Source organism: Pseudonocardia sp. ICBG601, from assembly GCF_020496245.1.
In genome coordinates this window covers 1803878-1861548 of record NZ_JAHLJA010000148.1, presented here as the reverse complement: position 1 = coordinate 1861548, position 57671 = coordinate 1803878, and the positions used below count along the sequence as shown (strand labels likewise).

The window sequence follows — 57671 nt, the reverse complement described above, 5'->3', positions numbered from 1 at the left end:
CTCCGGTTCCGTCCGCGGTCTCCCGCGCGACGCGTCTGTGTCGGGAGCATGGCGCTCCACCTGGTGCCGACGACAGTAGAAGTGCCGCGCACGGCACTGCAACCGATTATTCGAAGTCTCGCCGGAAGTTCACGCCGATCCCTACCGAAGAGGGGGTCGTGAACCCTCCGCCGCGTGCTCGGCGAGCACCCGCAGCACGTCGTCGCCGTAGCGGTCCAGCTTGGCCGCGCCGATCCCCGGGATGCCCACCAGGGCCGACGGTCCGGCGGGCCGCTGTTCCGCGATCGCGGTGAGCGTGGCGTCGGTCAGCACGACGAAGCCGGGCACGTCCTGCGCCTTCGCCGCCGCCGACCGCCACTGCTTGAGGCGGTCCAGCAGCTCCAGGTCCACATCCGACGGGCAGTCGTCGCAGCGCAGGAGCTTCGTGGCGGTGGTCCCGAACAGCGGGGTCCCGCAGACCCGGCACTTGGGCCGGGCTCCCCCGGGCCGTCGCTCGCCGGCCACCCGGGACGCCGGGTGCGAGTCCGGGATCAGTCCGTACAGGAACCGCGAGCGGCGTCGCTTCGGCCCGCGCCCGGAGGCCCGGGACAGCGACCACGACATCGACAGCACCCGCCGGGCGCGGGTGACCCCGACGTAGAACAGCCGGCGTTCCTCCTCGACGGCCGCCTCGTCGTCGCCGGCGTGGCCGATGGGGAGGGTGCCGTCGGCGAGTCCGACGAGGAACACCGCGTCCCACTCCAGGCCCTTCGCGGCGTGCAGCGACGCCAGCGTGACGCCGTTGACGACGGGTGCCTGCGCGTGGTCGGCGCGGGTCTCCAGCTCGGCGCACAACCGGCGCAGGTCGGCCTGCGGCTCGACCGCGGCCAGCTCCTCGGCGACGCCGACCAGCGCCAGCAGCGACTCCCACTGCGCGCGCAGCGTCGCGCCCTTCGGCGGCTCGTCGGTCAGCCCGGCGCGGGCGGTGAGCACCGCGCGGGTGACGTCGACGAGGTCGGTGCCCGGCCGCTGGTCCGGTGCCGCGGTGCGCAGCGCGAGCATCGCCCGGCGGATCTCGGGCCGGTTGAAGAACCGCTCGCCGCCGCGGATCTGGTAGGGCACGCCGGCGTCGGACAGGGCCTGCTCGAACGCCTCGGACTGGGCGTTGATCCGGAACAGCACCGCGATCTCCGACGGCTCGGTGCCGTCGTTGATCAGTGTCAGGATCCGGCCCGCGACGGCGGCGGCCTCCCCGGCCTCGTCGTCGTGCTCGGAGAAGTCCGGGTCGGGGCCGGGCGGGAGCTGCCCGATGAGCTGCAGCCGGGACCCGGCGGGCCGGTTGCGGGCGGCGCCGATCAGCTGGTTGGCGCAGCCGACGATCTGCGGGGTGGAGCGGTAGTCGCGCTGCAGGCGCACGACCGCGGCGTCGGGGAAGCGGCGTGGGAACTCCAGCAGGTACCGGGGGGAGGCGCCGGCGAAGGTGTAGATCGTCTGGTTGGCGTCGCCGACGACGGTGAGGTCGTCGCGGTCGCCGAGCCAGGCGTCGAGCAGGCGCTGCTGCAGCGGGGTGACGTCCTGGTACTCGTCGACGACGAAGCACCGGTAGCGGGACCGGAACTCCTCGGCGACGCCGCCGTGCTCCTCCAGCGCGATCGCGGTGTGCAGGAGCAGGTCGTCGAAGTCGAGCTGCTCGCTCGCGTTCTTCAGCTCCTCGTACGCGGCGTAGACGGCGGCCACCTGCTCGGCCGGGCCGGGGGTGTCGCGACGACGGCGGGCGACCTCGGCCGCGTAGTCCGACGGGGCGACCAGGGTCGACTTCGCCCACTCGATCTCGGAGGCGAGGTCGCGCAGCGCGTCGGAGTCGGTGCCGGCCCGGGCGCGGGCGGCGGCCTGGCCGACGAGCCGCAGCTTGCCGTCGAGCAGCGGCCACGGGCTGCCGCCGACCATCTGCGGCCAGAAGTAGCGCAGCTGACGCAGCGCCGCGGCGTGGAAGGTGCGGGCCTGCACCCCGGAGGCGTCGAGCGCGCGCAGCCGGGTGCGCAGCTCCCCTGCGGCGCGGGCGGTGAAGGTGACGGCGAGGACCTGGGTGGCGGCGACGTGGCCCGAGGTCACCAGGTGGGCGATCCGCCGGGTGATCGTGCGGGTCTTGCCGGTGCCCGCCCCCGCGAGGACGCAGACCGGGCCGCGGGGCGCGTGCACCGCGGCCCGCTGCTCGGGGTCCAGACCGTCCGCGCCGATCGGGGCCGCCGGATCCGGCACGGCGCGGGTCGCACGGGCGGGGCGGGCGGTGGATCGGGACGGCACCCACCCATCCTGACACCCACCCCCGACGGTCACGGGTCGCCCGTCCCGCCCGTCCGGGTGCCGGGCAGGTCACAGCGGGGCGGGAAGAATCCCGCGGGCGGGCCCGTTGCACCCGGTATGGCGGACCTGACGATGTACACGACCAGCTGGTGCGGCTTCTGCCGTCGTCTCAAGCTGCAGCTCGACCAGGCCGGCATCGGCTACCGCGAGATCGACATCGAGCGCGAGCCGGACGCCGTGGCGTTCGTCGAGAAGGCCAACGGCGGCAACCGCACGGTGCCGACCGTCGTCTTCCCGGACGAGTCGGTCGCGACGAACCCCAGCTTCTCCGAGGTGAAGACCCGGCTCGGGGTCTGACACCTCCCCTGATCTCCCACCACGGAGCGCGGCGGCCCGCCACCGGTACCTCACCGGGGGCGGGCCGCCGCTTCGTCTGCGGGGTCAGCCCCCGGCGGCCGCCCAGGACTCCAGCATGGTGCGTGCGATCGAGACCTTCCCCGGCAGCATGACCACCGGTCCGTCGGTGGGGTCGGGCTCGTCCCGGGTGCCCCAGTCGCCGCGGGCCAGTGCCGCCCGCAGCGTGTCCCGGGTGATCCACAGGGCGTCGGCGATCTCGCCGTCCTGCGGGGTCAGCGGGACCTCCGGGTCCCCGATCGCGTGGAAGCCGACCATCAGCGACCGCGGGAACGGCCACGCCTGGCTGCCGAGGTACCGCACGTCGGACACGGCGATGCCGACCTCCTCGGAGATCTCGCGGTGCACGCACGCCTCCAGCGACTCGCCGGACTCGACGAACCCGGCGAGCACCGAGTAGCGCCCGGCCGGCCACACCGGCTGGCGGGCGAGCAGGACGCGGTCCGCGCCGTCGTGCACCAGGCAGATGATCGCCGGGTCGGTGCGCGGGTACTCCTCGTGGCCGTTGTCGCAGACCCGGGCCCAGCCCGCGTTGTGCGGGCGGGTGCGGGTGCCGTCGATCGCGCAGAACCGGGCCCGGTCGTGCCAGTTCAGCGTGGCGACCGCGCCGGTGAGCAGCCCGGACCCGAGCGGGTCGAGGAACGCGCCCGCGGCGCGCAGGTCCGCCCACTCCCCCTCGCCGGTGAAGATGTCGCTGTCGGCGGTGCGTTCGGTCCCGACGCGCACCGCCCAGTACGGGACGCCCTCGCGCTCGCCGAGCAGCACGGCCTCGGCCGGCGGCTCCGCGGCGACGTCGGTGCCCGCGCGGGTCCGGACGTGCCCGCCACGGCCCGCCGCGTCGTCCCAGGCGGCGGCGTCGACCTCGCGGAACTCGCGGCCCGGCTCGACCTCCCAGTCCACCGGGGTGCGTCCGGACTCGTCGACGACGACCACGCGCGCCTTCGCCCACGTGTCGCGCACGTAGCCAGGGTCCAGGCGCCGGTTCTCGTCGCGGGAGAGCGCGTTGCGCGACAGCACCGGCTCCTCGGTCAGCGAGAAGTCCCCGGGGCTCATCGCCCGCCTCCGCGGACCACGCCGCCGAGCGCGGCGAGCGGTGGCCCGACCACGTCGGCGTCACCGACGACCACCCCGGTGAACCGGGTCGGCGCGAACAGCGCGGTGGCGGCCGCGGCGACCTCGTCGACGGTGACCTCCTCCAGCCGGCGCGGCCGGTCCCGGAGCCAGTCGACGTCGAGCCCGGCGGCGTGCAGCGCGGACAGGGTGCCGGCCAGCGCGGACTGGCTGTCCAGCGAGATCAGCAGCGAGCCGATCGCGTAGCGACGGGCCGAGGTGACCTCCTGCTCGGTCGGCGGGACCGCCACCATGCGGCCGAGCTCGTAGCGGGTCTCGAGCAGGGCAGCGGCGGTGACGTCGGAGGCGACGTCGGCGTCGAGGCCGAGCACCGCGCCACCAGGCACGAACTCCTGCCCGGAGTGCGCGCCGTAGGTGTAGCCCTTGTCCTCGCGGATGTTCTCCATCCAGCGCGAGGAGAAGTAGCCGCCGAACACGAGGTTCGCGAGCTGGAACGCGGTGTAGCGCTCGTCGGTGCGGTCCAGGCCGGGCGCGGTGAGGCGCAGCTGGGACTGCACGGAGCCGGGCCGGTGGACCAGCTCCAGGTCGCCCGCCTGCGGCACCGGCGGGGCGGACAGCCACCGGGCGGGGTGGTCGCCGGTCCACCCCCCGAGCCGGCGAGCGACCTCGGCGATCGCGGCCTCGGGGTCGATGTCGCCGACGAGGACCAGGCTCGCCCCGTCCGGGACGACGACGTCGGCGTGCAGCTCCCGCACGCGCTCCGGGGTGACCGCGGCGACGGCCTCGGCGGTCGGCATCTCCGAGACGATGGGGTGGTCGCCGAAGCGGCGGCGCATCAGCGCCTCGCGGGCGACCGTGCGCGGCTGCGCGCGGGCCACGGCGATCCGCTCGGCCAGCCGGGACCGCTCGCGGGCGACCTCGGCGTCGGAGTGGCTGGCGGCGGTGAGGACGTCGGCGAGGACGTCGAGGACCGTCGGCAGACCGGTGGCCAGCGCGGAGCCGCCCGCCTGCAGGTACTCCGGGTCGACGGCGACGCCGAGCTCCCCGCCGACCGAGGCCAGCGCGTCGTCGATGCCGATCCGGTCGCGGCCCGCGGTGCCGGTCAGGATGGTCTCGGCGAGCACCTCGGTGCCCGCGGTGCGGGCGGCGTCGGCGACCGGCTCCGGCGAGGCGGCCGGGATGCGCAGGACGGTCTCGACCAGCGGGACCCCGGGGCGGCGCGCGGCCAGGACGGTCAGCCCGTTCGGCAGGGTCTCGGTGAGCACGTCCGGCAGCGGCACCTCCTTGGTGCGGCCGAGCGCGGGCAGCGGGCGCGGGCCGCGCTCGGTGCGGCCGATCTCCTCCGCGCTGCGGTGTGTGCGGGCGGCGCTCACGCGGAGCCCCCTTCGGTGTGGTTCACGGTGCCGGGACGGGTCGGGGCGCTCACGCGTCGCCGTCCCCGGTCGGTTCGGCGGCCGGCTCGACCAGCAGGACGGCCCGCCCGGCCGAACGCAGCCGGGCGGCCGCGGCGGCGACGTCGGCACCGGTCAGGGCGGCCAGCCTGCCGGGGAGCTCCACGGCGAGCTCGGCGCGGCCGTAGAGCAGCTCGCGGGCGCCGAGCCCGAGCATCCGGTACATGACGCGGTCGTCCTCGCGGTGCAGCGCGGCGACCCAGCGGGCGGTCTGGCGCTCCAGCTCCTCGGTGCCGGGGCCCTGCTCGGCGAGGCGGTCCAGCTCCTCGTCGACCGCGGCGGTGACCCGGTCCGCGGACACCTCGGCCGGGTGCACCGCGGTGATCGTGAAGGTGTCGGGGTCGCGGGCGTCGAACGGGCCGCCCATCAGGCCGTTGGACGCCGAGACGTCGGTGACCAGGCCGGCTCCGTCGGCGCCGCCGTGGACCAGGCGGCGCTGCAGCCGCGAGGCCTCGCCGTCGGCCAGGACGGTGGCGAGCATGGCGTGGGCCAGGTAGGCGTCGGGCTCGGCGGCCGGGTCGGGGACGCGGTAGCCGAGCGCGAGGGCGGGCAGCGGGGCGTGGGCGTCGGCCACGGTCTGCCGCCGCTCCGCTCCGGGAGCGGGCTCGGCGAACGACGGCCGCTGCGGGACGGGCCGGGCCGGGATGTCCCCGAAGTGGCGCTCGACCAGGGCGAGGGTGCCGTCGACGCCGTGCTCGGACAGGTCACCGTGCACGGTGACCAGCGCGTTGCCCGGCGCGTAGAAGGTGTCGAAGAACGCGGCCGCGTCGTCCAGGCTCGCCTGCTCCAGCTCGGAGAAGTCGCCGTAGCCGTTGTGCGCGTTCGGGAAGGTGTCGTAGAGGACCGGCGGCAGCAGGATCCACGGGAACCCGCCGTAGGGGCGGTTGTGGACGTTGAGCCGGATCTCCTCCTTCACGACGTCGACCTGGTTGCGCAGGTTCTCGACGGTGAGCTTCGGGGCGCGCAGCCGGTCGGACTCCAGGAACAGCGCCCGCTCCAGCGCCGCACCGGGCAGCACCTGGAAGTAGTCGGTGTAGTCCTGGTGGGTCGAGCCGTTGAAGATCCCGCCCGCGGACTGGACCTGCCGGAAGTGCTCCAGCTTCTCCAGGCTCTCGCTGCCCTGGAACATCAGGTGCTCGAACAGGTGCGCGAAGCCGGTGCGGCCCTCCGGCTCGGAACGGAAGCCCACGTCGACGTGCACCGAGACCCCGACCACCGGGGTGGCCGGGTCCGGGACGACGAGCACGCGCAGCCCGTTGGCCAGCGTGGCCCGGTGCAGCTCGAGAGCGGATTTGTCGGCGATCACGGACACGGGAGCGAGGCTATCCCCCACCCCCGACAACCTGCCCGGTCAGGCGTGCTCGGGCGGCAGGATCACGAACTGGCGCAGCCCGAGGTCGCGGTAGGTGACCGGGCCCCGCGGGCCGGGGGTGTGGTCGACGTTGATGCCGGTCTCGGGCAGCCCGAGCAGCTTGTAGCCGTCGAGCAGCCGGGACGGCGCGTTCCAGAACACCCCGGTGCCGGTGTAGCGGTCGATGAAGCGCCGGGCGACCTGCTCGTCGGCGGCGCAGATCGTCGCGGCCAGGCCGGAGGTCTCCCGGGCGGCGGTGTCGGCGGCGTCGTCCGGCCCGTCGACGACGGCGACGGTCACGTGCGCCTCCGCGCCGGAGTCCAGGGCCCACTCGTGGCCGAGCGGGTGGTCGTGCGGGGGCAGCGACAGCGCGACGCCGCGGGCGTCGAGGGCGGCCTTCGCGACCGACAGCAGGGTGTCGTAGACGGGCCGGTCGATGAGCAGCAGGTTCAGCCGGTTGCAGACGCCGAGCCGGTCGGTCGAGTCGGTGACCAGGCGGGTGACGTTGGCCTCGGTGGCGCTGGCGTCGAGGTAGAGGACACCGCCGCCGTCGGCGTGGGCGAGCACCCGGGTGCCCGCGGTCGCGCCGAGCACGGACAGCTTGCGGGTGACGTCCCCCGACCCGCGGACGACGACCAGCGGCACCAGGTCGGGCAGCCCGACGAGGGCCTCGGCGCCGGCGTGGCCGGGCAGCGGGACGAGCTGCACGGCGGCCTCGGGGAGCCCGGCGTCGGCCAGGGCGGGGCGCAGCACCTGCTCGACGAGCGCGGTGGCGCTGCCGAGCGCGGCGGACCCGGTGCGCAGGACGGCGGCGCTGCGGGCCTTGAGGACCTGCGAGGCGACGTCGACGGTCACGTTCGGCCGGGCCTCGAACACTGCGCCGATGACGCCGACCGGGATGCGCCGCTCGAACACCCGCTCGCCGGTCTCCAGCGTGCGGACCGGCCACTCGGTGGGCGGCTCGGGGGTCGCGGCGAGCACCTCGAGCTGGGTGGCGATCCCGGCGAGCCGCTCGGGGTCCAGGCGCAACCGGTCCAGCAGGCCCGCCGCCATGCCGTTCCGCTCGGCGGCGGCGACGTCGGCGGCGTTGACGTCGAGCAGCTCGTGCGCCCGGTCGCGGATCAGCGAGGCGGCGGCGCGCAGGGCGTCGTCGATGCGGCCCTCGCCCGCGGCGCGGACGGCCGGGGCGGCGGCCCGGGCGCGCTGCGCGGCCTCACGGACGGCGGCGAACTCGGGCGCCTCGGTCGTCTCCTGCGGGGTGGTCACGGTGCTGCTCACGCAGGTCAGGGTAGGCGGTCGCCGTCGCGGGCCCGAGTGGGTATCCGGGAGGCTCTGCTCTGCTCACCGATACGCAGCAGCGGCCGCCCGCTCGTCCCGGACGCCGGACCGTGCCCGCGCGTCGAGATGCAGCCCAGGGCCGCCGCCGGGCCCGGTGGGGAACCCTGAGCCGCATCTCGACGAGTGCGTGCGGCCCCGGCAGTCGCCGAGATGCAGCTCAGCGGGATTTGTGGATCTCCACCGCCCGCTGGGCTGCATCTCGGCGCTGCGCACCGCGTGGCCCGGCAGCGGGGTGAGGCGGGATGGCTCAGGGCGCAGCGGTCGGCACGGCGTAGACGACAATGTTCGACTCGTAGCTCCCCGCGGCCGGGTCGAACACCCCGCCGCAGGTGATGAGGACGAGCTGCGGGTCGCCGTCCCGGCGGAACACCTCGCGGGGCAGGTCGTGCTTGCCGTACTCACGACGCGCGACGACCCGGTAGGCCGCGGTGCGACCGTCGGCGCCACGGACGACGACCGGCTCGCCCGCGACGAGCTGCGGCAGCACCGACAGGAACCCGATGCCCTGGGTGCGCGAGTCGACGTGGCCGGCGATCACGGCGCTCCCGGCCGCGCCGCCCGGGAGGACACCGGGGGCCCACCAGCCGACCGTGTGCACCTGCTCGGGGACGACCATCCCGCCGTTCGGGGCGGTGCCGACCGCGTCGACGGGGGCGGACAGGCCGCGGGCGGGGAGCTCCAGGACGGCCGGGACGACCGGCGGCGACGCGGCGCCGGGCTCGGGTGCCGGGAGCGGGTAGACCGCCGAGACGGTCCACGGCTCGCGCGGCGCGATCGGCGCCGGGCCGGTGGAGCGGGGCGGGGGGCCGGTGCGGTCACCGGGACCGGGGAGCGGGTCAGACGCGGGCGGGGCGGCAGGCGCACCCGGGAGCGGGGCGGGCGCGGGCGGAGCACCGGGCGCGGGCAGGGCGGCAGTCACGCCGGAGGGACCCGGAGCAACCTCCCCCGGCAGCGCCGCGGCGTCGGGCGCCCCGGTCACCGGAGCCGGGTCGGGCGGCGCCAGGACCGGCAGCGCCCGGGCCACCGGCACCGCACGCGTCGCGGCGGGGACGGGTCCCGCGGGCACGGCGCCGAGGTCGCTCGCCTCGACGCGGGCGTCGTCACCGAGTGCGAGACCGGCACCGGCGCCCAGCAGGGCCGCGCCGAGGAGCAACAGCGCGGCCGCTCCCCGTACGCCCCCGGCCGGGCGCCGGCGCCGCGGGGTCACGCGCGGGCGCGACGCAGCCGGACGGCACCGGCGAGGAGCAGCAGCAGCCCGGCACCGCCGAGCGCGACGGGCAGCGCGGCGTCGGACGCCGACGCGGCCTGACCGCCGGTGCCGGCGTCGACGGCGGGCGCGCCGGAGCCGCCCTGGCCCGCGGCGTCACCGGAACCGGAGGCCGAGCCGGTGCCGGTGCCGTTGCCGGCACCGGGCGCGGTCCCGTCGCCGGACCCGGCGGCGTTCCCGTCGGTGCCGTTCTCGGCGGGGTTGTCCGAGCCGGAGCCCGGGGTCGTGGCGCCGGCCTCAGCCGCGGCCTGGTCCAGCTTGGTCTTCAGCTCACCCAGGTTCGTGAGCTGCGCCCGGGCCTGGTCGAGCTGCTCCGGCGGCAGGCCGGGCACGTTCAGCAGCTGCTGGGCCTGGTCGCTGAGCTGTCCGACCTGCTCCTGAGCGGCCTGCAGCCAGCCCTGGTCGAACTGCTCGCCGGTGCGAGCCTTGAGGTCGTCGACCTGGGACTGGATCTCCGGGGAGACCTGGTCGGGCAGCGAGACGCCGACCGAGGACGCCAGCCCCCGCAGCTTGTCGTCGATCTGCTGGCCCTCGCCCTGCACCTGCGGCGCGAGCTCCTTGACCTTGTCGCCGACGCCCTGCTCCAGGCCGATGCCGCCGAGCGCGGCGAGGCCGAGGGCCTTCTGGTGCGCGTCGCCGAACGCCTGGCGCGGGTCGCCGACGCCCGGGACCTGCGGGAGGTTGTCGGGCAGGTTCGGCACCTGCGGCGTCTCGCCACCGCAGGCGGTCAGCCCGACGAGCGCGGCCGCGGCGACGGCGGCACCGACGGTGCGGCTGATCCGGCGCGGGTGGTTCGTGGTCGTACGCATCATGCGAGTCATCCCCCGGAGAGAGCGGTGTACGCCTGATGGGCTATCGGCTTGCTCCGAAGGTTGCAACTCGAACCACACGACGGGTCCCCACGCGGGCGGCGAGTGGCTATCGCCGACGGCTGAGCGGCGCCGGGGCCGACGGCGGAGGGACGACCGGGCCGACGTCGCCGTCGGGGGCCTCGTCGAGGTCCAGGACGACCGGGGCGTGGTCGCTGGGCGACTTCCCCTTGCGCGCCTTGCGGTCCACCCACACCGCCGCGCGACGGTCGGCCGGGCCCGACCCGGCCAGCACCAGGTCGATCCGCATCCCCTGGTCCTGGTGGAACCGGCCGGCCCGGTAGTCCCAGTAGCTGAACACGCGCTCGTCGGGCCAGCGCTCGCGCAGGACGTCGCGCAGCCCGGTCCCGAGCAGCGCGGCGAGCGCGGCCCGCTCGTCGGGGGTGACGTGGGTGGCGCCGTCGAACAGGGAACGGTCCCAGACGTCGTCGTCGGTGGGGGCGATGTTGACGTCCCCGGCCACCACCGTCGAGTCCGGGTCGCCCGCCGCGACCTGGTCACGCAGCGCGGCGAGCCAGCGCAGCTTGTAGGCGTAGTGCGGGTCCTCCGGGCTGCGGCCGTTCGGCACGTAGACCGAGGTGACCCGCAGCCCGCCGCAGGTGGCGGTGACGGCGCGCGCGTCCGGCTCCGCCAGCCCGCCCTCGGTGAAGACGGGCTCGTCGGGCAGGCCGCGCACGACGTCGTCGAGCCCGACCCGCGACAGCAGGGCGACGCCGTTCCAGCGGCCCTGGCCGTGGTGCGCGCTCGCGTAGCCGCGCTCGGCCAGGGCCTCGTCGAAGCTCGCGGCGAAGTCGTCGTCGGAGAGCTTGGTCTCCTGCAGGCAGACGACGTCGGGTGCCCGTTCGTCGAGCCACGGCAGCAGCCGCGGCAGCCGGGACTTCGCGGAGTTCACGTTCCAGGTGGCCAGACGCACGGCCCCGACCCTACGAGAGGAACCGCGTCACCGATCGCCGGATGCCCGCGACGTCCAGGCCGTGCGCGGCGTCGTGGTCCTCCGGGCTGCCGTAGCGGCGCAGCTCGGCGGCGCCGACCCCGAGCCCGAGCACCCGGTGCCGCACGTCGTGCAGCGCCTCGGCCACCGGCCGCACCGAGGTCCCGGCCAGGTAGGGCTCGACGAGCACGACGTCCGGCTCGGACAGCGTGGCGCGCAGCGTGGCCGCGTCGAACGGGCGCACGGTCGGCGCGTAGAGCACGGTGACGTCGAGCCCCTCGACGGCGGCCAGCGTCCGGTCCGCCAGCGGCCCGACGGCGACGACCGTCCCCCGGCCCCCGCGGCGCAGCACCGTCATCGACGGCCCGGTGCCGTACGGCCGCGCGTTGGACGCACCCGACAGCCGGACGTAGACCCGGTCGTCGCCGGGCAGGGCGGCGCGCAGCTGCGCCTCGGCCTCGTCGGCGTGCCCGGGCACGTGCACGGTCCAGCCCTCGAGGGTGTCGAGCAGCGGCACATCGCGCGGGCCGAAGTGGGTCTCCCCCGCGCCCGCCATGTCGTAGGACCCGCCGGCCGACACCAGCAGCGCCCCGACGCCCTGGTGGCCGAGGTCGAGCTTGAGCTGCTCGTAGGGCCGTTCGACGAGGAACGGCGCGAAGGTGTGCACGACCGGGCGCATCCCGGTCAGCGCGAGCCCACCGGCGGCGGAGACGAGCAGCTGCTCGCGGATGCCGACGTTGATCACGCGGTCGGCGAGGTCGGGCGGGACGTCGACGTAGCCGGCGCCGATGTCGGCCAGCAGCGCGACGGCCCGCGGGTCGGAGGCGACCAGCTCGGGCAGCAGGCCGTAGAAGCGTTCCCGCTGGTCGGGCGGGGTCACGGGCTCGGAGGTGGTGGCGTGCTGCGTATCGGTGAGCAGAGCAAAGGCACTCATCGCGGGCTCCCCTTCGGTTCGACGTGGGCGACGACCGCGAGCGGCCGGTCGGGGTGTGCGGTGCGGAAGGCGCGTTCGAGGTCGTCGTGGTCGCGGCCGTCGGCGTCGACGGCGGCCCAGCCCTCCGCGGCGAAGCGGCCGGCGATCCCGCCGGGCCAGCCGTGCGAGGCCGAGCTGTTGTCGACGACGACGGCGCTGAGCCCGGACAGCCCGGCGCGGCCCGCGTACTGGATCGCCTCGAAGTTGGAGCCCTCGTCGAGCTCGGCGTCGCCGACGAGGACGACGGTGCGCGCGTCGCGGCCCTGCAGCCGCAGCCCCGACGCGGTGCCGACGGCCAGTCCGAGCCCGTGGCCGAGCGAGCCGGAGGAGATCTCCACCCCGGGCACGAGCGTGCGGTCGGGGTGGTGCCCGAGGGTCGAGTCGTACCCGGCGAACCGGTCGAGCAGGTGGTCGTCGAGGAACCCGCGGGCGACGAGGACGGCGTAGAGCGCCATCGGACCGTGCCCCTTGGAGACCAGGAAGCGGTCGCGGTCGGGGTCGTCGGGATGCTGCGGGTCGACGCGCAGGATGCGGTCGTAGAGCACCCACAGGACGTCGAGGGTGGAGGTCGCGGCGGGTTCGTGCTTCTCGTCGCCGGTCATCCGGGTCATCAGCCCGGCGAGGTCGGCGTAGCCGGTCGGTGATCGCATGTGACCACCCTGTGACCTGAAGTCGACTTCAGGTCAAGGGGCCGAGCTACTCCTCGTCCGGCGGGGTCGCCTTGCGGACGTAGAGCAGCTGGTCACCCCGCTCCAGCGCGTCGACGGCGGCCGAGTCGACCCGGTAGAGCTGCTCGCCGCGCACCACGCCGAGCACGATGTCGGGCAGGTGCCGCGGGGAGCCGCCGACCTCGGTCGGCTCGACCTGGCGCTGGGAGATCGCGAAGCCGGCGTCCGGGGTGAGCAGGTCCTCCACCACCTCGACGACGGCGGGCGAGCGGGTCGCGACGCCGAGCAGCCGCCCGGCCGTCTCGTCGGACACGATCACCGAGCTGGCGCCGGACTGACGGAGCAGGTGCACGTTCTCCGCCTCGCGCACCGCGGCGACGATCGAGATCGACTTGGACAGCTCGCGGGCGGTCAGGGTGACCAGCACCGCGGTGTCGTCGCGGTCCAGGGCGACGACCAGCGTCGTCGCCAGCTGCACCCCGGCGATGCGCAGCACCGCGGAGCGGGTCGCGTTGCCGGACACGGTGACCAGGCCCAATCCGGAGGCCACGTCCAGCCGCGCCCGGTCGGTGTCGACGACGACGATCTTCCCGGGGTCCACGTCGTCGCCCAGCAGCGTCTCCACCGCCGCGCGCCCCTTGGTGCCGTAGCCGACGACGACGATGTGCTCGCGCACGCGCGACCTCCAGCGCTGGATCCGGAACGACTGCCGCGAGCGCTCGGTGAGCAGCTCGACGGTCGTACCGACGAGGACGATGAGGAACAGCACCCGCAGCGGGGTGATCACCGCGATGTTGATGGAGCGGGCCATCGGGCTGACCGGCACGATGTCGCCGTAGCCGGTCGTCGACAGCGACACCGTCGCGTAGTAGAGGGCGTCGAGCAGCGAGATCTCGCCCGCGCCGTTGTTGTCGAGGTAGCCGTCGCGCCCGAAGAAGACGATCAAGGTCGTCGCGCCGAGCGCGAACACCGCGATCGCCAGGCGGGTCACCAGCGAGCGCACCGGGCCCGACCGCGGGTCCGGCATCCGCAGCGCACCCTCGACCTGGGGATCGAGTTCGCTGAGCCGGGTGGAGCCGATCACGTGCGAAGGCTAGCGCCCAGGTCGCGCCGCACCGACCGCACGGGCCCTATCCTCACTCAGGTGTCGGCCGAGGGGGACCACGAACGTGCGACGCCGGCTGCGCGCACGTCGCTGCGGCCGCGGCTGAGCGCGCGCCGGTTCCGCGGCGCCGCCGCGCCCGGGCCGGACCCGACGGAGGCCCTCGAGACGGGCGTCGCCGTCGCCGCGGGCCTGCGAGAACCGGCCGGGTCCGCCGCCGCGACCGAGGCGCTGCGCCGGCTCGCCGGGCTCTGCGGTGCCGAGGCGGCGGGGCTGGTCCGGCCCGGCCTGCCCGACTCGTGGTGGGGCCCCGGCCGCGCCGACGGCGTCGCGCTCGCCGGGCGGGCCCGCGGGCGACGGCTCACCGAGGCCGGCCGCACCGCGCTGCCGGTCGGCGACGGGCCGGTGCTCGTCCTGGCCGGTGGGGTCGGGTCGGCCGCCGCCCGCCGGGCCGCCGCCTTCGTCGCCGACGCCCTCGAACGCGCCCGGCTGGCCGACGGCGAGACCGAGGCCGAGGCCGCCCGGCTGCGCGCGCTGCGGGCCCAGATCTCGCCGCACTTCGTCTACAACGCGCTCACCACGATCGCCTCGTTCGTCCGCTCGGATCCGGCGCGCGCCCGCGACCTGCTGGAGACCTTCGCCGAGTTCATCCGGCACTCGCTCGCCGCGCGCGGCGACTACGTGCCGCTGGCCGGGGAGTTCCGCTCGGTCGAGGCCTACCTGACCCTCGCCCGCGCCGTGCTGGGCGAGCGGCTGCGGGTGCAGGTGCGGGTGGCGCCGGAGGTGCTGCCGGTGCCGGTCCCGGTGCTGGCCCTGCAGCCGCTGGTGGAGAACGCGGTGCAGCACGGCGTCGAGCGCTCCCCCGACGGCGGGCTGGTGCAGGTCAGCGGCGAGGCCGAGGGGGACGTCTGCGTGATCACCGTCGACGACGACGGGCCGGGCATGAGCCCCGAGCACGCCCGCGCCGTGCTGGCCGGCACCGCCGAGGGGGCCGGGCTGGCGCTGGTGAACGTCGACCGCAGGCTGCGCGCGGTCTACGGCCCCGACCACGGCCTGGTCATCGAGACCGCGCCCGGCGCGGGCACCCGGATCGTGCTGCGGATCCCGCGGTTCCAGCCCGGGGTGGTGATCTGAGGTGACCGCCTCCGCCGAGCCGCTGCGCGTGCTGGCCGTCGACGACGTCGCCCCCGCCCTCGACGAGATCTGCGCGCTGCTGGCCGACGCGCCCGACGTCGGCGAGGTCGCCCGGGCCGGCGGCGCGGTCGAGGCGCTGCGCGCGATCCCCACCGGCCGGTTCGACGCCGTCTTCCTCGACATCACCATGCCCGGGATGGACGGCCTGGAGCTCGGCGGTGTGCTGGCCGCGATGGCCACGCCGCCGGAGATCGTCTTCGTGACGGCGTTCGAGGAGCACGCCGTCGCCGCGTACGGCCTCGGCGCCGTCGACTACCTGCTCAAACCGGTCGGTGCGGACCGGCTCGCCGACGCTCTCGGCCGGGTGCACCGGGCCCGGGCGGGCCGCTCGGCCGCCGGGCCGGGCGCCCCGGGCGCGACCGCACCGGAACCGGCCGGGCCCGCGCTCCCCCGCGTCGACGAGCTCGCCGTGCTGCCGGTGGAGGCCGCCGGGCGCACCCGCTACGTCCGCCGCGAGGACGTCCGCTTCGTCGAGGCCCACGGCGACTACGTGCGGCTGCACCTGCCCGGCGGCTCGCACCTGGTGCGGATCCCGCTGTCCCGGTTGGAGGAGCACTGGGACCCGCACCGCTTCGTCCGGGTGCACCGCAGCTTCCTGCTGCACCTGCCCGCGGTCCGCGAGCTGCGCAGCGACGCCGGCGGCGGCCTGCTCGCCCACACCGACGCCGGTGACGTGCCGGTCAGCCGTCGTCACGCCCGCGACCTGCGCGACCAGCTGCTCGCCGCGGCCACCGCCGGGGCGCTCGACGGCCACCGCGCCCCCGACGGCGACGGCCCGGGAAGCGGCCGGGGGCGGCCGTGACCGCCCGCCCGCGCCGGGTCGCGGTCAGCGCACCGCCCGAGCGGGGGACCCCCGTACCGCGCCCGCAGCCGGCCACGGCGCTCGACCCGGCGCTGGCCGAGCGGGCCCGCGGGCTGCGCCGGGCCCAGCTGCGGCGTGCCGTGGTCACCCTGGCCTGCGCCGCGGTGCTGCTGTTCGGGCTGCCGGTGCTGCTGCGGCTCGCGCCGGACCTGGCCCAGTGGCGGGTCGGGGGGCTCCCGCTGGGCTGGATCGCGGTCGCCTGGCTGCCGTACCCGCTGCTCGTCGTGCTGGCATGGTGGCACCTGCGCCGGGCCGAACGCGCGGAACGCCCGTGACGGCCGCCGCGGTCGTCGCCCTGCTGCTGGTCACGGTGCTGATCGGGGCACGAGGCGTCGCGGCGATGCGCACCACCTCGGACTTCCTCGTCGCGTCCCGGCGGACCTCCCCGATGCTCAACGCGGCCGCGGTCTCCGGGGAGTACCTGTCGGCGGCGTCGTTCCTCGGCGTCGCCGGGCTGGTGATCAAGGAGGGCACCGGGGCGCTCTGGTACCCGGTCGGTTTCGCCGCGGGCTACCTGCTGATGCTCGCGCTGGTCGCCGCGCCGATGCGCCGTTCGGGGGCGCTGACCGTGCCCGGGTTCGCCGAGGCCCGCCTCGGGTCGCGGTCGCTGCGCCGGTTCTGCGCGGTGGTCGTCGTGGTGATCGCGGTGCTCTACCTGGTGCCGCAGATCGTCGCGGCCGGGCAGCTGCTCACGCTGGTGTCGGGCGTCGACTACTGGGTCGGGGTCGTGGTGTCCGGGCTCGCCGTCGGCCTGACCCTGGCGCTGGGCGGCATGCGCGCCGCCACCTACGTGCAGGCGTTCCAGTTCGCGCTCAAGCTCCTGCTGTTCGCCGGGCCCGCGATCTGGCTGCTGCTGCTCGCCGGGCCGCAGCTGCGCGCCGACATGGCCGCGCCACCGGAGTTCACCCGGTTCACCGCCGAGACCCCGGTCGACTTCCGGCTCGACACCGAGCTCGTGCTGACCGAGCCGACCGTCGTGGTCGTCGACGGGGTGCCGGTCCCGCTCGCCCCCGGCCCGCACCACGCCGCCGCCGACGCCGTCTGGGTCTTCCCCGACGGTGCCGCCGTGCCCGAGCTGGGCGGCGACCGGGCGTCGCTGCCGGTCCCCGGCGGCGCCGAGTGGGCGCTGCCGCTGCTCGGCTCGGCCGACACCTCGCCGCTGCTGACGACCTGGTCGGTGCTGGTCGCGACGGCGTTGGGGACGATGGGGCTGCCGCACATCATCGTGCGGTTCCACACCAGTCCGGACGGGCGCGGCGCCCGGCGCACCGCGGCGATCACCGTCGCGATGCTCGGCGCGTTCTACCTGTTCCCGATCGTCTACGGGCTGCTCGGGACGGTGCTCACCCCCGAGCTGTACCTCTCGCAGGGCACCGACACCGCGATCGTCACGCTGCCCGGCCGGGTCACCGGCGGCGGCACCGCGGCGGCACTGACCGCGATGCTCACCGCGGGGGCGTTCGCCGCGTTCCTGGCCACCTCGCTCGGGCTGCTGCTCGCGCTGTCCGGCGCGCTCGCGCACGACCTCATGCCCTCGGGGCTGCGCCGGCTGCGGCTGACCGCGCTGGCCGCGTCGGCGGCCGTCGTACCGGCGGCGCTGCTGATGGTGCGCGTCGACGTCAGCGCGGCGGTGACCTCGGCGTTCACCGTCGCGGCGTCGACGTTCTGCCCGTTGCTGGTGCTCGGCCTGTGGTGGAAGGGGCTGACCGCGCGCGGCGCGTACGCCGGGATGGTCACCGGGCTGCTCGCGACGGTCGGGTCGATGGCGCTGGGCGCCGCGCTCGGGCTCGGCGGGACGGCGGGCATGCTGCTCGCCCAGCCCGCGCTGTGGTCGGTGCCCTGCGCCTTCCTCGTCATGATCGCCGTGTCACTGGGCGATCACGTTCCGTCGGACGCGGAAGTTACGATGCTGCGGCTCCATCTGGCCGATCGGGAGTGAGCGCTTTAGCGTAGCGGCGATATCGGCGTCAAGACCGCTCGTCGTTCGGTGCCGCGCTCGATCGTCCGGTCGTCGGCCGCTCGCATCTTGGGCCGCCCGGAGCGTGCGTGTGGGGTTCCGCACACGGCCCGAAGGCCCTTTCCTGGGTCCGGTCCCGTGGCCGTGCGTGGCTTGTGCAAGGAGGCATACGTGAGTACGACCGAGTCCGACGAGCAGCCCGGCGGTCCGACGCCGGACACTCCCGACTGGGCCGCCGTGCAGGCGAGCCCCGACTTCCAGGAGCTGCGCAGGCGGCTGCGCGGGTTCGTGTTCCCGGTGACCGCCGGGTTCCTGGCCTGGTACCTGCTGTACGTGCTGCTCGCGACCTTCGCGACGGACTTCATGGCCACCCCGGTGCTCGGCAACATCAACCTGGGGCTGATCCTCGGGCTGCTGCAGTTCGTGTCGACCTTCGCGATCACCGTGGTCTACATCCGCTACGCCGACCGCGTGCTCGACCCGCTGTCGTCGAAGCTCCGCGGCGAGATCGAGGGGACCCGATGAGCACGACAGTCCTGGCGGCGACGGCGGACAGCAACCCCGCGCTCAACATCTCGATCTTCCTGGCGTTCGTCATCGTGACGCTGGGGATCGTGTTCTACGTCAACAGCCGGCACGCGAAGAAGACCGCGGCCGACTTCTACACCGCCGGCGGCGGCTTCTCCGGCACCCAGAACGGGTTCGCGATCGCCGGTGACTACCTCTCGGCGGCGTCGTTCCTGGGGATCGCCGGCGCCATCGCGATCAACGGCTACGACGGCTTCCTCTACTCGATCGGGTTCCTGGTCGCGTGGCTGGTCGCGCTGCTGCTGGTCGCGGAGCTGCTGCGCAACACCGGCCGCTTCACCATGGGCGACGTCCTGGCGTTCCGGATGAAGCAGCGCCCGATCCGCGCCGCGGCGGCCACCTCGACGCTCGCGGTGTCGTTCTTCTACCTGCTCGCACAGATGGCCGGTGCCGGTGCGCTGGTCTCACTGCTGCTCGGCATCTCGGGCGGCTTCGCCCAGGGCGTCGTGATCGCGGTCGTCGGCGTCGTGATGATCGCCTACGTCCTCATCGGCGGCATGCGCGGCACGACCTGGGTCCAGATGATCAAGGCGGTGCTGCTCATCGCGGGCGCGCTGGTCATGACGATCTGGGCGCTGGCGCTGTTCGGCTTCAACTTCTCGTCGATCATGCAGGCCGCCGCGGACGGCTCGCCGAAGGGCGAGGGCCTGTTCGCCCCCGGCCAGCAGTACGGCGCGTCGCTGACGTCGCAGATCGACTTCATCTCCCTCGGGATCGCGCTCGTCCTCGGCACCGCGGGTCTGCCGCACGTGCTGATGCGCTTCTACACGGTGCCGACGGCGAAGGAGGCCCGGAAGTCGGTCGAGGTCGCCATCTGGCTGATCGGCCTGTTCTACCTGTTCACCCTGGTCATCGGCTTCGCCGCCGGTGCGATCGTCGGGCCGGAGGCCATCCAGGCCGCGCCGGGCAAGGTGAACTCCGCCGCGCCGCTGCTCGCCGCCGCCCTCGGCGGACCGGTGCTGCTCGGCATCATCGCCGCGATCGCGTTCGCGACGATCCTGGCGGTCGTCGCCGGGCTCACGATCACCGCGTCGGCGTCGTTCGCGCACGACGTCTACATCAACGTGATCAAGCGGGGCGAGGTCGCGGACACCGAGGCCACCCAGGTCCGGGTCGCCCGGCGGACCGCGATCGTGATCGGCGTGGTCGCGATCGTCGGCGGCATCCTCGCGAAGGACCAGAACGTCGCGTTCCTCGTGGCGCTGGCCTTCGCGGTGGCGGCGTCGGCGAACCTGCCGACGATCCTGTACTCGCTGTTCTGGAAGCGGTTCAACACCACCGGCGGCCTGTTCTCGATCTACGGCGGCCTGATCAGCACCCTGGTGCTGATCGTCTTCTCGCCGGTGGTCTCCGGGAAGGAGACCTCGATCTTCCCGACCGTGGACTTCGCCTGGTTCCCGCTGGCCAACCCCGGCCTGGTCTCGATCCCGCTGTCGTTCCTGCTCGGCGTGGTCGGTACCTACATCGGGCAGAAGCGCCACGACGGCAGCAAGTACGCCGAGATGGAGGTCCGGTCCCTGACCGGTGCCGGCATCGCCAAGGCCGAGTCGCACTGACCCGAGCCACCCCACGCGGAGAGCCCGCGTCCCCGTCGACGGGGGCGCGGGCTCTCCGCGTTCCGGGGTGCCGGGGCGGGGTTCAGCCGCGCACGATCCCGGCCTGCTGCAGGAACGTCAGGTTGTCCTCCAGGTGCCAGTCCTCGACGATCCGCCCCGACCGGCCGATGTGCTGGACGTCGATCGCGCCGAAGTCGATCACCTGCCCGTGGCCCCGCACCCCCTCGTACCCGCCGGTGAACCGGCCACGGAACACCAGCCGAGCGGTGACCGTGTCGCCGGTGACGTACAGGTCGGCGAGCTCGCAGTGCAGGTCGGGCACCGCGGCCCGGAACCCGGCCGAAGCGGCCACCGGGCCGTCCGGCCCCTGGGGGCGTCCGGCGGGCAGCGTCCGGTCGACGAACGACGGGTCGACGGCCCGGTCCAGGTGGGTCCGGTCGCCGGTGTCCCAGAACGTGTAGAGCTCCTGCGCGACGCCGACGGCGTGCCGGGCCGCCTCGGTGTCGAGCGATCCGTCCACATGGACCGTGCCGGGCTCGACCAGCCCGTGCGTGCGGTCGACCAGGTCGGCGTCGTCGGCCGGGCGGGGTGCCGCGCCCACCGGCGCGGCCGTCGTCCCGGCGCCGGAGTCCGCCGGGCCGGTCGTCCCGGTCGCCGCCGCTCCGCCACAGCCCGCGAGGACGGCCACCGCCACTCCCGCGGCCGCCACGGTCCCGATCGTCCTGCGCGCCCGCATCGCCGTACTCCTTCCGGGCCCGGTACCTCCGTGCCCGTCCGGTACAGCGCGCCCCGGCCGCGGAGCCATCCCGTCGCGCCGTCGATGCTCCGACGGTTCGCGATAGACGATGTCTATACCTCGGCCGAGGCCGTCGGCACCCCCGCGACGAGGTCGTGCAGCGCGCGGGCGTCGAGCAGGTCGGCCGGGCGGAGGGTGACGCCGTCGCGGACGTAGTGGAACGCCGCCCGCACCCGGTCCGGCTCGACGTCCTGCAGTGCCGCCCACGCCAGCCGGTACGCGGCCAGCTGCACCCCGACCGCCTGCCTGCGGTCCTCGGCGGGCAGGCCACCGGTCTTCCAGTCCACGACCGTCCAGCCGCCGTCGGGGTCGGCGAACACCGCGTCCATCCGGCCGCGCACGGCGACCCCGGCCAGCACCGTCTCGAACGACACCTCGACGTCGACGGGCAGCCGGTCCGCCCACTCCGACGCCTCGAACGCGGCCTGCAGCTCGGCGAGCTCGGTCGCGTCGGCCTCCGAGGAGACCGACTCGTCGGCGGCGCCGGGCAGCTCGTCGATGTCCAGCAGGCGTTCCGCGCCGAAGCGCTGCTCCAGCCAGGCGTGGAACGCGGTGCCGCGGCGGGCGTGCTGGTTGGGCGGCATCGGCACCGGACGGCGCAGCCGCACGGCGAGCGCGTCCGGGTCGTCGGCGAGCTCGACGAGCCGGCTCACCGACAGCCGCCCGGGCAGCGACACCGTGGGCCGCTGCGCGGCGGCGGCCCGCTCCGCGAGCAGGACGTCGACGTCGGCGGCCCAGCCCTCGGGGTCCCCCTCGGCGTCGACCACGCCGGCCCCGGGCTCCGCGTCGGGAGCCGAGGGCAGCTCCAGTGCGAGCTGGTCGGCGGGCGCGGCGCGGCGCGGCCGCTTCGGGCGCCGGGCCCGCAGCGCGGCGCGGACCAGGTCGGCCCCGGAGCGCACGTCGTCGGCGCGGTCGCCGAACGGGTCCGGCGGCCACTGCGCGGTCCGTTCGACACCCAGCGCCGGGTTGCCGGTGCCCAGCTCGGGCGGCGGTGCCCACTGCTCCAGCACACCGACCTCGGAGCCGCCGGGACCCTCCAGGATCTCGGCGAGCTCGGTCAGGAACACCGAGGGCTCCTTCGGCTTCTCCCCCGTCGCGGGCCAGCGGTGCCCGGACACCAGCAGCACCCGTTCGGACCGGGTGAGCGCGACGTAGAACAGCCGGCGCTCCTCGGCGAGGCGGCGCTCGTCGAGGGCGTCGTCGTGGTCGTCGAGGGCGGTCTCGACCTGCTTGCGGTCGGCGCCGGGCGGGGGCAGTGCCAGGCCGGGCAGGTCGTCGGCGTCGCCGCGCAGCGGCACCGGCAGCGCGGCCGGGTCCTTGAGCCAGGAGCCGGACATCTTGCGGCCGGGGAAGACCTGGGCGACCAGGTGCGGGACGGCGACGACCTCCCATTCGAGCCCCTTGGCCGCGTGCACGGTCAGGATCTGCACCCGGTCCGGGGCGACCTCCACCTCGCCGGGGGTCAGCCCCTCCTCGGCCTGCTCGGCGGTCTCCAGGTAGTCGAGCAGACCCGGCAGCGACGGCACGTCCGCACCGGCGGCGAAGTCGGCGACGACGTCGGCGAACGCGTCGAGGTGCGCCCGGCCGGTGGGGCCGGGGCGGGCCATCGTCTCGACGTCGAGGAGCAGGGTCCGCTCGACGTCGGCGACCAGGTCGGTCAGCGGGGCCGCGGTGCGGGCGCGCAGCTGGGCGAGCTCACGGCCGATGCGCCGGATCCGGTCGAACCCGGCCGGGGAGTAGCGCTCCGGGCCGCCCGGGTCGTCGAGGGCGTCGACGAGACCGGCCTGCTCGGCCTGCTCACCGGGAAGTGCGCCGAGCGCCAGGTCGGCGGCCGACAGCGGCCCGGGGCGGGCCGGGCGGTGCGGGACGAGCTCGCGGGCGCGCTGCCACAGCGCGGCCAGGTCGGCGATCCCGAGCCGCCAGCGCGGCCCGGTCAGCAGCCGGACGGCGGCCGGTCCGGCGAGCGGGTCGGACACCACCCGCAGCGCGGAGACGAGGTCACGGACCTCGGGGGTGGACAGCAGCCCGCCGAGCCCGACGACCTCCACCGGGACCCGCCGGTCGCGCAGCGCGGCGGCGAGCGCGTCCATGTCGGAGCGGCGCCGGACCAGCACGGCCGCGGTGGGCGGGGTGCCCTCGTCGTGGCCGGCGTGCCAGCGCTCGGCGATGCCGTCGGCGGTCCAGGCCACCTCGGCCGCGACGTCGGGCAGCAGGGCGGCCCGGACGTCGCCGGGGCCGGCGCCGTCGAGCGGGCGCAGCTCCCCCACCCGCACGGTGCCGGGCGCGGTCCGCAGCGGCTCAGAGACCCGGTTGGCCAGGACGAGCACCTCGGCCGGGTTCCGGAAGCTGGTGAGCAGCCCGTGCACGGGCGCGGGGTCGCCGCCCGCGGCGGGGAAGTCGGTGCGGAAGCGCGCGAGGTTCCCGGCGCTCGCGCCCCGCCAGCCGTAGATCGACTGGCAGGGGTCGCCCACCGCGGTGACCGAGCGGTGGTCCGGGCCGTCCTCCGGCTCCGGGGCGAGCCCGGGCGGCACGCCGAACAGGGCGCGGAGCAGCACCCGCTGGGCGTGCCCGGTGTCCTGGTACTCGTCGAGCAGCACGGCCCGGTACTGGGAACGCTCGATCCGCCCGACCTCCGGGTCGGCCTCGGCGATCCGGGCCGCGAGGGCCATCTGGTCGGCGAAGTCCATGGCCTGCTCGGCCTGCTTGCGCCGGGCGAACTCCTCGACCAGCGGCAGCAGCTCGCAGCGCATCCGCTGCCCGGCGATGCGGGCCTTGTACCCGGCCGAGGGCTCGGCGCGCTGCCGCTTGCCGGGCGGGGCGTGCTCCAGCACCGGCAGCATCCGCTCGGCGAGGCGCCGCACCTGGTCCGGCTCGACGAGGTGCTCCCCCAGCTCCCCGGCCAGCGAGAGCAGGTAGCCGGTGACCGTCGCGGGGACCCGGTCGATCTCCAGGTCCGCGGCCCAGGTGGAGACGACCCGGTGGGCCAGCTGCCAGGCCGCGGTCGGGCCGAGCAGCCGGGCGGCGGGCTCGGCGGGCAGCCGCAGCGCGTGCTCGCCGACCAGGCGCCCGGCGTAGGCGTGGTAGGTCGCGACGGTGGGCTCACCCGCCAGCAGCGCGGCGCGCCGGGCACCGGACGGGTCCAGGTCGTCGAGCAGCCGGGCCCCGGCGAGGCGGCGCAGCCGGGACCGGACGCGGGTGCCCAGCTGCTGGGCGGCCTTGCGGGTGAAGGTGAGCCCGAGGACCTGCTCGGGCAGCACCCGGCCGGTCGCGACCAGCCAGACGACGCGGGCCGCCATCGTCTCGGTCTTGCCGGCCCCCGCCCCGGCGACGACGAGCGCCGGCCCGGCGGGGGCGGCGATGACCGCGGCCTGCTCCTCGGTCGGCGGGTGCAGACCGAGCGCGTGTGCCAGCTCGGCGGGGGTGGGGTCCACGCGGACCGTTCTACCCGGCGTCACCGACAGGTTCGCCACCCGGCGCCGTCCCGGCCCGGCCCCGGCGGCGGGTCAGCGTCCGGCGTCGTCGACCGGTGCGAAGACGCGGGCCCAGTCGACCTGCAGGCGTACCTCGTCGGGGGTGGTCGCGTCCGGGCCGGGGATCCACTTCGCCGCCGGGCCCTGGTCGAGCTGGATGGCCAGGTGCATCGGGGTGGTGGGGATCGCGCGGCGGTCGGTGACCTCCCACTTCTTCACCCCGTCGACGTACCAGGTGATCCGGTCCGGCAGCCAGTCCAGGGCGAAGGTGTGCCACTGGGTGAAGTCGCCGGGGGTGTCGGTGGACAGGATGTGGTTCTGCGCGCCGTAGTGGACGAAGGCGGTGGCCGCGTGCCGGTCGCCGAACGGGATCTCCATCATGTCGAGCTCCCCGTCGTCGGGGAACCGCTCGGAGTCCGGCCAGAGCAGGATCGCGGGGCTGTAGCCGTTGCCGACGTCGGTGCGGGCGCGGAACTCCCAGCGGCCGTAGAGCTGACCGTCGTGCATCGCGACGCCGCCGGAGACGCCCCCGCCCGCGGCCCGGGGGCGCGCGGTCACGGTGAGCAGGCCGTCGCCGACGCCGACCGCGGACGGGCGGCGCAGTCCGTTGCCGAACCCGCCGGGCGAGTTGTAGACGCTCCAGATGGAGCGGTCGACGCGGGAGCCGTCGAACTCGTCGCCACCGACCTGGCGCCACTGCTGCGGCGGGGGTGGGGGCGGCGGGGGCGGCAGCTGGTTGTCCAGCGCGGAGGTCGCCGGGTCGGCGGCGACGGCCGTGCCGTCCGGCGGGACGAGCACGGTCCAGGTCAGCCCGGCGACGGCGACGAGCACCAGCGCCATCGCGCCGGCGCCGTGCGCGATGCGGCGGCGCAGGCCGGTGACGGCGCGGTCCGGGCGCTCGCGGCGTCCGGCACGGCCCGCCCGTCCGGCACGGCCCGGCCGTCCGGCGCTGTCCGCCCGTTCGGCACGGTCCGCGCGCTCGGCGCGGACGACCGTCGCCCGGGCTCCGTGTTCGGTGGGGCGGATGCGGGAGGTCGTGGCGACCGGCTCCGGCGTCGCGGGGACATACGCCGCCGGGGTCGTCGCTGCGGGGGTCCTCGCTGCGAGGGTCCGGACCGCGGAGACCGGTGCCGCGGCGGCCGGAGGCCCGGGCGCTCGGCGTGGGCCCGGGACGGTGTCCGGGGAGCCCGTCCCCGGGGCGGGGCGCGACGGCGCGGGCACCACGCGACCGGGGCGGCGGGACTCCGGGACACGGTCGACGGGGGTGCGGTCCGCGGCGGGCAGGGCGACGGTCGACGCCACGATGTCCTCGGGGCGGGCGACGGGTCCGCGGGCGGTGGGCCGGGCGGGCTCGGGGCCGGCTGCCGACGACGTCCGGCGGACCGGCGGCACCGGCCCACGGCGACCGGCGGTCGGCCACGCGGCGTCCACCGGGCCTGCCGCCGCGGGCGCCGGGGCCACCGCCCGGTGGGCGACCGGCCGCGGCACGGGCGGGACCGCGGGTGCCGTCGTCCGGGGCGTGGACGACGCGGCCCGCCGCCCGGTCGGCCACGGTGCGGCGGCACGACGTCCGTCGACGGCCGGCTCGGGCGAGCGGTGCCGACCGGAGTCCGCGGTGTCCGGCCGGTCCTCGGAACGGTGGGAGCCGGGACGGCGGGCGTCGGCCCCGGCGGGGGCGGCGTGGCGCGACGTGTCCGGGCGTTCCCCGCCCCGCGACACACCACTCCCCGATTTCTCCACGCAAGCAGGACGCGCGGGCCCCCGTTCGGTTGCCCCGTCAGGAGGTCGCGCGCGTCACCCCGCCTGCGAACCGGGATCAGGCCGGCGGGGTCCCGACGGTCGCGGGGGCGCCGTAGGACCGCAGCACCTCCGGCACCGTGACCGTCCCGTTCGCGTCCTGGAAGTTCTCCATGATCGCGAGCATGGCGCGGGCGGTGGCGCCGGTCCCGTTGAGCGTGTGCACGTTCTCGGTCGGCGCTCCGGCCTCGCGGCGGAACCGGACGTTCAGGCGTCGTGCCTGGTAGTCGGTGGTGTTGGAGCACGAGGTGATCTCGCGGTAGCGCTCCTGGACGGGGAACCAGGCCTCGATGTCGTACTTCTTCGCGGCCGGGTTGCCGAGATCGCCGACGGAGATGTTCTGCACCCGGTAGGGCAGCCCCAGCTCCTGCACGATCGACTCCTCGTGGGCGAGCAGCTCCTCGTGCACGTCCTGGGAGTTCTCCGGCAGGCAGTAGACGAACATCTCGACCTTGTCGAACTGGTGCACCCGGAACATGCCCTTGGTGTCCTTGCCGGCCGCGCCCGCCTCGCGGCGGAAGTTCGTCGAGAACGCGACGTAGCGCGCGGGCAGCGTGTCGAGCTCGACGATCTCGTCCATGTGGATCCCGGCGAGCGCGACCTCGGAGGTGCCGGTGAGGTAGAGGCCGTCCTTCTCCAGCTCGTAGAGGTTCGACGCCTCGGTCGGCAGGAAGCCGGTGCCGTACATCGCCCGCTCGTTCGCCAGGACCGGGCCGAGCACCGGGACGAAGCCCTCGCCGGCCAGCTTGTCCATGACGTAGCGGAACAGGGCCATCTCGAGCCGCGCGACATCGCCGAAGCGGTAGGCGAACCGCGACCCGGACAGCCGCGCGCCGCGGGCCATGTCGACCCGGCCCGTCGACGACGCCAGGTCCAGGTGGTCGCGCGGGGTGAAGTCGAAGACCGGCGGCTCGCCCCAGGTGCGGACGGTGACCGCGTCCTCCTCGGCCATGCCGTCGGCGGCCGTCGGGTCGGGCAGGTTCGGGATGCGGGCGAGGAGCTCGGAGCGCTCGACGTCGGCGGCGGCGAGGGCGTCCTCGGCGGCGCGCAGCTCCTCCTTCTCCTGCTTGAACTGCTCGACCTGCTCGGGGGTGGGCTTGCCCTTGGGCCGCTGCTTGGCCGCGGCGCGCAGGCTGCCGACGCGGTCGGTGGCCTCCCGCCAGCGGGCGTCGACCTCCAGCAGGGCGTCGAAGTCCGCGGACGCACCGCGACGGGACAGCGCCGTGCGGAAGGTGTCCGGGTCCTGTCGGGCCGCCTTGAGGTCGATCACTGCTGTTCCAGCCTCTCGCGTAGTGGAGGGGCCATCGTAGGACCGGGAATGATCGGGGCCGCGCGGTGGTACTCACCACCATGAGTGTTTCCCTCGGCCGGTACGGCGTCTGGCGGCACGAGACCGGGTTGTCCCCCGATCTCGCCGCGGAGATCGAGAAGCTCGGGTTCGGTGCGGTGTGGGTCGGCGGCTCCCCGCCCGGGGACCTCGCACTGACCGAGTCGCTGCTCGACGCGACGACGTCGCTGGCCGTGGCCACCGGCATCGTGAACATCTGGGCCACCCCCGCCGACGAGGTCGCGGAGTCCTTCCACCGCATCGAGGCGCGGCACCCGGGCCGGTTCCTGCTGGGGATCGGCGTCGGGCACCCGGAGGCCACCAGCGACTACACCCGCCCGTACGCGGCGCTCGTCGCCTACGTGAACCGGCTCGACGAGCTCGGCGTCCCCGCCGAGGGGCGTGCCCTCGCGGCGCTGGGCCCGAAGATGCTCGACCTGGCCCGTGAGCGGTCCGCCGGGACGCACCCGTACCTGACCACGCCCGAGCACACCCGTTCGACCCGCGAGCGCTACGGCACCGGACCGCTGATCGCGCCGGAGCACAAGGTCGTGCTCGACGACGACCCCGCCGCCGCCCGCGCCCTGGGCCGCCCGGCCGTCGAGAAGCCCTACCTGGGCCTGGTCAACTACCGGAACAACCTGAAGCGGCTCGGCTGGGCCGAGTCCGATCTCGACGACGGCGGCAGCGACGCCCTGATCGACGCGCTCGTCGCGCACGGCACCCCCGAGCAGGTCGCGGCCCGGCTCGACGAGCACCTCGACGCCGGCGCCGACCACGTCTGCGCCCAGATCATCACGCGCGGGATGGCCGAGCCGGAGGGCGACCTGCGGCGGCTGGCGAGCGCGCTGGGGCTCGGCAGCGCGGGCTAGCCTGGGCCGGGTGCGCCCCACCCCCGACGACCCGTCGCTGCTGGGACCGTTGCGACGGCCGGCGCCACTGATCGTGGCGGCGGCCGTCGCCGTCTTCGCGGTCCTGGCCTGGGCCTACCGCGGCGATGCGACCGCCGGGCGGATCGACCGGGGCGCCGACACCGCGGTGGACGCGCTGGGGCACCGCTCGGGCTCCCTGCTCGCCGATGCGGTGACCTTCGGGTCCCCGCCGACGGTCGTGCTGTGCGCGCTGCTGGTCGCCGGGCTGGCCCTGTACCTGCGACGACGGCGCCTGGCCGTGCTGGCCGTCGTCGGCCCCGGCCTGACCGGCGTCGCGACGACGGTGCTCAAGCCGCTGATCGGCCGGACCATCGGCACCGCCACCGCGGACGGCTACGCCTTCCCCTCCGGCCACACCGGCGGCGCGGTGTCGATCGGGCTCCTCGTCGCACTGCTGCTGGTGGGGCTGCTGCCGGTGGCCCGCACCGGGCCCGCCGTCGCCACCCTGGCCGCGACGGCGCTGCTGGCCGGCGGCACCGTCGGCGCCGGCATGGTGCGGATCGGGGCGCACTACGCCACCGACACCGTCGGCGGGTTCTGCGCCGCCGTCGCGCTCGGGCTGGGCGCGGCGCTGGTCATCGACCGGGTCGCCGACCGCCGGGTCCGGCCCGTCCGCACGACCTGACCGGGGTCCGGCCCCACAGGTGTGGAGCCCGGGCCGGCTGCACGACCCGACCGCGGGCCCGGCAAGGCCGGGTGCGTGGCCCGTGCCGGTACGCGGCCGGACCCGCTCACCCGTCCACCACCGTCCGGCCGGTCTCGACCGCGGGGCAGCTGGTGCGGACCGGGCACCGGTCGCAGTCCGGCCCGGCGCGTGCGACGAACACCGCCCCCGCCGAGTCCTCGGCGCAGGTCATCAGCACGTCGCGCCAGTGCCCCATCTCCTCCGGGCGCAGCGCCGCCTGCTGCGGCTCCTTCGCCTCCCCGTTGGCCTTGCGGTCGGCCAGGAACAGCAGCCGCGCACCGCCCGGCTCCACCCCACCCCCGACGAGCTGGTCGAACGCGCCGAGCGAGGCCGCGAGCTGGTAGACGGCCAGCTGGTGGTGCTCGGCGGTGGCCCGGGCCGAGGTGGCCGTCTTCCCGGTCTTGACGTCGACGACGACCGGGCGCCCCTGGTCGTCGCGTTCGAGCCGGTCGACCCGGCCGCGGAGCCGGACCCGCCGGGCCGCCCGCGCGGCCCCGCCGCCGCGCCCCCCGGCGCCGTCGCCGTCGGTGTCGACCGGCAGGAGCGCGGCCCCCGCCGGGTCGTCGTCGCCCGCACCGATGCCGCCGGGAGGCAGGCCCGGGTCGTCGCCCTCGCTGTCGTCCTCGCCGTCCAGGTCCAGCTGCACCGGCTGCTCGACGGCCACCAGCTCCAGCCCCTCGGTACGGCTGCGGCGGACCCAGTCGTCGAAGGCGGCGAGCATCTCGCGCACCCGGACCAGCTCGCGGCGCCCGAACCACGGCGCCCCGGAGTCCAGCCGCCGCCACGCCGAGCGCAGCGCCTCCTCCAGCTCCACCGGGTCGGCCCCGGCGGCGCGGGCCTGGACCAGCGCGTGCACCAGGGACCCGGTGACCGCCGCCAGCGCGCCGGTCTCGTCGCCGCCGTGCCGGGACAGCACCCAGCGCAGCGGGCAGCCGGCGATCGTCTCGACGTCGGAGGGCGAGATCGGGACGAGCTCGCCCTCGGCGCGCAGCGGGGCGCCGTCGGACAGGTCCGCGACGCCGTACCAGTCGTCGGGGTGGGCACCGGGGACGCCGTCCGCGGCGAGCCGGGCCAGCTGGGTCGCCGCCCGGTGACGACGTGCGGCGCGTGCCGGGTCGCCGTGGTCGGGCTCGGTGACGGCGCGCCGCAGCTCCCCGACCAGCTCGGCCATCACCAGGGAGCGCTCGGGCCGGTGCATCGGGCGGGCCTCGGCGGCGTCGGCGGGGCGGGGGTCGAGCTCGTCGAGGAACCGGGAGGGCTGCTCGTCCTCCCCCTGCACGGCGCTGACCAGCAGCGTCGTCCGGGCTCGGGTGCAGGCGACGTAGAACAGCCGCCGCTCCTCGGCGAGCAGTGGCGCCGTGCGGGAGACCGCGTCGTCGGGGGCGGCGACCCCGCCGACGAGGTCGACGAGCCGTTCGTGGCCGAGCAGGCTGCCGCGCAGCCGTACGTCGGGCCACAGCCCCTCCTGCACCCCGGGCACCGCGACGACCGTCCACTCCCGGCCGCGGGCGCCGTGTGCGGTGAGCAGCTCGACCGCGCCGCCCCGGGGCGCCTGCGGGGCCAGGGTCTCCCCCGGCAGCTGCTGGTCGAGCAGGTACTCCAGGAACCCGCCGACGTCGGCGCCGGGCAGCCGGTCGGTGTAGCGGGCGGCCGCGTCGAACAGGGCCAGGACCGCGTCGAGGTCCCGGTCGGCGGCCGCGCCGCCGGGGCCGCCGCGGGCGCTGGCCTCGCTCCAGCGCTTCGCCAGGCCGGTGCGCCGCCACACCTTCCACAACGTCTCCTCGACCTGCTCACCCGCGCCGATCGAGCGGGCGGCGGTGTCGAGGAGGCGGCCCACGTCGCGCATCGGGGCGGCCTCGGCGGGCGAGAGCATCGGCAGCGGGTCGGGCCGGCCCGCGACGGCGTCGCGCAGCATCCCGACCAGCAACGGGTCGCTGCTCGCCGCGGCCGGGTCGACCTCGCCCGCCTCGACGCGCTCGTCGTCGGCGAAGGTCCGCACGTCGTGCCCCGCGGCGGCGTGCATCCGCAGCAGGCCGCGACGCAGCCGACGCATCCGCATCGGGTCGCCACCGCCCAGCGGTGAGGTGAGCAGGGAGGTCGCGAGGTCGGCGTCGACCGCGGACGGCCGCCACGCCGCGCGCAGCACCAGCAGCAGCGGCACGACGGCGGGCTGGCGCGGCAGCGGCACCTCGTCCGGTGGTGCGGCCAGCGGGACCCCGGCGGCGGCCAGCGCCCGGCGCAGCGCGGGCAGGGTGCGCCGCGCGGACCGGGACAGCACCGCCATGTCCGACCACGGCACCCCGTCGACGAGGTGTGCGCGCCGCAGCCGGTCGGCGATCCAGCCGGCCTCCGCGGACGGCGACCCGAACACCCGGACCTGCAGCGCCTCGCCCACCCCGGCCCCCTCCGGGACCTCGGGGGCCGGGTCGTCCTGCTCCGGGCCGCGCCGGGTCCGGGTCACCCCGGAGCCGGGCAGCTTCTCCGCCACCCGCAGGCCCGCCGCCCGCACCCCGGGCCGCTGGCGGTGGTCGACGGTGAGGACCTCGGTGGGCGCGTCGAGCACGGTCAGGCCCTGCGGGTCCGCGCCACGGAAGGTCAGGACCGCCTGGTCGGGGTCGCCCGCGAGCAGCGTGGACCCGGCGTGCTCGGCCAGCGCCGCGACCAGCTCCATCTGCTGCGGGTCGAGGTCCTGCGCGTCGTCCACCAGGAGGTGCCGGACCCGGCGCCGCTCCTGCTCCCGCAGGTCCGGGTCCGCGGCCAGGGTGTCCAGCGCGGCGGCGACGAGCTCGGCCGAGTCCAGCGCCGGGGCCGTCGCCTGTGGCGCACCCCGCCCCGCTGCCCCGCGGAGCAGCGTGACCTCCTCGTAGGTGCGGAAGAACCGGGCCGCCGCGACCCACTCCTCGCGCCCGTGCTCGCGCCCCAGCTCGGCCAGCTCGCGTGGCCCCAGCCCGCGCTCGGCCGCCCGCAGCAGCAGCTCCCGCAGCTCCGCGGCGAACCCGGGCAGCCCGAGGGCCGGGTCGAGCCGTTCCGGCCAGCCCGAGCCGGGGACGGTGCCGCCCCAGCCGTCGATCTCCCCGGCGAGCAGCTCGCGGACCACCACGTCCTGCTCGGCCGAGGCCAGCAGCCGCGGCGGCGGGTCCTCGTAGCGCGCCGCGTGCAGCCGCAGCACCCCGAACGCGTAGGAGTGCACCGTCCGCACCAGCAGCTCGCGGGTGGTGCGGACACCGAAGTCCCCGGCGAGCTCACCCCCGCCCGCGGTCAGCAGCGACGTGAGCCGGCCGCGCAGCTCCTCCGCGGCCCGGCGGCTGCCCACCAGCAGCAGCGCCGACCCCGGCGGCTCCCCGGCCCGGATCCGGCGGACCACCGCGTCGAGCAGCAGGCTCGTCTTGCCCGTGCCCGGCCCGCCCAGCACCCGCAGCGCACCGCGCTCGTGCGCGAGCACCCGCGCGGCGGCACCGGACCACTCCCGCACGGGAGCGGGCCGGGGGTCCGCACGCACCAGGCGCGGCGACGCCTGCTCGGTGGCTGTTCGGCTCATGGGGCGATGAGACCACGGGGCACCGACAACGTCAGACTGCAGGCGTGGACGAGGAGACCCTGGAGCGGGTGCGTGAGGTCGTCCGGTCGATCCCGCCCGGGCAGACCCTCAGCTACGGCGAGGTGGCCGAGCTGGCCGGGATCCGCTCGGCGCGCCTGGTCGGCCGGATCCTCGCCGAGGACGGCCACGACCTGCCGTGGCACCGGGTGCTGCGCGCGGACGGGCGCTCGGCCCCGCACATCGCCGCCGAGCAGGCGGCCCGGCTGCGGGCCGAGGGGATCCTGATGGTCGACGGCCGGCTGCCCCGCGAGCACCGCAGGCGCTGAGCCGGTTCAGGCCCGCCGGCGCGCCCCGATCCCGGCGACGATCGCCTCCACCCCCCAGGTGAAGGTCTCGACCGGCAGCGCGGCGACCTCGTCGCTCAGCGCGTGGGTCAGCGGCTGGGCGTCGGGGTCGAGCCGGGCCCGGCGCCGTTCGGCGGTGTAGGCCGCACCCCGGACCGGGTCGTGTCGCTGCTGCTCCTCGATGACGTGCCCGACGACGAACGCGTTCACCGTCGTCAGCGCCCGTTGCGCGTCGAGCGGGGTGAACCCCTGTGCGACGAGAGCGGCCAGCGGCACCTCCAGCGAGCGCAGGGCCGCGTCGTCGAGCAGGTAGGTGCCGGCCACGAGCAGGGCGCCGTCCCGGTGGCCGAGGAGCGTGTCCCGGCTCGTGGTCGCCGCCGACCGCAGCAGGTCCACCCAGCCCAGTCCGGCGGCCTCGCCCACCCGTTCCAGCATCCGCCGCACGATGCGCGTCGCCATCTCGTCGCGCAGGGCCGCCATGTCCGGCAGGTGGTAGTAGAGCGCCCCGGCACGCACGCCGAGCCGGGTCGCGAGCGCGCGGGCGGTGATCGCGTCGAGGCCTCCCTCGGCGAGCAGGTCGAACGCGGCGTCGACGATCGCGTCGCGGTCCAGAGCCACGCCGCCCCCCTTGACGTTGAACAGTGTTCAGAGGAGTGTAGGCGACATCGGATTTGAACACTGTTCAACGGAGGTGTCCTCATGAAGGCAGCCGTCGTCTCGACCTTCGGCGCGCCGCCTGCCTGCGCCGACTTCCCCGATCCCGTGGCCGGTGACGGCACCGTCGAGGTCCGGATGCTCGCCGCCGGGGTGCACCAGCTCGTGCGGTCCGTCGCCGCGGGCACCCACTACTCCGCCGGGGACACGCTGCCGTTCGTCGCGGGGGTGGACGGGATCGCCGAGCTCGACGGCCGCCGGATCTACACCGGCGGCTGCCCCACCCCCTACGGGACGATCGCCGAGCGCACCGTGGTCCCGGCGGGGTGGGCGGTGCCGGTGCCGGACGCGCTGCCGACCGAGCTGGCCGCGGCGGTGGTGAACCCGGCGATGTCGTCGTGGATGCCGCTGGTCGACCGGGGCGTCCCGCCGGGTGGCACGGTCCTCGTCCTCGGCGCGACGGGCGCCTCCGGCGGGCTCGCCGTGCGGATCGCGCTGCACCACGGCGCGGGCCGGGTGATCGCCGCGGGGCGCAACCCCGCCGCGCTGGAGCAGGTCGCCGACGACGACCGGGTCCTCCCCGTCCGACTCTCCGACGACCCCGCCGCGACGACCGCCGCCCTCGCGGCCGTGCTCGACGGCGGTCCCGACGTCGTCCTCGACTACCTGTGGGGACCGGTCGCCGGGGCGACCTTCGAGGCGCTGCGGTCGGGCAGCCTCCGGCACGGCGGCCGACCGGTGCACTACGTGCAGATCGGGGCGCTCGCGGGCCGGACCGTCGCCCTCGACGCGGCGATCCTGCGTGCCCGCCGGATCGACGTGTCCGGCAGCGGCGGGGGCAGCATCGACCCCGCGCTGCTGTTTGCGGAGCTGCCGCGCCTGCTCGACGCCGTCGCGGCCGAGGGGCTCCGGATCCCGCTGCGAGTGGCGGAGCTGGGCGACGTGGAGCGGGCCTGGACCGCGGACGCTCCCGGACGCCTGGTGGTCACGACGTCCTGACGGTCGCCGTCATCAGGATTGACGATCGTCGCCGGATGTCCGCAACCTTCCACTTGTCCGGTACGACGAGATGACCATGACGTACCCGCAGTCGCCCTGTCCCCCTGGCCCCCACCAGCCCGGATGGCCGCCGCCGCAGCCGCCGCGCAACGGGATGGGCACCGCGGCGCTGGTCCTCGGGATCCTCGGCGCGTTGTTCTCGCTGATCCCGATCGTCGGTGTGATCGCCTGGCCGATGGTGCTCATCGGGCTGGCGCTCGGGATCGCGGGTGTGCTGCGGGCGCAGGCCGGGCGGGCGGACAACAAGGGCGTCGCGATCGCGGGCACCGTGCTCTCCGCGTTCGGGCTCGTGTTCTGCCTGATCTACACGGTCGCGTTCGCCTCGGCCGTCTCCGGCTCGTCGACGGGCACCGTGACGGCCTCGGGCGCCTCGTCGTCCGCGGACACCGTCATCGAGCAGGCGGACCGGACCTCGGCACCGGCCGCTCCCGCACGACCGACGAGCGGGGCGGCCGGGGCGACCCTCAGCACGAGGGACGGGCTGCAGGTCACGGCCTCGGCGCTGCGGGACCGGTCCGGCTTCGGCGGGCCGCACAAGTGCACGGACGTGACCTACCGCAACGGCAGTGACGACACCGAGAGCTTCAACATCTGGGACTGGAAGCTCCAGGACCCGAACGGCGCGATCCGCCGGATCAGCATCGGAGGGGGCAACGACCTGAGCTCCGGTGAGCTCGCCCCCGGCGGCACCGCGCAGGGCCAGGTCTGCTTCGACGCGAAGACCGACCCGGCCGGGGACTGGACGATCATCTACGAGGGCGGCCTGTTCGGTGGCGAGGAGCTGCGCTGGGCCGGCTGAGCAGGGCGGCGGGCTCTGCTGCGTATCGGTGAGCAGAGCAAAGCGGGACACGAAGCCCCCGGTCAGACCGTGACGCGGCCCTGCACCCAGGTCGCGTCGCGGTCCTGGTCGTGCCCGATGCGCGCGACGAGGCCGTGCCCGCCGAACACCTGCGCCAGCACCGGAGCCTGGGCCGTGCCCGTCTCGATCAGCAGCGCCCCGCCCGGCGCGAGCCACTCCCCCGCCCCCGCGGCCACCCGGCGGGCCGGGTCGAGGCCGTCGCGGCCGCCGTCGAGCGCGGTGCGGGGCTCGTGGTCGCGGGCCTCCGGGGGCATCGAGCCGATCGCGCCGCTGGGCACGTAGGGGGTGTTCGCGACGAGCACGTCGACGCGTCCCCGCAGCCCGGTGGGCAGCGCGGTGAACAGGTCCCCGGTGTGCACCGTCCCCACCCCGGCCAGGTTCTGCGCGGCACAGGCGGTGGCGACCGGGTCGGCGTCGGCGGCGTGAAGCTCGACGGCGGCCCGTCGCGCGACGGCGAGCCCGAGCGCCCCGCAGCCGCAGCAGAGGTCGACCACGAGCGGGCGCCCGGGATGCGCGGAACCCGGCAGCGCGGCGACGGCCGCCTGCACCAGCGCCTCGCTGCGACGGCGCGGCACGAACACCCCCGGGGTGACCCGCACGGTCAGCCCGTTGAAGTCCACCCGGCCGAGGACGTGCTCGAGCGGCTCCCCGGCGACGCGGCGCCGGACCAGCGTCTCCAGCTCCGGCCCGTCGGCCGCGGCCGCGAGCAGCGCGGCCTCGTCCTCGGCGAACACGCAGCCCGCCGCCCGCAGCCGGGCGACCAGGTCCGGGTCGGGCCGCGGCACGGTCAGGCGGCGAGCACTGCGGCGGCCCCGGCGGCGTAGCGCTTGAGGACGGCGGTCACCACGTCGTCGTGCACGCCCAGCGGGTCGGCGACGACGTCGGCCCCCGACCCGAGCAGCCGCGTCTGGAAGACCCCGGGGGCCAGCAGCCAGGACGCGACCGCGACCCGCTGCTCCCCGGCGTCGTGCAGCCGGGCGACCAGCTCGGTCACCGACGGGCTGCCGGTGGCGGCGAACCCGACCGGGACCGGACGGCCGACCCGGCGGGCGAGCATCCCGGCGCTCGCGTGCACCTGGGCGACCGCGGACGGGTCCGACGAGCCGGCGGCGGCGAGGACGACGGCGTCGCCGTCGCGGTAGCCGGCCGTGCGCAGCCGGTCCAGGGCCGCGGCGGCGAGCAGCGGGTCGGGACCCATGGAGCGGGTGACCGGGAACCGGGCCGGGTCGGCGCCGACCTCGGCGAGCTGGGCGGGCAGGTCGGTGCGCACGTGGTAGCCGGCGGCGAGGAACGCGGGGACGACGACGGCGCCGTCGTGGCCGCGGTCCTGCAGCCCGATCACGGCGTCGACGACCTTGGGGCCGCGGACGTCGACGTAGCAGACCTCGACCTGCGGGCCGCGTGCGGCGACGGCCGCGGCCAGCGACCGGATCACCGCGTCGGCGGCGTCGGAGCGCGACCCGTGCGCGACGAGGAGCAGCGGGAGCCCGGTCACCGGGTCACCTCCGGGTCCTCGGCGCAGTGCGCGCCGTGCTCGGGTTCGAGTGCGAGCCGGTAGCCGCGGCGCACCACGGTCTGCACCAGGCCGGGGACGCCGAGTGCCGCGCGGAGCCGGCCGATCGCGTTCTCGACGGCGTGCTCGTCGCCCGCCCCACCGGGCTGCGCGGCGAGCAGCTCGGCGCGGGACACGACCCGGCCGGGACGCTTGGCGAGCAGCCGCAGCAGCGCCATGGGCGTCGGCGGGAGCGGGCACAGCGTGCCGTCGACGAGCACCGCGTGTCCGCGCAGCTCCAGCTGGTGGCCGCCGACCGGGAGCCTGCGGGCCCGGGCCGGGGCGACGGACTCGCAGGTCCGCACCATCGCGCCGAGCCGGGAGCGCTGCGGCTGCACGGTCGGCACGTCGAGCGCCTCCAGCGGTGCCGCGGTGACCGGGCCGACGCACAGCGCCAGCACGGGGCCGCGCAGCGCGGTGAGCAGGTCCTCGCGCAGACCGCGTTCCCCGGCGCGGGCGAGGATCCCGGCCGCGGCGGGGGCGCTGGTGAACGCCAGGACGTCGATCCCGCCGGCCAGGGTGGTGTCGATCAGCCGGTCCAGCGGGCCGAGGTCCAGCGGCGGCGCCCACCGGTAGACCGGCACCGTGACGACCTCGGCGCCCGCCATCTCCAGGGCGTCGACGACGTCGGGCAGCGGCTCGCCGTGCAGCTGCACCGCGATCCGGGTGCCCTCGACGCCGCGGTCGAGCAGGTGCTCCAGCACCTCGGCGGTGGACTCCGACTCCGGGGACCAGGCGTCGACCAGGCCCGACGCGCGGATCGCGCCGCGCGCCTTGGGGCCGCGGGCGAGCATCTCCGAGCGGCCGAGCGCGGCGAGCAGGTCCTCGCCCAGCCCCCAGCCGTCGGCGGCCTCGATCCAGCCGCGGTAGCCGATCCCGGTGGTCGCGACGGTGATGTCCGGTGGTGCGGCGACGAGCTCGCGGGTGCGGTTCTCGAGGTCGGCGTCGTCGGCGAGGGCCACGATGCGCAGCGCGGGCCCGTGCTGGATGCTCGCGCCGCGGCGCTCCAGCATCGTGGCGAGCTCCTCGGCGCGCCGGGCGGCGGTGATGCCGACGGTGAACCCGGCCAGCGGTGGCACCGCGGCCGCGTCGGGCGCGGCGGCGATGTCTCGTGCGGCGGATCGGGTCACCGGTTCTCCGTTCCTCCGATACCCCGGCCGGCCGGCGCGGAGGACGCGCGGAGGTCGCCGGGAGCGTCGCGGGTGGTGGTGGGCACGACGGTGCGGGAAGGCCCGTTCACCGTAGCCCGACCTGCAGCGCGTCGCCCATGGCCCGCACCGCGAACGCGGGCAGGCTCACAGCCTCGCCGTCGGCGCCGTCGAGGCAGCGGCCGTCACGCAGGGCGAAGACCTGCTTGTACAGCGGCGAGGCGACGGTCGGTTCGCCGTCGCGGTCGCCGACAATGCCGCGCGAGACGACCGCGGCCCCGGTGAACGGGTCGATGTTGCCCAGGGCGTACACCGAGCCGTCGGCGAGACGGAACAACGCGACCTGGGTGTCGCCGACGAGTGCGGCGGCCCCCCGGCCGGGCAGCAGCCGGTCCACCGGGCAGACGGTGAGCCAGCCGGTGGGCTCGGTCCCGGCCGGGGCGGGGACGGCGGCCGTGGTGGTCGTGGTGGTCATCGCGAGGACACCTCCGGGAGGCCGATCAGGACGGGCTCGTCGGGACGGCCGGGGGCCGGGACGTTCTGTCCCCGCTCCTCGACGAACCGGACGGTGGGGTCGGGGGTGTCGGGCGCGTTGACGAAGGAGACGAACCGCTCCAGCTTCTGCGGGTCGGCCAGGACGCCGGCCCACTCGTCGGCGTAGGAGTCGACGTGGCGGGCCATCGCGGCGTCGAGCTCGCCGCAGATACCGAGCGAGTCCTCGACGATCACGTCGCGCAGGTGGTCCAGCCCGCCCTCCATCGCCTCGATCCACGGCGCGGTGCGCTGCAGCCGCTCGGCGGTGCGGACGTAGAACATCAGGAACCGGTCGATCGTCCGGACCAGCGTCGCGGTGTCCACGTCGGACACGAGCAGCTCGGCGTGGCGCGGGGTGAAGCCGCCGTTGCCGCCGACGTAGAGGTTCCAGCCGTGCTCGGTGGCGATCACGCCGAAGTCCTTGGAGCGGGCCTCGGCGCACTCGCGTGCGCAGCCGGAGACGCCGGACTTGAGCTTGTGCGGGCTGCGCAGCCCGCGGTAGCGCAGCTCCAGCTCGACGGCGAGGCCGACCGAGTCCTGCACGCCGTAGCGGCACCAGGTCGTGCCGACGCAGGACTTCACGGTGCGCAGCGACTTGCCGTAGGCGTGCCCGGACTCGAACCCGGCGTCGACCAGGCGTCGCCAGATCGCCGGCAGGTCCTCGACGCGGGCGCCGAACATGTCGATCCGCTGCCCGCCGGTGATCTTGGTGTAGAGCCCGTAGTCGCGGGCGACCTCGCCGATGACGATCAGGCCCTCGGGGGTCACCTCGCCACCGGCGATCCGCGGCACCACCGAGTAGGTGCCGTTGCGCTGCATGTTCGCGAGGAAGTGGTCGTTGGTGTCCTGCAGGGTCGCGCGCTCGCCGTCGAGGACGTGCTCGTTGTAGAGCGTCGCGAGGATCGACCCGACGACCGGCTTGCAGATGTCGCAGCCCGACCCGCGGCCGTGCCGGGAGATCAGCGCGGAGAACGAGGTGATGCCCGCCCCGGCGACGATCTCGAAGAGCTCGGCGCGGGAGTGGTCGAAGTGCTCGCACAGGGCCTTCGAGACCTCGACGCCCTGCTGGGCCAGGATCCGGGCGAGCGCCGGGACGCACGAGCCGCAGGTCGTCCCGGCGCGGGTGCAGGCCTTCAGCTCCGGCACGGTGTGCGCGCCGTCGGCGACGGCCGCGCACAACGCACCCTTGGTGACGGCGTTGCACGAGCAGATCTGCGCGGAGTCCGGCAGCGCGGACGCGTCCGGTTCGGCCCCGCCCTTCGAGATCAGGGTGACCGGGTCGGCGGGCAGCCGGGCCCCGACCAGCGGGCGGAGCGAGCCGTAGCGCGAGGCGTCGCCGACCAGGACCCCGCCGAGCAGCGTCGACGCGTCGTCGGAGACGACCAGCTTGGAGTAGGTGCCCTCCACCGGGTCGTTGACGACGATCTCCAGCGCGCCCTCGGTGGTCGCGTGGGCGTCGCCGAAGCTGGCCACGTCGACGCCCAGCAGCTTGAGCCGGGTGGACATGTCCAGCTCCTCGGGCGTCATCCGGGCCTGCCCGCCGAGCAGCCGGTCCGCGACGACCTCGGCCATCGCGTAGCCCGGCGCGACCAGGCCGTAGGTGCGGCCCTCCAGGGCGGCGCACTCGCCGATCGCCCAGACGGCGTCGTCGGAGGTGCGGCAGCGGTCGTCGACCCACACCCCGCCGCGCTCGCCGACGGGCAGGCCGCAGTCGCGGGCGAGCCGGTCGGAGGCACGGATGCCGGCGGAGAACACGACGAGGTCGGCGTCGAGCTCGACGCCGTCGGACAGCGTCCCGACCAGCCGGCCGCGGTCGGTGGACACGCCGGACAGCGACACCCCCGTGCGGACGGCGATGCCCTGGCCGGTGACGAGACGTTCGAGCAGGGCGCCGCCGCCCTCGTCGACCTGGACCGGCATGAGCCGTGGTGCGATCTCGACGACCTGCGGGGACAGCCCGAGCAGCCGCATCGCCCGGGCCGCCTCCAGGCCGAGCAGCCCGCCGCCGACGACGATCGCCGACGGCCGTCCCTTGCGCGCCGGGTCGTCCGCGGCGGCCGCGGCGGCGGCCTTGATCGCGTCCAGGTCGTCGAGGGTGCGGTAGACGAAGCAGCCGGGCAGGTCCTTGCCGGGGACCGGCGGGACGAACGGGTACGAGCCGGTGGCGAGCACCAGCGCGTCGTAGGTCAGGGTGCGGCCGGACGCGGTGGTGACGCGGCGGGCGTCGCGGTCGATCGACGCCACGGCGTCGCCGAGGTGGTAGGTGACGAGCGGGTCGCCGCGCAGGTCGTCGTCGTCGAGGCGCAGCTCCTCCTCCGACGTGCCGTCCACATAGGAGGACAGGGCGACCCGGTCGTAGGCGCGGCGGGGCTCCTCGCCGAGGACGGTGATCTCCCAGTCCCCCGCCGTGTCCCGGTCCCGCACGGCGGCGACCAGGCGGTGGCCCACCATGCCGTTCCCGACGACGACCAGACGGCTCATGCTCTGCTCCTTCATGCCGCGCTCTCCTGCGGCGGGTCGATGTCGGCCAGCCAGTCCCGGATCCCGCAGACGACGTCGCGGCAGCTCCCGCAGCCGGTGGCGGCCCGGGTGCGCCGCGACAGCGCGTCGACGTCGTGGGCACCCGCGCGCCACGCGGTGACCAGCGCGTTCTTGGTGACGCTGTTGCAGCGGCAGACCACGGCAGCGCCCGGCATCCGGCCCGGGTCGGTGGCGGGCGACGTCTCGCCGGGCAGGGCCCGGCCGAGCAGCAGCGCGAGCCGGTCCTCGGGAGCGGGGGCGCCGGAGTCGTAGAGCCCGGTGATCATGGCGGCGGCGTCGGGCAGTCCCATGAGGACGGCCCCGACGACGCGGTCGTCGCGCAGCGCGAGCACGCCGTAGCGGCCGCGCCGGGGGTCGGAGACACTCAGCTCCTCGTCGCCCGCAGTGGGGTCGCCGAGGGCGGCGAGGTCGATGCCGCGGGCCTTGAGCCGGGTGACCGGGCGGGTGCCGCGGTAGCGCGCGGCCGGGTCGGTGCCGGTCAGCAGGTCGGCGAGGACGGCGGCCTGCTCCCAGCCGGACTGCACGAGCCCGCCCGGGGCGCCGGAGTGCTGCGCGCAGTCGCCGAGGGCGTGCACCCGGCCGTCGTCGGTGGCGAGGCGGTCGTCGACGAGGATCCCCCGGTCGACCGCGAGCCCGGCGTCGGCGGCCAGCCCGGTGTTCGCACGCACCCCGGCGGCGACGACGACGTGGTCCGCGGCGATCCGGGAGCCGTCGTCGCAGTCCAGGCCGGTCTCGGGGTCCCAGGCCTTGGCGCCGACACCGCAGCGGACGTCGACCCCGAGCCCGCGCAGCGCGGTCGCGAGCACGTCGCCGGCGCCCGCGTCGAGCTGGCGCTCCATCAGGTGGGTGCGCGGGTGCACGAGGGTGACGGCGACGCCGCGTCCGGCGAGCCCGCGGGCGGCCTCGACCCCGAGCAGCCCGCCCCCGACGACGGCGATCCGCGCGCCCGGCACGGCCGCGTCGAGGATGCGCTCGCAGTCGTCGAGGTCGCGGAACAGGCTCACGCCGCGGGCCGGGACCTCCGGGGCGCCGGGGTCGGCGAGACCGTCGACCGGCGGGAGCCAGGCGCGGCAGCCGGTGGCGAGGACCAGCTCGTCGTAGGGGTGGACGGTGCCGTCGTCGGCGTGGACGACGCGCGCGGTCCGGTCGAGCGCCGTCGCCGCGACGCCGGTGTGCAGGACGATGCCGTCGACGACGGGCAGCGCGACCATGGCGGGCCGCAGCCCGCCGGCGAGCACGGTGGACAGCAGCACCCGGTTGTACGCGGGGCGGGGCTCCGCGCCGAGGACGGTGAGCGTCACCCGCTCGCCGTCCGGGTCGCGCCGGCGGGCCTCCTCCACGAAACGGGCACCGACCATGCCGTGCCCGATCACCACCACGCGCCTGCTCATGACACCGACGGTAGGAACGGGGGGTTACGGGCAGAACGCCGGCCATTGCACGGGCGTTACGAGGTCCTCATTCTCGGCGGGCGCCGTCCGTGAGCCGGGACCTCGCAGCGGTTCCGCCCACCTCGCAGCCTCTGCAGGGCATGCGAGGTGCGCCTGCGCCCGCGTGCGGGGTGCTGCGCTCAGCGGTCGAGGACGGCGGCGACCCGGGCCGACCACCGCTCGTGCGCGGACTGGCGGGTGATCCCGGCGGCGCGGCCGACCGTCTCCCAGCTGACCCCGATGCGGCGGAGCCCGACCAGCTGCGGCAGCGGGTCGAGCCCGGCGGCCAGGGCGATCCGGAACGCGGCCAGCTGCCAGGCGGTCTCACGACGGGCCGGGCCGTCGGTGCCCTGCTCGGCCTCCCACTCCGGCGTGCCGGGCAGCGGCGGGACACCGGCGACGGCGTCGGCGCGGCGGTCCAGCTCGGCGACCGCCGCCGCGGTGACGGCCCGGGCCGCCTCGGTGACGTCGACGACGAGGGCGTGGTCGACGAGGGTGCGGTGCTCGGATGCGGACATGTCTGTCAGGGTATCCCTGACAACGCACGACAGCTACGCGATTTCCGGTGCACGCCCGGGCGGCTCCCCCCGGCAGCGGGCGCGGCGCCCACCGCCCGCGTCATGATCCGCCGAGCGCGCGGTGATCCGCAGAGCGCGCGGTGATCCGCGGCTCGCGCGTGTCCGGACGCGCGCGGGCAGCGGATCAGCGCGCGGACCGGCCCGCGCCGGTGGGACTCAGCTCGGCGGCGGTGCCGGTCCCGGCTCCGGGGCCGGCGGATCTGCCCCGTTCCGTCGAGGCGGGTTCCAGCCGCACCGCGGCCACCTTGAACTCCGGCATCCGGCTCACCGGGTCCAGGGCCGGGTTGGTGACGTTGTTCGCCGCCCCCGCCCCGCCGAAGTGGAAGGGCAGGAACACCGTGTCCGGCCGCAGCGAGGCGACGCAGCGGACGCGCGCCGTCGTCGTCCCGCGCCGGGACACGACGTCGGCCAGGTCGCCGTCGGCGAGACCGTGCCGGGCGGCGGTGTCCGGGTGCACCTCGACGAACACCTCGGGCGCGACCTCCGCCAGCTCGGCGACCCGCCGGGTCTGCGCGCCGGATTGGTAGTGCACCAGCACCCGCCCGGTCGTCACGGTCAGAGGGAAGTCGCCGCCCGTGCCCTCGTCCGGCTCGACGTGGTCGACCGGCAGCATCCGGGCGCGTCCGTCGGGGTGGCCGAAGCGCTCGGTGAACAGCCGCGGGGTCCCGGGGTGGTCGTCGGCGGGGACCGGCCAGTGCAGCGCCTCGCCCGCGTCGAGCCGGGCGTAGGACACGCCGGCGTAGTCGGCGATGCCGCCGGCCGAGGCGCGGCGCAGCTCGTCGAACACGGTCCGCGGGTCGCCGGGGAACTCCCCCGGCGCGTCGAGGGCGGCGGCCAGCCCGGCGATCACCTCGAGGTCGGTGCGCACCCCGGGCGGCGGGGCGAGCGCGCGGCGGCGGCGCAGCACCCGTCCCTCCAGGTTGGTCATGGTCCCCTCCTCCTCGGCCCACTGGGCGACGGGGAGCAGGACGTCGGCGCGCAGCGCGGTCTCGCCGGGCAGCACGTCGGCGACGACGAGCAGGTCCAGCGCGTCCAGCCGCTCGGCGACGGCGCGGGCGTCGGGCGCGGAGACGAGCACGTTCGAGCCGAACACCAGCAGCGCCTTCGGTCCGCCGGGGCGGCCGAGGGCGTCGAGGAGCTCGACGGCGCTGCGGCCGGGCCCGGGGATCGAGGGCTCCGGCACCCCCCACACCCGTGCGACGTGTGCGCGGGCGGCCGGGTCGCTGATGTGCCGGTAGCCGGGGAGCTGGTCGGACTTCTGTCCGTGCTCGCGCCCGCCCTGGCCGTTGCCCTGCCCGGTGATCGTCCCGAACCCGGAGCCGGGGCGGCCGGGCAGGCCGAGCGCCAGCGACAGGTTGATCCACGCGGCGACGGAGTCGACGCCGTGCGCGTGCTGCTCGGCGCCGCGCGCGGTGAGCACGTAGCGCCGCGCGGACTCCGCGAGCCACCGCACGACGGTGCGCATGTCGGTGGCGGCGACCCCGCAGACCCGCTCCGCGCGCTCGGGCCACCACTGCGAGGCGATCGCCCAGACGTCGTCGAAACCGGTCGTCCGGTCGTCCACGTAGGACAGGTCGAGGTGCCCGTCGACGACGGCGGCGTGCAGCATCCCCAGCGCCAGGACCAGGTCGGTGCCCGGGCGCGGCGCCAGGTGCAGCCCGCCGGAGGCGAGCGCGCGCTCCGCGGTCGGGGTGCGCCGCGGGTCGACGACGACCAGGCGCGCCCCGCTCAGGTGCGACATCAGGGGCGGCATGGTCTCGGCGACGTTCGCGCCGGCGAGCACGACCAGCTCGGCGTCGTCGAGGTCGGTGACGGGGAACGGCAGCCCGCGGTCGACCCCGAAGGCCCGGTTGCCCGCGGCGGCGGCCGAGGACATGCAGAACCGTCCGTTGTAGTCGATCTGGCTGGTGCCCAGCGCGACCCGGGCGAACTTGCCGAGCAGGTAGGCCTTCTCGTTGGTCAGCCCGCCCGCGCCGAACACCGCGACCGAGTCCGGGCCGTGCTCGGCGCGCAGCGCGGCGAGCCGAGCGGCGACGCCGGTGAGCGCGTCGTCCCAGCCGGTCTCGACGAAACCGGCCGTCCGCGAGGTCCTGACCAGCGGCGACGTCAGCCGTTGCGGATAGGTGAGCAGAGCGCCCGAGGTCCAGCCCTTCTGGCACATGCCCCCGGCGTTGGTCGGGAAGTCACGGGCGTCGACCTCGCCGGACGGGCCGACCCACTGCCCGCACTGCAGGGCGCAGTACGGGCAGTGGGTGGCGGTCCGGTCGTCCGGACCCACGGCTCAGACCCGGGCCATCGCGGCGGCCTCGGTGCTCCCGACCAGTGCCGGGCGCGGCCGCAGGTACACGGCCCAGGTGACACCGATGCAGAGGACGTAGAAGGCCAGGAAGCTCCAGAACGCGGGCGTGCCGGACTGCACCGTCATGAACGACTGGCGGAAGGCGAGGTTGATGAACAGCCCGCCCAGCGCGCCGACCGCACCGGCGATGCCGATGACGGCACCGGACAGCCGTCGCGCGGTGTCGAACGAGGTCCCGCGGTCCGCGCCCCCGGCGATCGCGACGCGCGCCCGCCCGGTGAAGATCGCCGGGATCATCTTGTAGGTCGACCCGTTGCCGACGCCGGACAGCGTGAACAGGGCGATGAAGCCGATCGTGAACAGCGTCAGCGACCCGATCCCCGAGGCGAAGATGATCACCAGCGTGGCGACCGCCATGCCGACGAAGTTCCACAGGGTGACCACCGCGCCGCCGAACCGGTCGGCGAGCTTGCCGCCGTAGGGGCGGATCAGCGACCCGATGAGCGGGCCGATGAAGGTGACCGCGGCGGCCTGCAGCGGGGTCCGCTCGAACTGGTTCTGCAGGACCAGGCCGAAGGCGAACGAGTAGCCGATGAACGACCCGAACGTCCCGATGTAGAGGAACGACATGATCCAGGTCTGGCGGTCGCGGCAGGCCTCGGTGAAGGCGCCGGTGTCGTTGGACATCGCGGCGATGTTGTCCATCCGCTTCCAGGCCAGGAACGCCGAGATCACGATGAACGGCAGGTAGACCGCCAGCAGCACCCGCGGGGAGCCCGCGCCGAGGGTGGCGATGACGAGCAGGCCGAGCAGCTGCGCGACCGGCACGCCGAGGTTGCCGCCGCCGGCGTTGAGCCCCAGCGCCCAGCCCTTCTCCTTCTCCGGGAAGAACGCGTTGATGTTCGCCATCGACGACGCGAAGTTGCCGCCGCCGACGCCGGCGACCGCGGCGACGACCAGCAGCGTCGTGTACGACACCCCCGGCTCCAGCACGACCATCGCCAGGATCGTGGGCACGATCAGCAGCGACGCCGCGAAGATCGTCCAGTTGCGGCCGCCGAAACGGGCGACGGCGAAGGTGTAGGGCAGCCGCAGGATCGACCCGACCAGCGTGGGTACCGCGACCAGGAAGAACTTCTGCGCCGCGGTGAACCCGTACTCGGGCCCCATGAACAGCACCAGGACCGACCAGATGGTCCAGATCGAGAAGCCGATGTGCTCGGAGAAGATCGACTGCCACAGGTTGCGACGGGCGATCGCCGAGCCGGTGCGCTGCCAGAACCCCTCGTCCTCGGGGTCCCAGTGGTCGATCCAGCGGCCGCCGATGCGGCGCCCCGGGGCAGAGGTGGTGGTCACGGATCGGTCTCCTGATCGCCGGCGGTCACGTCGTCGACGACGCTAGGGAGCCCCAGTTTCCGACGGGTGGCCCCGTGTGACACCCCCGCAACGCTTATCTCACACGGGTGTCGCGACGGCTGTGAGCCGCCTCAGCGCATCGGGACGCCGAGCGGGGCGTCGCAGAACGCGCCGCCCACCCGGTGGTGCACCGGGTCGGCCGGGTCCGGCTCGGTGCCGCCGAGGAGCTCCCCGGCGAAGACCTCGGCGTCGTCGCGCGGGTGGTAGCCGATCGCGGCGCCCTCCTCCAGCGACCACCAGCGACGGGTGTTGGCCGACACGCCCCACACGACGTGGTGGCCGCGGGTGCCCGGGTCGACGGCCGCCTCGACCAGGCGGGCGGCGTCGTCCGGGGACAGCCAGGTCGCGAGCATCCGGGGGTTCGACGGCCGGGGGAAGCAGCTGCCGATCCGCGCGGAGACCACGGTCAGGCCGAACCGCTCGTGGTAGAGCCGGCCCAGTCCCTCCATCGCGTGCTTGGACCAGCCGTAGAAGGTGTCCGGGGCGTGGCCCACGTCCGCGGGCAGCGGGACGCCGTCGTCGCGGGTCCGGAAGCCGACGGCGTGGTTGCTGGACGCGAGCACGACGGTCCGCACCCCGGCGGCGACCGCCGCGTCGAGCACGGTGCGGGTCCCCTCGACGTTGACGGCGAGGATGTCGTCCCAGCCCGCCTCACCGCTGATCCCGGCGAGGTGGACGACGGCGTCGGCACCGGTCGTCGCGGCGGCGACCGCGTCCGGGTCGGTCACCGAGCCGGTGCGGACCTGCTCGCCGGGACCGGCCTGCAGCTCCGCGGTGTCGAGCAGGCGCAGGGTCCGGCCGTCGCGGGCCAGCCGGCCCCGCAGCAGCGTCCCCATGTTCCCCGCGGCGCCGGTGAGCAGCAGCGTGCTGGGAGCGGCCACGTCAGAGCCGGCGGCTGACCAGGCTCGCGACCCGCTCGATCCCGGCGAGCGACTCGGTCGTCGCGTCCGGGTGCTGGGCGTGCAGGGCCAGCCGGTAGAGGACCGCGCGCAGCAGCGACTGCGGCCACTCGGGCAGCTCCGACCAGCGCTCGATCAGCTCCTCGTCGGCACCGCCCCAGGCGACCGCGTCGACGACGACGACCGCCGCCGCCCACTCCGCGGGCCGCCAGAACGGCACGAGGTCGAGCACGGCGGGCCGCCCCGTCGGGTCGAACAGCATGGCGCCGAACAGCTCGCCGTGCACGACCTGCGGGGTGAGCCGGATCGTGCGGCGGTGCGCGGCGAGCTCGGCGAACAGCCGGCCGCCGGTCTCGGGGTGCAGGTCCAGGCGGCGCTCGCCGAACGCGGCGGCCGCGGACCGGGACAGCAGGTCGTCGCGGTCGTCGAGCAGGCGCGGGCGCAGCACGGTCGCGGTGGCGGCGTGCAGCCGCAGCGACGCGGCGACGACCTCGTCGTGCCGCGGCTCGGGGACGCCCGGCACGTGCCGGGACGCGGCCCAGCCGCCCACGACCCACCGGCCGTCCGAGCTGCGGACGGGGCGGGCGAGGCGGACGCCGTCGACCTCGAGGTTCTCCAGGACCGTCGCCGACCAGGCAGCGACGACGTGGTCGGACACCGGCCGCAGCAGCACGTCGCCGCACTGCCAGGCCCGCTGGCCCGCCCACACGACGGGACGGGGGGACGTCTCACGCACGCCGAAGGCGGTGCGGACGTGCTCGGGCAGGACGCTCGCGGCCGGCGCGGTGGCGAGCGTGCGGGCAGCGGTCACAGCGGGGACGGTACCCGCGCCACCGGCCCGCGATCGTCGCGCCACGCCCGAACCGCGCGACGCGCCACGACCGATCGGGTGAACGGTGGACCGATCGGGGCCGGTGGGGCGGGGCGGGCGGGGCCGTCGGCCGGGCGAGGCGGTCGGTCCCGTGACGCGGTCGGTCCCGTGACGCGGCCGGTCCCGTGACGCGGCCGGCCCGGTGAGGCGGCCGGCCCGGGTGGCCGGCTGTGTGGGAGCCGGCCACCGCGGGCGACACCGTCAGTACCAGGAGCTGCCGCCGCCCGAGTCCGACCCCGAGTCCGACCCGGACGACCGTGAGCCGGAGTCCGAGGACGAGGAGCGGGAGTCGTCCGAGCTGCTGCTCCGCGAGGACTCCCCCCGCGACGACCCCGAGCCCGAGTCCGAGGACCGCGACTCCGAAGAGGACGAGGAGCCCGAGCCGGACGACCGGGAGGACGACGAGCCCGAGTCCGACGACCGGGATGCCGACGAACCGGAGTCCGAGGACCGGGACGACCGTGACTCCGAGGACCCGGAGTCGGAGTCCGATCCGGAGGAGCGGGACCCGGAGGACCGCGAGTCCGATCCCGAGCCGTCGGAGGAACCGGACGAGCCGCCGGACCGGGACCCGGAGGACCCGCTGCGCTCGGCCATCTGCTCGGCCGCCTGCCGGTCGGCCTCCGCCAGCACCGGCGCCGCCGCCTCCCGCCCCATGGCGGACTCGACGTAGGACCCGGCCACGGCGCTGACGATGCCGCCGGAGCCGCGGCTCCCGCCGGAACCCTGCGACCCCGAGCCGGAGCGCTCCGTGCCGGAGCCCTCCGACGGGGCGGGCGAGATCGGCGCGGGCGCGGCCGCCCGCGGCGCAGACTCCTCCCGCGGCGCGGGCTCCTCCCGCGGCGCGGGGGCGGACGGGGCCGGAGCCTCGTCGGACGAGCCGGAGGACCCGGCGTCCGAGCCGCCGGAACCCGAGCCGGACCTCTTCCCGGTCAACCCGCCCGCGACGTCGTCGACACCCCTGCCCAGCGACTCGGCGGTGTCCCCGACGCCCTGCGCGGCCTCGCCGACGCCGTCGCCGACCTTCTTCACCGGACCCTCGGACGACGCCGGTGCGACCTCGGCCCGGTCGGCCTTCTTCGCCCCGCCCGGACCCGCGCCCGGACCCGCGTCCGACCCCGCACCCGAGCCCGCGCCGTCCCCGGGGCCCGGCTCGCCGCCGGTCAGGCCGGCGACGCCGTCGGCGGCACCGGAGACGGCACCGCCCAGCTTCTCCCCCGGACCCGCGTCCCGGCCGGGTGTGCTGCCCGGACCGCGGGCCGAGGCGCCCTCCGGTCCCTCCGCCCGCGGCCGGGTCTCGTCCAACGGGCCCCGCGGGTCGGGCGGGCCGCTGGTGCCGACGTCGTCGCGCTCGCGGTCCCCGCCGGTCTCCCGGCCCCCGGCCAGGACCTCGGGGTTGCGGCGCACCCCGGACGGCTCGGGGGTGGCGGGGTCCTCGCCGCGGGCGAGGGCCAGCACGTCGTCGGAGACCTTCTCGGTCTCGTCGCCGTCGCCGGGCAGCGGGGCGGTGCGGGCCCTGTCGATGCCGTCGTCGATGGCGGCCAGCCGCTCCGCGCAGGCGTCGCGGTTGCGGGCGCGCAGGTCGCGCTGCTCCTCCAGCGACGCGGCCGCGGCCATCTGGTCGGGAGTCCGGCGGGTGGCCGGCGGGAGGTCGGCGACGATCCGGTCCATCTCGGCGAGCTGCTGCTCGGCGGCGGCCAGCGCGTCCACGGCGTCCTGCCGGGAGGTGTAGACCTGCAGCTGCGACTGCAGGGCGGCGCGCTGCTGGAGCAGGGTGTCGCGCTGCTGCTGCAGCTTCGCGACCGCGGCCGGGGTGCGGTCCGGCTCGTGCGCGGACGCCTGCCAGGTCCGTTCGCTCGCGTTGAGCGTCCCGAGCTTGTCGTCGAGCGCCGCCAGCGCGATCCGGGCCTGCCCGGCCCACTGGTCGGCGGTGCGGTCCTGCGGCGCCGGGACCCCGGTCACCGCCGGGGAGGTCGTCAGCGCGTACCCGCCGAGGAGCACGGCCGTCGCCCCGATCAGGGCCAGCGTGCGCCGGTGCCGCAGCGGGCTGCGCGGGGCACGCAGCGGTCCGGGGCGGTCCGGGCCCGCCGACGCGGCCGGGCGCGCCACGACGGGACGGCGGGTCGCCGTCCCCCGCCGGGCGGTCGCCACGCGCTCGTCGGCCTCGACGGCCTCGGGCTCACGCAGCCACGGCAGCGTGTCGGCGAGCCGCTGGTCCCCCGCCGCCTGCGCCGCGGCGCGGCGGACCTGCCGGGCCGCCAGCCGGTGGGCGGCGGAGCAGTAGCGCCGCTGTGGACGGTCGCCGGACACGTCCCCCGTGGGCTCCAACGGTGCGTCGCACCCCTGCAGGGCGCATGTGCGCAGCGAGTCCTCCACCGAGCGTCCTCCCGACCTAGTGATCGCGTGCATCCCCATGTCGCGGCGATCGGTCGACATGTTTCGCCCAACGGGCGAATTACAGGGCTGAACGGACGATGTTCACTCGGACGGTCGTGTGCGATCGACGAGCGGTCACCCTGTGCCACACCGGGAACGGCGACGGCCGCCGTCCCGGGTGTACCGGTGACGGCGGCCGTCGGTGTAGGGCGGAGCGGGTCGGCCCCGGTCAGTAGGTGGGCTGCGACGGGTCGATCTGCTTGACCCAGGACAGCACCCCGCCGCCGACGTGGACGGCGTCGCGGAACCCGGCCTTGTGCAGCGCGGCGAGGGCCTCGGCGGACCGGCCGCCGGACTTGCAGTGCAGCACGACCGGCTTGTCCTGGGCGATCTCCGACAGCGCGGCACCGGACAGGATCCGGTCCTTCGGGATCAGGACCGAGCCCGGGATCTTCACGATCTCGTACTCGTGCGGCTCGCGGACGTCGATGAGCTGGAAGTCCTTGCCCGCGTCGATCATCTGCTTGAGCTCGCCGACGGTGATCGTGCTGCCGGCGGCCGCGTCCTGGGCCTCCTGCGTCACGGTGCCGCAGAACGCCTCGTAGTCGATCAGCTCGGTGATCTTCGGCGTCTCCGGGTCCTTGCGGATCTTCACCTGGCGCCAGGTGGTCTCCAGCGCGTCGTAGATCACCAGGCGGCCGAGCAGCGGCTCACCGATGCCGGTGAGCAGCTTGATCGCCTCGTTGACCATGATCGAGCCGATCGACGCGCAGAGCACGCCCAGCACGCCGCCCTCGGCGCAGGACGGGACCATCCCGGGCGGCGGCGGCTCGGGGTAGAGGTCGCGGTAGTTGAGGCCCTGCCCGTTCGGGGCGTCCTCCCAGAAGACCGACGCCTGGCCCTCGAACCGGAAGATCGAGCCCCAGACGTAGGGCTTGCCGAGCAGCACGGCCGCGTCGTTCACCAGGTAGCGGGTGGCGAAGTTGTCGGTGCCGTCCAGGATCAGGTCGTAGTCCCGGAAGACGTCCAGCACGTTCTCGCTGGTGAGGCGCTCGTTGTGCAGGCGGACGTCGACGAAGGGGTTGACCTCGCGGATCGAGTCGCGGGCCGACTCGGCCTTCGGGCGGCCCACGTCGGACTGCCCGTGGATGACCTGACGCTGCAGGTTCGACTCGTCGACGACGTCGAACTCGACGATGCCGAGGGTGCCGACGCCCGCGGCGGCCAGGTACAGCAGGGCGGGCGAGCCGAGGCCGCCCGCGCCGACGACGAGCACCTTCGCGTTCTTCAGGCGCTTCTGCCCGTCCATCCCGACGTCGGGGATGATGAGGTGGCGGCTGTACCGCTCCACCTCGTCCTTGGTGAGCTCGGCTGCCGGCTCCACCAGCGGCGGTAGCGCCATCTCGTCCACTCCTCGCGGGTTGCGTGCGGGTCTCAGGGCGTCTCAACGCGCCACGTGCGCGTCATCTTCCCGCACCCGCTCCGACCGGCACCGCGTCCCACAGCGCGGCGACGGCGTCGGCCACCGCCGCGGGCCGCTCGATCTGCGCGACGTGCCCGGCACGGGGCAGCACCAGCAGCCGTGCCCCGGGCAGCGTGGCCGCGGTCCGCGCGGCCAGCCGCGGGGACACGATGCGGTCCTGCTCGCCCCACACCACCAGCGACGGCACCCGCACCCGGGCCATCCGGCGCCAGATCTCGCGCCCGGCCCACAGCCCGAGCAGACCGCGGGTGGCGCCGTCGGTGGCCGCGCCGGCCCACGGCAGCGTCGCGCGGTGCTCGTGCTCGGAGATCAGCTCCTCGAGCCGGCGGGCGGAGCCGCGCTGCGGGTCGGCGAAGCAGACCTTCACGATCCGCTCGGCGCGGGCCCGCAGCGGCTCCTCGGCCAGCGCCCGCCGCGCGCCGCGCCCGAGCAGCGGCACCATGGCCAGCGCCATCCGCGGGTCCGACAGGCGTCGCGGGTCGGGGCGCCGGTCCGGCACCGCGGGCGAGACCAGGGTGAGGCTGCGGACGAGCTCGGGACGGCGGGCCGCCACCGTCGTCGCGATCACGCCGCCGAGGGAGTTGCCGACCAGGTGCACCGGGCGGTCCCGCCCGGCCAGCCAGCACAGCAGCGCGTCCGCCATGCCGTCCGGGCCGAAGTCGGCGACGGCGGTCGGCTCGGACAGCCCGAACCCGGGCAGGTCGACGGACAGGCCGGCGGCCCGCGGCGCGAGGAGCCCGGCGAGGTCGGTCCAGTTCGTGGCCGACCCGGCGAGCCCGTGGACGTAGACGGCGTCGGCGTCGCCGGAGCCGGGGGTCTCGCGCACGTGCAGGGTGACCCCGCCGGAGGTGACCGCGCGGCCCGGCCACGGCGGGCGCTCCGCCGGAGCCCGGTCCGCGTCCGCCGCTCCCGCCGCACCCGGGGACGTCGCGGCACCCGGCGCCGTCACCGGCGCGGGCACGGTGACGGGCGGGTGAACGGACATCGACGGGGCGGCGACCATCCGACCAGCATGACGTGTCGTGCGCGTCACCCGCCGCGCCGGGTGATCCCCGTCTCGCTGTGATCACCGTCCGCATCCGGCGCTCCACGGAGCGCAACGAGATCGCCCCCCGGACGTTGTACCCCGTGGACGACGCGACGGAGGAGGTGGGCATGGGGCGGATCGCGGGATCGGCCGCGGCCCGGCTTGCCGGTTTCGGCGCCGCGTCGGTGCTGGTGTTCACCGCGGCCTGGACGGCGGGCGGTGCGGTGGGCACCCTCTCGGCGACCCCGGCCGCCGACGCGCGGGCCGGCGGCGACCCCGGCGACGAGCGCGGCGACGACGGCGTCCTCGCGGCCGGCCTGGCCACCGGCGACGCGACGACCGGCGCGGGCGGCGTGCTCACCACCGCGGCCGGCTACACCCTGACCCCGGTCGGGATCGTCTACCCCTGGCGCGAGCCCACCGAGGTCGCGTTCACCGTGACCGGCTCCGACGGCGCCCCGGTGACCCGCTTCGACGCCTCCTCCGACGGCTCCGGGGTCATGGACGTCGCCGTGCTGCGCCGCGACGTCGCCGGCTACATGCGGCTGCGCGCCACCCAGGGCCCCGACGGCGTGTGGCGGGCACCGGTCCGGTTCCCCGGCCAGGGCGTGTGGCGGCTCTACGCCGGGTTCACCCCGACCGGCGGCCCGCACCTGGACCTCGGGACCGACCTGCACGTCCCCGGCACCTACGGCGCCTTCACCTTCCCGACCGAGAACCGGGCGGGGCTCTGCGGGGGCAGTGACCAGCAGGTCCGTCTCGACGGCGCCCTGGTCCCCGGCGGAGAGTCCCGGCTGTTCGCGACGGTCGGGCGCGACGGCACCCCGGTCACCGACCTCGAGCCCGTCGACGGCGGCGCGTTCGGCCGGATGACCGCGGTCCGCCAGGGCGACCTGGCCCGGTTCCCGGTCCGGCCCGAGATCACCGGCGCGGCCCCGACCGACCGGTCCGGCCCCGGGGTGGCGTTCGCGGTGTCGGTCCCCGCCCCGGGCAGCTACCGGCTGTTCCTCGACTACCGCTCCGGCGGTGTGCTGCGGTCGTGCGAGTTCACGCTCCCGACCGCCCCGGGGAGCTGACGGCGGTTGCGTCCGGTCCTGCGGGCCGTCGCCCCGCCGGTGGCGGCCCTGCTCGCCCTGCTGCTGCCGGTCGCCGGCCCGGCACTCGCCGGCGCGGCCTGGGCCCCGCCCTGCGCGGCGGCGGCCCTGCTGGTCGCCCTCTCCGTCGTCGCGACGACGGGGCGCCCGGGTCTGCGCGTCGCCGGGCGTGGCCTGCGGGAGGGCACGGTGACCGCCGAGACCGGCGTCGCGGCGGCCGTGCTCGCCGCGCTGGGGTGGTCGGCCGCGGTGCTGGCCGTCGCGGCGGTCTCGCCCGCGGGTCCGGACGCGGTGCCGGCCGACCCGCTCGCCGGGCCCGTCCTGCTGCCCGGCGCCGCCGCGGTGCTGACCGTCGTCGCGGCCGCGGTGCAGCGCACCGGCCGCCCGGCCGACGGGGACGCCGACGAGGTCCGCGCGGGCCTGCGCACCGTCGCGGACCGGTGGAGCGCCCTGCTCACCCCGCCCGCGGCGCTGGCCGCGGTCGCGGTGACCGCGTTCGCGGCGGGCACCGGCACCCCATGGCCCGTCGCGGTCCCGGCCGGGATCGCGGTGCTGGTCGGGGCCTGCCCGTTGCCGCTGCTGGCCGCGCTGCCGGCGGCGCTGCGGGCCGCGGACCGGGCGGGCGGCGACGCGGTGCGGCTGCCGTCGCCGCTGCCCGGGCGTCGCGAGCCGGTGGGCTGGACCGGGCCCGCGGGCGGCCCGGGGCTCGTGGGCCGGGTGGACACCGTCGCGCTGGCCGGGCCGGACGTGCTGACCGGCACCGGCCCCGGGACGGTCACGGTGCACCCCGGCCGGGGCGAGGACCCGGCTCTGGTGCTGCGGCTGGCCGCGTCGGTCGCGGCGGGCGCGCGGCGCGGGTCGGACCTGCGCATCGCGGCGCGGGCGCTGGCCGACGCCGTCGACGGCCCGGTGCCCGACGTCGCCGAAGCCGACGAGCAGCCCGGCCTCGGGGTGTCCGGCCTGGTGGCCGAGCTGCGGGAGCCCGGCCCGGGCGACGGCGGCGCCACGGTGACCGTGGTCGCGCACGCCGTGCTGCTCGGCGGCCCGGACTGGCTGGCCGAGCACGGGATCCGGGTGCCCCCGCCGCTGTCGGTGGAGCGGGAGCGGGCGGTGGCCGAGGGCCGTGCCGTCCTCGTCGTCGCCTGGGACGGGTGCGCCCGCGCCGTGCTCGCGCTGCCGCGGGCGCCGCACCCCGCGGCCCGCCCGGGGGTGGCGGAGCTGGCCGCGGCCGGGGTCGCGCCGGTCCTGCTCACCCCCGACGACGACGGCGCCGCCCGTGCCCTCGCCGCGGCGACCGGTCTCGACCCGGCCGACCCCGACGCCGTCCGCCCGGGGCTGGACGCGGCGGCGCGGGCGGCGGCCGTCGCCGGGCTGCGGGTGCGCGGCCGCACGGTCGCGGTGGCGGCCGACCCGGCCACCGACGAGGCCGCCCTGGCCGCCGCCGACCTGGCCGTGGAGCTGGTCCCCTGGCCCGCCGCCGACGGGGCAGGCCCCGGGTCCGCGGACGGCCCGGACGACGCTCCGGACGCGCGGCCGGACCCGGTCGTGGTGCCCGCACCCGGATCGGAGAGGATCTGCGCCCGTGGCGGCCCCGCGGAGGTGGCCGCCGCCCTGCTGATCGCCCGCCGTGCGCGGGCTCAGGTCCGCTCGTACGTCCGTGCGGCCGTGGTGTTCGCCGTCGCCGGCGTGGTCCTCGCCGTGCTGGGGACGCCCGCGGTCGTGGTGGCCGCCGTGCCGGTCCTGGGTGCGCTCGGGCTCGCCGCCCGGGGCCCGCACCGCCGATCGTGAGAGGTTGTCACCCTTCTGCGGAGAAGCCCGTTCACGGATCGTTCGTCAACGCGGTTACCTGCTAGTAGGGTATTCCCACGACGGGTGAGAGGTAGGGGGCCCATGACCGGAACCGCCACGCCACGGGGCGCACGACTGTCCCGCGGTGCGCGGCGCGCCCAGCTGCTGCTGGCCGCCCGCGACGTGTTCGCCGACCAGGGCTACCACGCCGCCGCGATGGACGACATCGCCGAGCGGGCAGGCGTCTCCAAGCCCGTGCTGTACCAGCACTTCCCCGGGAAGCTGGAGCTGTACCAGGCGCTGCTCACGACCTACGCCGAGGAGCTCGTCGAGCGGGTCTCCAACGCCATCGAGCGGACCGAGCACAACAAGGAGCGCGTGCAGGCCGCCGTCGCGGCGTACTTCGACTTCGTCGCCGGCGAGGGCAAGGCCTACCGCCTGGTGTTCGAGTCCGACCTGCGGGGCGACCCGGAGGCCGCGGCGCTGGTGGAGAGCGCGCTGGACCGCTGCATCGACGCGGTCGCCGGCGCGGTCACCACCGACGCCGGGCTGGACCAGGACCGTGCGCGGCTCCTCGCCGTCGGGCTCGTCGGGCTGAGCCAGGTCGGTGCCCAGTTCTGGCTGGACTCCGACCAGCGGGTCCCGCGCGACGAGGCGGTGGCGCTGATGGCCTCGCTGGCCTGGCGCGGCATCGCCGGGTTCCCGAAGCAGGGCCTCGACCAGATCTGACGACCCGGCCCCGGCGGCGGGGCGGGCGGCTCAGGCCGCCTGCTCCGCCCCGGCCCGGCGCACCAGCGCGGCGATCCGGCCGGTGACCCCGCCGACCCGCTCCACCGGGAGCATGTGCCCGGCGCCGGGGAACACGGTCAGCTCGGCGCGCGGCAGGCTGCGGTGGATCCGCCGGGCGAACCGCGGCGGCGTGAGCCGGTCCCGGGTCCCGACGAGGATCTCCACCGGCAGCGACGAGAACGCCGCCAGCGCCTCGTCGCGCTCGTGGGTGGTGAGGGTCGGGGTGAACCCGGAGACCGTCGTCGGGCGGCAGTCGGCGATCGCCTCGCAGGTCGCGCGGACGGCGAGCCGGTCCGGCCGGGTGCCGAGCAGCAGCGGCTGCAGCCCGGCCCGCAGCAGGGTCGGGTGGGTCGACAGCGACCGGCGCCCGGTCCACAGCGGGCTGACGGTCACCTTGTCCTTGCCGGCCAGGAACATCTTCGCGGGCCGCCCGGTCATCCCGAGCGTCGCCGCCGCACCGAGGCCACCGCTGGCCGTCGCGACGAGCGCGACGCCGGTGACCCGGGACGC

At 76.1% G+C, this 57671-nt stretch carries 47 protein-coding genes (1 of these 47 cut by a window edge); 15 read left to right on the top strand and 32 right to left on the bottom strand.

Features of this window, described 5'->3' with window-relative positions:
• Positions 1 to 141 precede the first annotated feature (141 nt).
• The gene (locus KPL57_RS38255) at positions 142 to 2238 is read right to left on the bottom strand and encodes an ATP-dependent DNA helicase UvrD2 (RefSeq protein WP_308253105.1); all 2097 of its coding nucleotides are present in this window, start codon (positions 2236 to 2238) and stop codon (positions 142 to 144) included.
• 177 nt (positions 2239 to 2415) lie between these two features.
• On the opposite strand from KPL57_RS38255, the gene KPL57_RS38250 reads away from it, so the two are divergent.
• The gene (locus KPL57_RS38250) at positions 2416 to 2640 is read left to right on the top strand and encodes a glutaredoxin domain-containing protein (protein ID WP_280118320.1); all 225 of its coding nucleotides are present in this window, start codon (positions 2416 to 2418) and stop codon (positions 2638 to 2640) included.
• A gap of 84 nt (positions 2641 to 2724) precedes the next feature.
• Here KPL57_RS38250 and nudC read toward each other — a convergent pair whose 3' ends face one another.
• From nudC to KPL57_RS38200, 10 genes are all read right to left on the bottom strand, one after another.
• Positions 2725 to 3750: an NAD(+) diphosphatase gene (gene nudC / locus KPL57_RS38245; protein ID WP_226355384.1), complete on the bottom strand. Its 1026-nt coding sequence runs from the start codon at positions 3748 to 3750 to the stop codon at positions 2725 to 2727.
• Positions 3747 to 5141, bottom strand: a complete 1395-nt coding sequence (locus KPL57_RS38240; protein ID WP_226355383.1) for a pitrilysin family protein — start codon at positions 5139 to 5141, stop codon at positions 3747 to 3749. Before KPL57_RS38240 ends, nudC begins: the two co-directional genes overlap by 4 nt.
• A gap of 49 nt (positions 5142 to 5190) precedes the next feature.
• Positions 5191 to 6531 (bottom strand): pitrilysin family protein, encoded by a 1341-nt coding sequence (locus KPL57_RS38235; RefSeq protein ID WP_226355382.1) that lies wholly within the window; start codon positions 6529 to 6531, stop codon positions 5191 to 5193.
• A 39-nt stretch (positions 6532 to 6570) separates the two neighbouring features.
• Positions 6571 to 7848 (bottom strand): aldehyde dehydrogenase family protein, encoded by a 1278-nt coding sequence (locus tag KPL57_RS38230; RefSeq protein ID WP_226355381.1) that lies wholly within the window; start codon positions 7846 to 7848, stop codon positions 6571 to 6573.
• 307 nt (positions 7849 to 8155) lie between these two features.
• Positions 8156 to 9115, bottom strand: a complete 960-nt coding sequence (locus tag KPL57_RS38225; RefSeq protein ID WP_226355380.1) for a class F sortase — start codon at positions 9113 to 9115, stop codon at positions 8156 to 8158.
• Positions 9112 to 9987, bottom strand: coding sequence for a DUF4142 domain-containing protein (locus tag KPL57_RS38220; RefSeq protein ID WP_226355379.1), 876 nt, complete (start codon positions 9985 to 9987; stop codon positions 9112 to 9114). Before KPL57_RS38220 ends, KPL57_RS38225 begins: the two co-directional genes overlap by 4 nt.
• A 106-nt stretch (positions 9988 to 10093) precedes the next feature.
• Positions 10094 to 10957, bottom strand: coding sequence for an exodeoxyribonuclease III (locus tag KPL57_RS38215; protein WP_226355378.1), 864 nt, complete (start codon positions 10955 to 10957; stop codon positions 10094 to 10096).
• Between the two features lie 10 nt (positions 10958 to 10967).
• Complete coding sequence (locus KPL57_RS38210) at positions 10968 to 11909, bottom strand: transketolase family protein (RefSeq protein WP_226355377.1); 942 nt, start codon at positions 11907 to 11909, stop codon at positions 10968 to 10970.
• Positions 11906 to 12598, bottom strand: a complete 693-nt coding sequence (locus tag KPL57_RS38205) for a transketolase (protein ID WP_226355376.1) — start codon at positions 12596 to 12598, stop codon at positions 11906 to 11908. Before KPL57_RS38205 ends, KPL57_RS38210 begins: the two co-directional genes overlap by 4 nt.
• A 46-nt stretch (positions 12599 to 12644) precedes the next feature.
• A complete protein-coding gene (locus tag KPL57_RS38200) occupies positions 12645 to 13643 on the bottom strand; it encodes a TrkA family potassium uptake protein (protein ID WP_226356653.1) in 999 nt (332 codons plus the stop codon).
• 117 nt (positions 13644 to 13760) lie between these two features.
• Here KPL57_RS38200 and KPL57_RS38195 point away from each other — a divergent pair, with 117 nt between their 5' ends.
• From KPL57_RS38195 to KPL57_RS38170, 6 genes are all read left to right on the top strand, one after another.
• Positions 13761 to 14852, top strand: a complete 1092-nt coding sequence (locus KPL57_RS38195) for a sensor histidine kinase (protein ID WP_226355375.1) — start codon at positions 13761 to 13763, stop codon at positions 14850 to 14852.
• 1 nt (position 14853) lies between these two features.
• Complete coding sequence (locus KPL57_RS38190) at positions 14854 to 15714, top strand: LytTR family DNA-binding domain-containing protein (RefSeq protein ID WP_226355374.1); 861 nt, start codon at positions 14854 to 14856, stop codon at positions 15712 to 15714.
• Positions 15711 to 16049 carry a hypothetical protein gene (locus tag KPL57_RS38185; RefSeq protein ID WP_226355373.1) on the top strand — a complete coding sequence of 113 codons (339 nt, stop codon included), beginning with the start codon at positions 15711 to 15713 and terminating at the stop codon, positions 16047 to 16049. The genes KPL57_RS38190 and KPL57_RS38185 overlap by 4 nt, the downstream gene beginning before the upstream one ends.
• Positions 16046 to 17713, top strand: a complete 1668-nt coding sequence (locus tag KPL57_RS38180; RefSeq protein ID WP_226355372.1) for a cation acetate symporter — start codon at positions 16046 to 16048, stop codon at positions 17711 to 17713. The genes KPL57_RS38185 and KPL57_RS38180 overlap by 4 nt, the downstream gene beginning before the upstream one ends.
• A 189-nt stretch (positions 17714 to 17902) precedes the next feature.
• Positions 17903 to 18256 carry a DUF485 domain-containing protein gene (locus tag KPL57_RS38175; protein WP_226355371.1) on the top strand — a complete coding sequence of 118 codons (354 nt, stop codon included), beginning with the start codon at positions 17903 to 17905 and terminating at the stop codon, positions 18254 to 18256.
• Positions 18253 to 19875, top strand: a complete 1623-nt coding sequence (locus tag KPL57_RS38170) for a cation acetate symporter (protein ID WP_226355370.1) — start codon at positions 18253 to 18255, stop codon at positions 19873 to 19875. Before KPL57_RS38175 ends, KPL57_RS38170 begins: the two co-directional genes overlap by 4 nt.
• Positions 19876 to 19957: 82 nt before the next feature.
• On the opposite strand, the gene KPL57_RS38165 is transcribed toward KPL57_RS38170, so the two are convergent.
• The 4 genes from KPL57_RS38165 to serS form a co-directional block, all read right to left on the bottom strand.
• A complete protein-coding gene (locus KPL57_RS38165) occupies positions 19958 to 20611 on the bottom strand; it encodes an ester cyclase (protein WP_226355369.1) in 654 nt (217 codons plus the stop codon).
• Positions 20612 to 20724: 113 nt separating this feature from the next.
• Complete coding sequence (locus KPL57_RS38160; protein WP_226355368.1) at positions 20725 to 24102, bottom strand: ATP-dependent DNA helicase; 3378 nt, start codon at positions 24100 to 24102, stop codon at positions 20725 to 20727.
• Positions 24103 to 24174: 72 nt separating this feature from the next.
• Positions 24175 to 25860, bottom strand: a complete 1686-nt coding sequence (locus tag KPL57_RS70635) for a family 16 glycosylhydrolase (RefSeq protein ID WP_226355367.1) — start codon at positions 25858 to 25860, stop codon at positions 24175 to 24177.
• Positions 25861 to 25957: 97 nt separating this feature from the next.
• The gene (serS, locus tag KPL57_RS38150) at positions 25958 to 27208 is read right to left on the bottom strand and encodes a serine--tRNA ligase (RefSeq protein WP_226355366.1); all 1251 of its coding nucleotides are present in this window, start codon (positions 27206 to 27208) and stop codon (positions 25958 to 25960) included.
• Positions 27209 to 27288: 80 nt separating this feature from the next.
• On the opposite strand from serS, the gene KPL57_RS38145 reads away from it, so the two are divergent.
• Both KPL57_RS38145 and KPL57_RS38140 read left to right on the top strand, forming a co-directional pair.
• Positions 27289 to 28137, top strand: coding sequence for an LLM class F420-dependent oxidoreductase (locus KPL57_RS38145; protein ID WP_226355365.1), 849 nt, complete (start codon positions 27289 to 27291; stop codon positions 28135 to 28137).
• 10 nt (positions 28138 to 28147) lie between these two features.
• Complete coding sequence (locus KPL57_RS38140; protein WP_226355364.1) at positions 28148 to 28822, top strand: phosphatase PAP2 family protein; 675 nt, start codon at positions 28148 to 28150, stop codon at positions 28820 to 28822.
• Positions 28823 to 28928: 106 nt separating this feature from the next.
• Here KPL57_RS38140 and KPL57_RS38135 read toward each other — a convergent pair whose 3' ends face one another.
• Positions 28929 to 32420 (bottom strand): ATP-dependent DNA helicase, encoded by a 3492-nt coding sequence (locus tag KPL57_RS38135; protein ID WP_226355363.1) that lies wholly within the window; start codon positions 32418 to 32420, stop codon positions 28929 to 28931.
• Positions 32421 to 32464: 44 nt separating this feature from the next.
• Here KPL57_RS38135 and KPL57_RS38130 point away from each other — a divergent pair, with 44 nt between their 5' ends.
• Complete coding sequence (locus KPL57_RS38130) at positions 32465 to 32746, top strand: MGMT family protein (protein ID WP_226355362.1); 282 nt, start codon at positions 32465 to 32467, stop codon at positions 32744 to 32746.
• Positions 32747 to 32752: 6 nt separating this feature from the next.
• Here KPL57_RS38130 and KPL57_RS38125 read toward each other — a convergent pair whose 3' ends face one another.
• Complete coding sequence (locus KPL57_RS38125; protein ID WP_226355361.1) at positions 32753 to 33382, bottom strand: TetR/AcrR family transcriptional regulator C-terminal domain-containing protein; 630 nt, start codon at positions 33380 to 33382, stop codon at positions 32753 to 32755.
• An 81-nt stretch (positions 33383 to 33463) separates the two neighbouring features.
• Here KPL57_RS38125 and KPL57_RS38120 point away from each other — a divergent pair, with 81 nt between their 5' ends.
• Both KPL57_RS38120 and KPL57_RS38115 read left to right on the top strand, forming a co-directional pair.
• Entirely contained in the window at positions 33464 to 34417 is a 954-nt protein-coding gene (locus KPL57_RS38120) for a zinc-binding alcohol dehydrogenase family protein (protein ID WP_226355360.1), read from the top strand.
• Between the two features lie 76 nt (positions 34418 to 34493).
• On the top strand, positions 34494 to 35276 hold the full coding sequence (locus tag KPL57_RS38115; protein ID WP_226355359.1) for a DUF4190 domain-containing protein: 783 nt from the start codon (positions 34494 to 34496) through the stop codon (positions 35274 to 35276).
• A gap of 62 nt (positions 35277 to 35338) precedes the next feature.
• Here KPL57_RS38115 and KPL57_RS38110 read toward each other — a convergent pair whose 3' ends face one another.
• From KPL57_RS38110 to KPL57_RS38045, 14 genes are all read right to left on the bottom strand, one after another.
• Positions 35339 to 36121: a putative protein N(5)-glutamine methyltransferase gene (locus tag KPL57_RS38110; protein WP_226355358.1), complete on the bottom strand. Its 783-nt coding sequence runs from the start codon at positions 36119 to 36121 to the stop codon at positions 35339 to 35341.
• A gap of 2 nt (positions 36122 to 36123) precedes the next feature.
• Positions 36124 to 36831, bottom strand: a complete 708-nt coding sequence (locus tag KPL57_RS38105) for a sirohydrochlorin chelatase (protein ID WP_226355357.1) — start codon at positions 36829 to 36831, stop codon at positions 36124 to 36126.
• Positions 36828 to 38018, bottom strand: a complete 1191-nt coding sequence (locus tag KPL57_RS38100; protein ID WP_226355356.1) for a uroporphyrinogen-III synthase — start codon at positions 38016 to 38018, stop codon at positions 36828 to 36830. The genes KPL57_RS38105 and KPL57_RS38100 overlap by 4 nt, the downstream gene beginning before the upstream one ends.
• Before the next feature lie 106 nt (positions 38019 to 38124).
• Entirely contained in the window at positions 38125 to 38511 is a 387-nt protein-coding gene (gene nirD / locus KPL57_RS38095; RefSeq protein WP_226355355.1) for a nitrite reductase small subunit NirD, read from the bottom strand.
• Positions 38508 to 41051, bottom strand: a complete 2544-nt coding sequence (nirB, locus tag KPL57_RS38090) for a nitrite reductase large subunit NirB (protein WP_226356652.1) — start codon at positions 41049 to 41051, stop codon at positions 38508 to 38510. Before nirB ends, nirD begins: the two co-directional genes overlap by 4 nt.
• A gap of 11 nt (positions 41052 to 41062) precedes the next feature.
• Positions 41063 to 42502, bottom strand: a complete 1440-nt coding sequence (locus tag KPL57_RS38085) for an FAD-dependent oxidoreductase (protein WP_226355354.1) — start codon at positions 42500 to 42502, stop codon at positions 41063 to 41065.
• A 179-nt stretch (positions 42503 to 42681) separates the two neighbouring features.
• Positions 42682 to 43059 (bottom strand): hypothetical protein, encoded by a 378-nt coding sequence (locus KPL57_RS38080; RefSeq protein ID WP_226355353.1) that lies wholly within the window; start codon positions 43057 to 43059, stop codon positions 42682 to 42684.
• Between the two features lie 184 nt (positions 43060 to 43243).
• Positions 43244 to 45397: a molybdopterin oxidoreductase family protein gene (locus tag KPL57_RS38075; protein ID WP_226355352.1), complete on the bottom strand. Its 2154-nt coding sequence runs from the start codon at positions 45395 to 45397 to the stop codon at positions 43244 to 43246.
• 3 nt (positions 45398 to 45400) lie between these two features.
• Positions 45401 to 46774: a NarK/NasA family nitrate transporter gene (locus tag KPL57_RS38070; protein ID WP_226355351.1), complete on the bottom strand. Its 1374-nt coding sequence runs from the start codon at positions 46772 to 46774 to the stop codon at positions 45401 to 45403.
• Positions 46775 to 46905: 131 nt separating this feature from the next.
• On the bottom strand, positions 46906 to 47715 hold the full coding sequence (locus KPL57_RS38065) for an NAD(P)-dependent oxidoreductase (protein ID WP_226355350.1): 810 nt from the start codon (positions 47713 to 47715) through the stop codon (positions 46906 to 46908).
• A 1-nt stretch (position 47716) separates the two neighbouring features.
• Positions 47717 to 48544, bottom strand: coding sequence for a TIGR02569 family protein (locus KPL57_RS38060; RefSeq protein ID WP_226355349.1), 828 nt, complete (start codon positions 48542 to 48544; stop codon positions 47717 to 47719).
• A gap of 261 nt (positions 48545 to 48805) precedes the next feature.
• Positions 48806 to 50932 (bottom strand): hypothetical protein, encoded by a 2127-nt coding sequence (locus KPL57_RS38055; RefSeq protein WP_226355348.1) that lies wholly within the window; start codon positions 50930 to 50932, stop codon positions 48806 to 48808.
• A 277-nt stretch (positions 50933 to 51209) separates the two neighbouring features.
• Complete coding sequence (gene moeZ, locus KPL57_RS38050; RefSeq protein ID WP_178374315.1) at positions 51210 to 52382, bottom strand: adenylyltransferase/sulfurtransferase MoeZ; 1173 nt, start codon at positions 52380 to 52382, stop codon at positions 51210 to 51212.
• Between the two features lie 61 nt (positions 52383 to 52443).
• Positions 52444 to 53466, bottom strand: coding sequence for an alpha/beta fold hydrolase (locus KPL57_RS38045; protein WP_226355347.1), 1023 nt, complete (start codon positions 53464 to 53466; stop codon positions 52444 to 52446).
• A gap of 125 nt (positions 53467 to 53591) precedes the next feature.
• Between KPL57_RS38045 and KPL57_RS38040 the strand changes: the two genes are divergently transcribed.
• From KPL57_RS38040 to KPL57_RS38030, 3 genes are all read left to right on the top strand, one after another.
• Complete coding sequence (locus tag KPL57_RS38040; RefSeq protein ID WP_226355346.1) at positions 53592 to 54566, top strand: hypothetical protein; 975 nt, start codon at positions 53592 to 53594, stop codon at positions 54564 to 54566.
• A 6-nt stretch (positions 54567 to 54572) separates the two neighbouring features.
• Entirely contained in the window at positions 54573 to 56372 is a 1800-nt protein-coding gene (locus tag KPL57_RS38035; protein WP_226355345.1) for an HAD family hydrolase, read from the top strand.
• A gap of 102 nt (positions 56373 to 56474) precedes the next feature.
• Positions 56475 to 57101 (top strand): TetR/AcrR family transcriptional regulator, encoded by a 627-nt coding sequence (locus KPL57_RS38030; protein ID WP_062400521.1) that lies wholly within the window; start codon positions 56475 to 56477, stop codon positions 57099 to 57101.
• 30 nt (positions 57102 to 57131) lie between these two features.
• Here the strand turns inward: KPL57_RS38030 and KPL57_RS38025 are convergent, their stop codons facing one another.
• A protein-coding gene (locus KPL57_RS38025) for an alpha/beta fold hydrolase (RefSeq protein WP_226355344.1) crosses the window boundary here: on the bottom strand, positions 57132 to 57671 show its 3' portion. 372 nt of this gene lie beyond the right edge of the window; only the last 540 of its 912 coding nucleotides appear in the window; the start codon falls outside the window, past its right edge; it ends in the stop codon at positions 57132 to 57134.

Coding starts and splice junctions, on each gene's coding strand:
- KPL57_RS38250 (WP_280118320.1), top strand. CDS start 2,416: ATGTACACGACCAGCTGGTGCGGCTTCTGCCGTCGTCTCAAGCTGCAG.
- nudC (WP_226355384.1), bottom strand. CDS start 3,750: ATGAGCCCCGGGGACTTCTCGCTGACCGAGGAGCCGGTGCTGTCGCGC.
- KPL57_RS38220 (WP_226355379.1), bottom strand. CDS start 9,987: ATGATGCGTACGACCACGAACCACCCGCGCCGGATCAGCCGCACCGTC.
- KPL57_RS38210 (WP_226355377.1), bottom strand. CDS start 11,909: ATGAGTGCCTTTGCTCTGCTCACCGATACGCAGCACGCCACCACCTCC.
- KPL57_RS38205 (WP_226355376.1), bottom strand. CDS start 12,598: ATGCGATCACCGACCGGCTACGCCGACCTCGCCGGGCTGATGACCCGG.
- KPL57_RS38200 (WP_226356653.1), bottom strand. CDS start 13,643: ATGCCGGACCCGCGGTCGGGCCCGGTGCGCTCGCTGGTGACCCGCCTG.
- KPL57_RS38170 (WP_226355370.1), top strand. CDS start 18,253: ATGAGCACGACAGTCCTGGCGGCGACGGCGGACAGCAACCCCGCGCTC.
- KPL57_RS38165 (WP_226355369.1), bottom strand. CDS start 20,611: ATGCGGGCGCGCAGGACGATCGGGACCGTGGCGGCCGCGGGAGTGGCG.
- KPL57_RS38145 (WP_226355365.1), top strand. CDS start 27,289: ATGAGTGTTTCCCTCGGCCGGTACGGCGTCTGGCGGCACGAGACCGGG.
- KPL57_RS38135 (WP_226355363.1), bottom strand. CDS start 32,420: ATGAGCCGAACAGCCACCGAGCAGGCGTCGCCGCGCCTGGTGCGTGCG.
- KPL57_RS38120 (WP_226355360.1), top strand. CDS start 33,464: ATGAAGGCAGCCGTCGTCTCGACCTTCGGCGCGCCGCCTGCCTGCGCC.
- KPL57_RS38115 (WP_226355359.1), top strand. CDS start 34,494: ATGACGTACCCGCAGTCGCCCTGTCCCCCTGGCCCCCACCAGCCCGGA.
- nirD (WP_226355355.1), bottom strand. CDS start 38,511: ATGACCACCACGACCACCACGGCCGCCGTCCCCGCCCCGGCCGGGACC.
- nirB (WP_226356652.1), bottom strand. CDS start 41,051: ATGAGCCGTCTGGTCGTCGTCGGGAACGGCATGGTGGGCCACCGCCTG.
- KPL57_RS38085 (WP_226355354.1), bottom strand. CDS start 42,502: ATGAGCAGGCGCGTGGTGGTGATCGGGCACGGCATGGTCGGTGCCCGT.
- KPL57_RS38080 (WP_226355353.1), bottom strand. CDS start 43,059: ATGTCCGCATCCGAGCACCGCACCCTCGTCGACCACGCCCTCGTCGTC.
- moeZ (WP_178374315.1), bottom strand. CDS start 52,382: ATGGCGCTACCGCCGCTGGTGGAGCCGGCAGCCGAGCTCACCAAGGAC.
- KPL57_RS38045 (WP_226355347.1), bottom strand. CDS start 53,466: ATGGTCGCCGCCCCGTCGATGTCCGTTCACCCGCCCGTCACCGTGCCC.
- KPL57_RS38030 (WP_062400521.1), top strand. CDS start 56,475: ATGACCGGAACCGCCACGCCACGGGGCGCACGACTGTCCCGCGGTGCG.